The sequence below is a fragment of the Halobellus limi genome (genome assembly GCF_004799685.1).
In the GTDB taxonomy this organism is placed as follows: Archaea; Halobacteriota; Halobacteria; order Halobacteriales; family Haloferacaceae; genus Haloquadratum; species Haloquadratum limi.
Genome location: NZ_CP031311.1, coordinates 1627462 through 1683154 on the forward strand (window position 1 = coordinate 1627462; position 55693 = coordinate 1683154).

56 protein-coding genes and 2 pseudogenes (2 of these 58 running past the window's edge) are annotated in these 55693 nt (G+C 63.8%); 25 read left to right on the forward strand and 33 right to left on the reverse strand.

Annotated features, from left to right (window positions below; all coding sequences use genetic code 11):
- From DV707_RS08080 to DV707_RS08090, 3 genes are all read right to left on the reverse strand, one after another.
- Nucleotides 1-902, reverse strand: partial view of a glycoside hydrolase family 13 protein gene (locus DV707_RS08080; protein ID WP_103992065.1) — the 5' portion only. Its footprint begins 820 nt before the window's first position; the window shows 902 of its 1722 coding nt (coding positions 1-902); its start codon is at nt 900-902; its stop codon lies beyond the left edge, outside the window.
- A 93-nt stretch (nt 903-995) separates the two neighbouring features.
- Nucleotides 996-1994 carry an ornithine cyclodeaminase family protein gene (locus DV707_RS08085; RefSeq protein WP_103992066.1) on the reverse strand — a complete coding sequence of 333 codons (999 nt, stop codon included), beginning with the start codon at nt 1992-1994 and terminating at the stop codon, nt 996-998.
- 206 nt (nt 1995-2200) lie between these two features.
- Complete coding sequence (locus DV707_RS08090) at nt 2201-2431, reverse strand: hypothetical protein (RefSeq protein WP_103992067.1); 231 nt, start codon at nt 2429-2431, stop codon at nt 2201-2203.
- Between the two features lie 228 nt (nt 2432-2659).
- Here DV707_RS08090 and DV707_RS08095 point away from each other — a divergent pair, with 228 nt between their 5' ends.
- Both DV707_RS08095 and DV707_RS08100 read left to right on the forward strand, forming a co-directional pair.
- Nucleotides 2660-3964, forward strand: coding sequence for an MFS transporter (locus DV707_RS08095; RefSeq protein ID WP_200820913.1), 1305 nt, complete (start codon nt 2660-2662; stop codon nt 3962-3964).
- A gap of 358 nt (nt 3965-4322) precedes the next feature.
- The gene (locus DV707_RS08100; RefSeq protein WP_136361828.1) at nt 4323-4655 is read left to right on the forward strand and encodes a hypothetical protein; all 333 of its coding nucleotides are present in this window, start codon (nt 4323-4325) and stop codon (nt 4653-4655) included.
- 43 nt (nt 4656-4698) lie between these two features.
- Here the strand turns inward: DV707_RS08100 and DV707_RS08105 are convergent, their stop codons facing one another.
- Together DV707_RS08105 and DV707_RS08110 are read right to left on the reverse strand one after the other, a co-directional pair.
- Nucleotides 4699-5121 (reverse strand): DUF3054 domain-containing protein, encoded by a 423-nt coding sequence (locus DV707_RS08105; RefSeq protein ID WP_103992070.1) that lies wholly within the window; start codon nt 5119-5121, stop codon nt 4699-4701.
- Nucleotides 5122-5203: 82 nt separating this feature from the next.
- Nucleotides 5204-5800, reverse strand: a complete 597-nt coding sequence (locus DV707_RS08110; RefSeq protein WP_103992071.1) for a class I SAM-dependent methyltransferase — start codon at nt 5798-5800, stop codon at nt 5204-5206.
- A gap of 99 nt (nt 5801-5899) precedes the next feature.
- On the opposite strand from DV707_RS08110, the gene DV707_RS08115 reads away from it, so the two are divergent.
- From DV707_RS08115 to DV707_RS08130, 4 genes are all read left to right on the forward strand, one after another.
- On the forward strand, nt 5900-6580 hold the full coding sequence (locus tag DV707_RS08115) for a GNAT family N-acetyltransferase (protein WP_103992072.1): 681 nt from the start codon (nt 5900-5902) through the stop codon (nt 6578-6580).
- Between the two features lie 131 nt (nt 6581-6711).
- Nucleotides 6712-7692: a flap endonuclease-1 gene (fen, locus tag DV707_RS08120; protein ID WP_103992073.1), complete on the forward strand. Its 981-nt coding sequence runs from the start codon at nt 6712-6714 to the stop codon at nt 7690-7692.
- A 120-nt stretch (nt 7693-7812) separates the two neighbouring features.
- The gene (locus DV707_RS08125; RefSeq protein WP_136361829.1) at nt 7813-8385 is read left to right on the forward strand and encodes a hypothetical protein; all 573 of its coding nucleotides are present in this window, start codon (nt 7813-7815) and stop codon (nt 8383-8385) included.
- A 111-nt stretch (nt 8386-8496) separates the two neighbouring features.
- A complete protein-coding gene (locus DV707_RS08130; RefSeq protein WP_103992075.1) occupies nt 8497-9819 on the forward strand; it encodes an AI-2E family transporter in 1323 nt (440 codons plus the stop codon).
- 12 nt (nt 9820-9831) lie between these two features.
- Here the strand turns inward: DV707_RS08130 and DV707_RS08135 are convergent, their stop codons facing one another.
- On the reverse strand, nt 9832-10128 hold the full coding sequence (locus DV707_RS08135; protein WP_103992076.1) for a PadR family transcriptional regulator: 297 nt from the start codon (nt 10126-10128) through the stop codon (nt 9832-9834).
- A gap of 512 nt (nt 10129-10640) precedes the next feature.
- Here DV707_RS08135 and DV707_RS08140 point away from each other — a divergent pair.
- Nucleotides 10641-11354 (forward strand): DUF7117 family protein, encoded by a 714-nt coding sequence (locus DV707_RS08140; protein ID WP_103992077.1) that lies wholly within the window; start codon nt 10641-10643, stop codon nt 11352-11354.
- Between the two features lie 78 nt (nt 11355-11432).
- Complete coding sequence (locus DV707_RS08145; protein WP_103992078.1) at nt 11433-11669, forward strand: DUF7385 family protein; 237 nt, start codon at nt 11433-11435, stop codon at nt 11667-11669.
- Between the two features lie 258 nt (nt 11670-11927).
- Here the strand turns inward: DV707_RS08145 and DV707_RS08150 are convergent, their stop codons facing one another.
- Both DV707_RS08150 and DV707_RS08155 read right to left on the reverse strand, forming a co-directional pair.
- Nucleotides 11928-13451, reverse strand: coding sequence for an RtcB family protein (locus DV707_RS08150; RefSeq protein WP_103992079.1), 1524 nt, complete (start codon nt 13449-13451; stop codon nt 11928-11930).
- Nucleotides 13452-13524: 73 nt separating this feature from the next.
- On the reverse strand, nt 13525-13980 hold the full coding sequence (locus DV707_RS08155; protein WP_103992080.1) for a DUF5799 family protein: 456 nt from the start codon (nt 13978-13980) through the stop codon (nt 13525-13527).
- 98 nt (nt 13981-14078) lie between these two features.
- Between DV707_RS08155 and DV707_RS08160 the strand changes: the two genes are divergently transcribed.
- Nucleotides 14079-15362, forward strand: a complete 1284-nt coding sequence (locus DV707_RS08160) for an HAD family hydrolase (protein ID WP_103992081.1) — start codon at nt 14079-14081, stop codon at nt 15360-15362.
- A 27-nt stretch (nt 15363-15389) separates the two neighbouring features.
- Here the strand turns inward: DV707_RS08160 and DV707_RS08165 are convergent, their stop codons facing one another.
- Nucleotides 15390-15695 carry a DUF5827 family protein gene (locus DV707_RS08165; protein WP_103992082.1) on the reverse strand — a complete coding sequence of 102 codons (306 nt, stop codon included), beginning with the start codon at nt 15693-15695 and terminating at the stop codon, nt 15390-15392.
- A 378-nt stretch (nt 15696-16073) separates the two neighbouring features.
- On the opposite strand from DV707_RS08165, the gene folP reads away from it, so the two are divergent.
- The 7 genes from folP (at nt 16074) to DV707_RS08200 (ending at nt 22650) form a co-directional block, all read left to right on the forward strand.
- Nucleotides 16074-17342, forward strand: coding sequence for a dihydropteroate synthase (gene folP, locus DV707_RS08170; RefSeq protein ID WP_103992083.1), 1269 nt, complete (start codon nt 16074-16076; stop codon nt 17340-17342).
- Nucleotides 17343-17656: 314 nt separating this feature from the next.
- Nucleotides 17657-18352, forward strand: a complete 696-nt coding sequence (locus tag DV707_RS08175; protein ID WP_103992084.1) for a 6-hydroxymethylpterin diphosphokinase MptE-like protein — start codon at nt 17657-17659, stop codon at nt 18350-18352.
- Nucleotides 18353-18492: 140 nt separating this feature from the next.
- Nucleotides 18493-19962 carry a cryptochrome/photolyase family protein gene (locus DV707_RS08180; RefSeq protein ID WP_103992085.1) on the forward strand — a complete coding sequence of 490 codons (1470 nt, stop codon included), beginning with the start codon at nt 18493-18495 and terminating at the stop codon, nt 19960-19962.
- Nucleotides 19963-20103: 141 nt separating this feature from the next.
- Nucleotides 20104-20703 (forward strand): superoxide dismutase, encoded by a 600-nt coding sequence (gene sod / locus DV707_RS08185; protein ID WP_103992086.1) that lies wholly within the window; start codon nt 20104-20106, stop codon nt 20701-20703.
- 127 nt (nt 20704-20830) lie between these two features.
- Nucleotides 20831-21616 carry a hypothetical protein gene (locus DV707_RS08190; RefSeq protein ID WP_103992087.1) on the forward strand — a complete coding sequence of 262 codons (786 nt, stop codon included), beginning with the start codon at nt 20831-20833 and terminating at the stop codon, nt 21614-21616.
- 113 nt (nt 21617-21729) lie between these two features.
- A complete protein-coding gene (locus tag DV707_RS08195; RefSeq protein WP_049984818.1) occupies nt 21730-21924 on the forward strand; it encodes a cold-shock protein in 195 nt (64 codons plus the stop codon).
- Between the two features lie 255 nt (nt 21925-22179).
- The gene (locus tag DV707_RS08200) at nt 22180-22650 is read left to right on the forward strand and encodes a GNAT family N-acetyltransferase (RefSeq protein WP_200820914.1); all 471 of its coding nucleotides are present in this window, start codon (nt 22180-22182) and stop codon (nt 22648-22650) included.
- 23 nt (nt 22651-22673) lie between these two features.
- Here the strand turns inward: DV707_RS08200 and DV707_RS08205 are convergent, their stop codons facing one another.
- The 10 genes from DV707_RS08205 to DV707_RS08250 all read right to left on the reverse strand — a co-directional run bounded on the left by DV707_RS08205 (nt 22674) and on the right by DV707_RS08250 (nt 35320).
- Nucleotides 22674-24644, reverse strand: coding sequence for an SLC13 family permease (locus DV707_RS08205; protein ID WP_394337410.1), 1971 nt, complete (start codon nt 24642-24644; stop codon nt 22674-22676).
- A 336-nt stretch (nt 24645-24980) separates the two neighbouring features.
- Entirely contained in the window at nt 24981-26678 is a 1698-nt protein-coding gene (locus DV707_RS08210; protein WP_103992089.1) for a tRNA uridine(34) 5-carboxymethylaminomethyl modification radical SAM/GNAT enzyme Elp3, read from the reverse strand.
- Nucleotides 26679-26809: 131 nt separating this feature from the next.
- Nucleotides 26810-29014, reverse strand: coding sequence for a DHH family phosphoesterase (locus DV707_RS08215; protein ID WP_103992090.1), 2205 nt, complete (start codon nt 29012-29014; stop codon nt 26810-26812).
- A gap of 86 nt (nt 29015-29100) precedes the next feature.
- Complete coding sequence (locus DV707_RS08220; protein WP_103992091.1) at nt 29101-29703, reverse strand: YIP1 family protein; 603 nt, start codon at nt 29701-29703, stop codon at nt 29101-29103.
- Between the two features lie 10 nt (nt 29704-29713).
- Nucleotides 29714-30301 carry a thymidine kinase gene (locus tag DV707_RS08225; RefSeq protein WP_103992092.1) on the reverse strand — a complete coding sequence of 196 codons (588 nt, stop codon included), beginning with the start codon at nt 30299-30301 and terminating at the stop codon, nt 29714-29716.
- A 110-nt stretch (nt 30302-30411) separates the two neighbouring features.
- On the reverse strand, nt 30412-30675 hold the full coding sequence (locus DV707_RS08230) for a lipoyl domain-containing protein (protein WP_103992093.1): 264 nt from the start codon (nt 30673-30675) through the stop codon (nt 30412-30414).
- 4 nt (nt 30676-30679) lie between these two features.
- Nucleotides 30680-31696: an alpha-ketoacid dehydrogenase subunit beta gene (locus DV707_RS08235; protein ID WP_103992094.1), complete on the reverse strand. Its 1017-nt coding sequence runs from the start codon at nt 31694-31696 to the stop codon at nt 30680-30682.
- The gene (locus DV707_RS08240) at nt 31696-32709 is read right to left on the reverse strand and encodes a thiamine pyrophosphate-dependent dehydrogenase E1 component subunit alpha (RefSeq protein ID WP_103992095.1); all 1014 of its coding nucleotides are present in this window, start codon (nt 32707-32709) and stop codon (nt 31696-31698) included. Before DV707_RS08240 ends, DV707_RS08235 begins: the two co-directional genes overlap by 1 nt.
- Nucleotides 32710-32905: 196 nt before the next feature.
- Nucleotides 32906-34198: an MFS transporter gene (locus DV707_RS08245; RefSeq protein ID WP_103992096.1), complete on the reverse strand. Its 1293-nt coding sequence runs from the start codon at nt 34196-34198 to the stop codon at nt 32906-32908.
- Nucleotides 34199-34201: 3 nt separating this feature from the next.
- Nucleotides 34202-35320 carry an MBL fold metallo-hydrolase gene (locus tag DV707_RS08250; RefSeq protein ID WP_103992097.1) on the reverse strand — a complete coding sequence of 373 codons (1119 nt, stop codon included), beginning with the start codon at nt 35318-35320 and terminating at the stop codon, nt 34202-34204.
- Nucleotides 35321-35409: 89 nt separating this feature from the next.
- On the opposite strand from DV707_RS08250, the gene DV707_RS08255 reads away from it, so the two are divergent.
- Both DV707_RS08255 and DV707_RS08260 read left to right on the forward strand, forming a co-directional pair.
- Complete coding sequence (locus tag DV707_RS08255) at nt 35410-36144, forward strand: helix-turn-helix domain-containing protein (protein ID WP_103992098.1); 735 nt, start codon at nt 35410-35412, stop codon at nt 36142-36144.
- A gap of 69 nt (nt 36145-36213) precedes the next feature.
- A complete protein-coding gene (locus tag DV707_RS08260; RefSeq protein WP_103992099.1) occupies nt 36214-36819 on the forward strand; it encodes a class I SAM-dependent methyltransferase in 606 nt (201 codons plus the stop codon).
- 298 nt (nt 36820-37117) lie between these two features.
- On the opposite strand, the gene DV707_RS08265 is transcribed toward DV707_RS08260, so the two are convergent.
- Complete coding sequence (locus DV707_RS08265; protein ID WP_103992100.1) at nt 37118-37486, reverse strand: hypothetical protein; 369 nt, start codon at nt 37484-37486, stop codon at nt 37118-37120.
- A gap of 139 nt (nt 37487-37625) precedes the next feature.
- Here DV707_RS08265 and DV707_RS08270 point away from each other — a divergent pair, with 139 nt between their 5' ends.
- The gene (locus DV707_RS08270; protein WP_136361830.1) at nt 37626-38240 is read left to right on the forward strand and encodes a winged helix-turn-helix domain-containing protein; all 615 of its coding nucleotides are present in this window, start codon (nt 37626-37628) and stop codon (nt 38238-38240) included.
- Nucleotides 38241-38696 (forward strand): hypothetical protein, encoded by a 456-nt coding sequence (locus tag DV707_RS08275; protein ID WP_103992101.1) that lies wholly within the window; start codon nt 38241-38243, stop codon nt 38694-38696.
- 55 nt (nt 38697-38751) lie between these two features.
- On the opposite strand, the gene DV707_RS08280 is transcribed toward DV707_RS08275, so the two are convergent.
- From DV707_RS08280 to DV707_RS08295, 4 genes are all read right to left on the reverse strand, one after another.
- Nucleotides 38752-39756: a Cdc6/Cdc18 family protein gene (locus DV707_RS08280; RefSeq protein ID WP_103992102.1), complete on the reverse strand. Its 1005-nt coding sequence runs from the start codon at nt 39754-39756 to the stop codon at nt 38752-38754.
- A 147-nt stretch (nt 39757-39903) separates the two neighbouring features.
- On the reverse strand, nt 39904-40077 hold the full coding sequence (locus DV707_RS08285) for a hypothetical protein (RefSeq protein WP_200820902.1): 174 nt from the start codon (nt 40075-40077) through the stop codon (nt 39904-39906).
- The gene (locus DV707_RS08290; RefSeq protein WP_200820903.1) at nt 40074-40451 is read right to left on the reverse strand and encodes a DUF7718 family protein; all 378 of its coding nucleotides are present in this window, start codon (nt 40449-40451) and stop codon (nt 40074-40076) included. The genes DV707_RS08285 and DV707_RS08290 overlap by 4 nt, the downstream gene beginning before the upstream one ends.
- Nucleotides 40448-40729 (reverse strand): hypothetical protein, encoded by a 282-nt coding sequence (locus tag DV707_RS08295; protein ID WP_103992104.1) that lies wholly within the window; start codon nt 40727-40729, stop codon nt 40448-40450. Before DV707_RS08295 ends, DV707_RS08290 begins: the two co-directional genes overlap by 4 nt.
- 258 nt (nt 40730-40987) lie before the next feature.
- Here DV707_RS08295 and DV707_RS19315 point away from each other — a divergent pair.
- Nucleotides 40988-41249: pseudogene (locus DV707_RS19315) on the forward strand (site-specific integrase); the annotation flags it as partial.
- 148 nt (nt 41250-41397) lie between these two features.
- Here the strand turns inward: DV707_RS19315 and DV707_RS19395 are convergent.
- Nucleotides 41398-41493, reverse strand: a pseudogene (locus DV707_RS19395) (DUF7563 family protein); the annotation flags it as partial.
- A 356-nt stretch (nt 41494-41849) separates the two neighbouring features.
- Here DV707_RS19395 and DV707_RS08310 point away from each other — a divergent pair.
- Complete coding sequence (locus tag DV707_RS08310; RefSeq protein WP_103992105.1) at nt 41850-42920, forward strand: tyrosine-type recombinase/integrase; 1071 nt, start codon at nt 41850-41852, stop codon at nt 42918-42920.
- Between the two features lie 166 nt (nt 42921-43086).
- On the opposite strand, the gene DV707_RS08315 is transcribed toward DV707_RS08310, so the two are convergent.
- The 5 genes from DV707_RS08315 to DV707_RS08335 all read right to left on the reverse strand — a co-directional run bounded on the left by DV707_RS08315 (nt 43087) and on the right by DV707_RS08335 (nt 50968).
- Complete coding sequence (locus DV707_RS08315) at nt 43087-43785, reverse strand: DUF429 domain-containing protein (RefSeq protein ID WP_160113935.1); 699 nt, start codon at nt 43783-43785, stop codon at nt 43087-43089.
- Nucleotides 43786-44631: 846 nt separating this feature from the next.
- On the reverse strand, nt 44632-47361 hold the full coding sequence (locus DV707_RS08320; RefSeq protein WP_103992107.1) for a hypothetical protein: 2730 nt from the start codon (nt 47359-47361) through the stop codon (nt 44632-44634).
- 50 nt (nt 47362-47411) lie between these two features.
- A complete protein-coding gene (locus DV707_RS08325; RefSeq protein ID WP_103992108.1) occupies nt 47412-48179 on the reverse strand; it encodes a hypothetical protein in 768 nt (255 codons plus the stop codon).
- A 91-nt stretch (nt 48180-48270) separates the two neighbouring features.
- A complete protein-coding gene (locus tag DV707_RS08330; RefSeq protein ID WP_103992109.1) occupies nt 48271-49893 on the reverse strand; it encodes a hypothetical protein in 1623 nt (540 codons plus the stop codon).
- Nucleotides 49894-50113: 220 nt separating this feature from the next.
- Entirely contained in the window at nt 50114-50968 is an 855-nt protein-coding gene (locus DV707_RS08335) for a rhomboid family intramembrane serine protease (RefSeq protein ID WP_136361831.1), read from the reverse strand.
- 116 nt (nt 50969-51084) lie between these two features.
- Here DV707_RS08335 and DV707_RS08340 point away from each other — a divergent pair, with 116 nt between their 5' ends.
- From DV707_RS08340 to DV707_RS08350, 3 genes are all read left to right on the forward strand, one after another.
- A complete protein-coding gene (locus DV707_RS08340) occupies nt 51085-51648 on the forward strand; it encodes a hypothetical protein (RefSeq protein ID WP_205742816.1) in 564 nt (187 codons plus the stop codon).
- Nucleotides 51649-51829: 181 nt separating this feature from the next.
- Complete coding sequence (locus DV707_RS08345; RefSeq protein WP_103992111.1) at nt 51830-52393, forward strand: hypothetical protein; 564 nt, start codon at nt 51830-51832, stop codon at nt 52391-52393.
- Nucleotides 52394-53470: 1077 nt separating this feature from the next.
- Entirely contained in the window at nt 53471-53704 is a 234-nt protein-coding gene (locus tag DV707_RS08350; RefSeq protein ID WP_136361833.1) for a hypothetical protein, read from the forward strand.
- Between the two features lie 238 nt (nt 53705-53942).
- On the opposite strand, the gene DV707_RS08355 is transcribed toward DV707_RS08350, so the two are convergent.
- The 3 genes from DV707_RS08355 to DV707_RS08365 all read right to left on the reverse strand — a co-directional run.
- Nucleotides 53943-54212 (reverse strand): hypothetical protein, encoded by a 270-nt coding sequence (locus DV707_RS08355; RefSeq protein WP_103992112.1) that lies wholly within the window; start codon nt 54210-54212, stop codon nt 53943-53945.
- Between the two features lie 281 nt (nt 54213-54493).
- Nucleotides 54494-54802 (reverse strand): hypothetical protein, encoded by a 309-nt coding sequence (locus DV707_RS08360; RefSeq protein ID WP_103992113.1) that lies wholly within the window; start codon nt 54800-54802, stop codon nt 54494-54496.
- A gap of 155 nt (nt 54803-54957) precedes the next feature.
- On the reverse strand, nt 54958-55693 hold the end of the coding sequence (locus tag DV707_RS08365; protein ID WP_103992114.1) for an ATP-binding protein. 992 nt of this gene lie beyond the right edge of the window; only the last 736 of its 1728 coding nucleotides appear in the window; the start codon falls outside the window, past its right edge — the gene reads right to left on this strand; the stop codon is at nt 54958-54960.

The window sequence follows — 55693 nt, forward strand, 5'->3', positions numbered from 1 at the left end:
ACGTCGACGTCCATGTGCTCGAAGTGGAGTAACATATTCAGCCCGTCGCCGTCCTCGCCGAGGTACTCGCCGGCGCGGTCGACGGTCGTGTCGGCCATCTCCGCGACGGTCATCACGTCGTAGTTCGCGAAGGTCCGATCGTACAGTTCCCGGAGGTATTCGTGGATTCTCGGCCCGTGGCTGAACACCTCGATGCCGGTGGGTTCGCGGTCGGCCTCCCCGTCCGGGAGCCCTTCGGGCTTCGAGATGTAGTTGATCGCGTCGACCCGGAACCCGTCGATGCCCTTCTCCAGCCACCACTCCACGAGGGCTGCGACGTCCTCACGCACGTCGGGATTGCGCCAGTTGAGATCCGGCTGCTTCTCGTCGAAGAGGTGGAGGTACCACTGCTCCCGTTCGTCGTCGTAGGTCCAGGCGGATCCGCCCATGAACGACCCCCAGTTGTTCGGCGGGACCGGATCGCCGCGCTCGTCGGTCCCGCCGTCGCGCCAGTAGTAGTAGTCCTCGTAGCCGGGCTCGCGCCGGCGGGACTTCTCGAACCACTCGTGTTCGTCGGAGGTGTGGTTGACCACCAGATCCATCAGCAGCCGGATGTCGCGGTCGTGTAACTCCGTCAAGAGCCGCTCCCAGTCCTCGATCGTGCCGAACTCCTCGGCGATCGATCGGTAGTCGCTGACGTCGTAGCCGTTGTCCGCCTGCGGCGACTCGTAGACGGGAGACAGCCAGACGACGTCGACGCCGAGGGCGTCGAGGTACTCGACCCTCTCTGTGATCCCCGGGATGTCGCCGACGCCGTCGCCGTCGCTGTCGTTGAAACTCCGCGGGTACACCTGGTAGACGACCGCCTCCTTCCACCACTCCCGGTCAGTCGGGTCGGCCTCTCGTGAGCTGTCGGGGGTCATAACGAACACGTCCCGAGACGCCGCGTCGCCTAATCTGTCTTCGGATGGCCCTCGGTGCGTCCCGACCCCGCGACGCCCGCCCGCGGTCCGCGCTCACTCGCCGGTGAGCGCCTCGCTGCCGGGCGCGAAGTCGATCGTCTGCCCGAGTCCGGCCTCCTCGGCCTTCTCGTAGAGCAGGTACGCGCCGGCGACCGTCTCGATGCCGGTCCCGCCGCTGTCGAAGACGGTGATCTCGTCGTCGGACTCCCGGCCGGGGGCGTTGCCCGCGACCACGTCGCCCAGTTCGGCGTGAACGTGGTCCTCGTCGACGACGCCGCCCTCCAGCGCGGCGATGAACGAGCCGGCGTCCCGGGTGACCCGCGCTTCGAGGTCCGGAACGTACGTCGCCTTCTCGATCGTCTTCGCGTCCAGTTCCCGCTTGTCCGGATCGTACTGCCCCATCGCGGTGACGTGCGTCCCCGGTTCGAGGTCGTCGCCGTCGAAGACGGGGTCGCTCGCGTTCGTCGCGGTCACCACCACGTCCGCCCCCTCGACGGCCGCGGCGGCGGAGGCGACGGCGGCGACGCTCGCGTCGAGGCGGCGGTCCATCTCCCCGGCGAACGACTCGCGGTGTTCCTTCGTGGGCGAGAACACCCAGACGGTCTCGAGGTCCCGGACCGTCGCCAACGCGCGCAGTTGCCCGCGGGCCTGCGGACCGCTGCCGATGATCGCCGCCGAGGAGGCGTCCGCGCGAGCGAGTTCGTCGGCCGCGACGGCGCCGGTCGCGCCCGTCTTGAACGGGTTCATACTCGCGCCGTCGACCATCGCGATCGGTTCGCCCGATTCGGCGTCGAAGAGCGGCGTGGCGAACCACGCGTCCTCCGCGCCGAACCCCGCGCTGTACATGTAACCGCCCATCGCGCCGGTGTCCGGGAGTACGGCGGCGTACGTCGTGAGAAAGCCCGGCGGCTCGGCGTTCGTGAGCTTCGTCCGGGGTTCGGCCGGCGCACCCTCACCGCGCTGTCGGTACCCATCGCGAACCGCGTCGACGAACTCGGCGGGCGTCGCGAGCCCGTCGACGTCCGCGCTCGTCAGGAACAGCGTCTCGGTCATACGCGTGCGTTCGACGGCCGCTGGTAAGAACGTGCGGGAAACCGTCGAGTCAGTCGGCGGCGTCGCGTAGCGATCGGGAGTGCACAGGGGTCGAGGCGAGCGTCCACGAAATCACGCGAGAGAGGAGAAGTGAGACTGACGAACGGAGAGAGGAGATACGTGAGAGAGGAGGAGAAAACGTTCGACCGACGACGTGATACCGTCGCTCAATCCGCGTTCTGGAACTGTCCCGTTCTCCCGTTCTCGTTGCTGCGGCGTGTCCCCCGAGTCTCGGTCGGCGGCCGGACGAAGAGCGCGTGGCCGATGATCCCGATGGTGACGGCGGCGGCGACCGGCAGGGCTTGCGTGAGCGCGAGACTCGTCTGCATCAGCCCGCCGGTGAATCCGAAAAGCGTCAGCGGGATGAGACCGAGCACGTAGTCGTAATACCCTGGCATAATACAACGCGTACTACGTGGGTATGTGTTATAATTGTTTCCCGTAGCTGACGCCGATAGTCCGCTACACCACTACGATGGTTCTCTATAAGTTATAGGCGGCGCCCACACGACGAGACTCGGGCGGGAGAAAACCCCCGGGGAGGCGTCGACATCGGTGCGTTGAATTGTTCGCTCCTCCGACGGGGAGACGTGAACTCGAACGATCGGTCGATCGTCGCCCTGGTGATGCTGGCCCACGGGATGGTGCACACCTACGAGCTTTCGATCCCGATCTTCGTCTCGATCTGGCTGACCGAGTTCGACGTCCTCTCGCTCGGGTTCGTCGAGGTCGGAGTGACCGAAGCGACGCTCGGACTGGTCGTGACGGCGGGGTACGGCCTCTTCGGCGTGGGGGCGCTCCCCGGCGGCGTGCTCGTCGATCGGGTCGGCTCCGCGCGGCTCATCACGCTCTGTCTGTTCGGGATGGCCGGCTCGTTCGTCCTGCTGGGCCTCGCGCCGAACCTGCTCGTCGTCGCCCTCGCGCTGCTGCTTTGGGGCGCGGCCGCGAGCGTCTACCACCCGGCGGGGCTCACGCTCCTCTCGAAGGGGGTCACAGAGCGCGGGACGGGCTTCGCCTACCACGGGATCGCCGGCAACGTCGGCACCGGGCTGGGGCCGCTCCTGACCGCGATTCTCCTGCTGTTCGTCGACTGGACGGTCGTCTCCGTCCTCCTCGCGCTCCCCGCGCTCGCCGCCGGCGCGTACGCGATGCGCGCGCGGTTCGACGAGACGGCGGCCGTCGACGCCGTCGACGACTCCGTAGACGATTCCGACGGCGACTCCGTCGGCGACGACAGGGCCGGGACGGGAGTCGCGTCGCTCGCGGAGTTCGGCGTCGAGAGCCGGCGGCTCTTCGCCGGCGCGTTCGCGCTCGTGTTCGTCGTCGTGATGGCCTCGGGACTGTACTACCGCGGCGTCCTCACGTTCCTGCCGAACCTGCTGGAATCGCTGCCGGGGTTCGAGCCGATCCCGCTGACGTCGGCGCTCCCGGCGCCCGTCACCGACGCCCTCGGCGTCCAACCCGACTCCGAGCGCGCGATCAACCCCGAGCGGTACTTTTACTCGGGACTGCTCATCGTCGGCGTCCTCGGCCAGTACCTCGGCGGAAAACTGACGGACAGGATCCCCGTCGAGGCCGGCCTCGCGGGCGGATTCGGCCTGCTGGCGCTCCTGGCGCTGGTGTTCCTCCCGGCGGCGAACGCCGGCCTCGCTCCGCTCCTCGTCGTGGGCGCCGTCCTGGGCTGTGCGCTCTTTCTCGTCCAGCCGTTCTACCAGGCGACCGTCGCGGAGTACTCCCCCGCGGGGACGCGCGGGCTCTCCTACGGCTTCACCTACCTCGGCGTGTTCGGCGTCGGGGCGCTCGGCGGGGCGATCGCCGGGACGATCCTGACCTACGCGACGCCCGCGGCGCTCTTTCTCACGCTCGCCGCGTTCGGTGCCACGGGGTCGGGCGTCGGCGTCTACCTCCTGCGGCGGCGTCGGGCAGTCTGAAACACCGACAGAAGACACTTACCCGAATCCGCCGACGTCCGGTCGTGAGCCCTCCCTCCACCGCGCGGAGACGCGAGCTCCTCACTGCCCTCGGTGTCGCGGCGGCGACGACCGCCGCGGGCTGTCTCGATCCGACGCCAGCGAGCGAGACGCCTGACGGGGCTTCGTCCTCGATCTCTGGGAACTCGGCATCGACCGAAACCGGCAGTCAGACGACTGATACCGACGTTCGGACGACCGATACCGACGTTCCGACGGGCGCCGATGTCAACTCGCCCACCGCCGCGACGCCCACCGAACCGCCCAGGGACGGACCCGACCCATTCTACGTCGAGAACCACGCTCCGGGGATCGCTGTGTGTCGCTGTCAGTGCGAAACGCGGACACCGAGGAGGTGGTCCTCGACGGCACGTACACCGTGCCGGGGGCGAAGGGAATCGCCTTCGAGTCGATCGGCGTCGTCGGCGAATCCTTCGTCGTCGAGGCGATCCTCGACACCGGCGAACGGGTGGACGAGGACTGGGAGGTCCGCGTCTGCCCGCCGGAGTTCCGCGGAACCGGACTGAACAACGCGGGACTGCTTCGGATCGACGACGACGTCAGGGTCGTGAGCAACGAGTGCGATTTCGTCGTCGTCGACAGGCCGGAGACGTACGAGTGGGATCCGGAAGAATCGAACTGTACGGGGTGAGAAGAGGGGCCCGCGCCGACCGGCGCGGACGGCGTGAGCGCGGTCACCCGACGACTTTGAAGAAGACCCACCGCCCCACGACCAGCGCGACCGCGCCGGTGAGGAACATCACGACGCCGAACGAGACCTGGAACCCGCCGGGGAACAGCGACGACGCGCGGAGCGCGAACCCGACGATCGAGGCCGGGATCCACGCGCGGACCGCCAGCGGGATCGCCGCCTTCGCCGACTCGGCCGCGCCGGCGGAGTACGCGCCCACGAGCGGCGCGGCGACCGCCCAGCCGACGAGGAACGGGACGAGGGTGAGCAACCAGCCGACCGGTGCGGTCGTGAGGTAGTCGACGCCGTTGTGGTTGACGACGCCGATCGTGAGCACGGCCGCGAGCGCCAGCACGTCGACGACGGCGAGGGGTGCCGCCCCGGCGTCGATGCGTCGAGCGAGGAACGACTCCTCAGAGGTTGACATACGCGAGGATTCGGACGCTCCCTAATGGCTCTCTCGGAATCGATCCGCGACCCCTTCGGCTCCGGACATCGCCCCGCTTCGATCACTCTCCCGACGGAACGCGTCCCACGACCACGTACTCGAACCCCTCGCGGACGATTCGCGCGTCGAACCCGGCCGCCGCGAGCGACTCACAGAGCCCCTCGGGGTCCCAGAACGTCGAATCGAACCCGACCGCTCGCTCGGCGGCGACCAGCGCCCTGCCGCGGACGCCACGCGGGTGGAACTCCTGGACGACGAGCACGCCGCCCGGGGCGATCACCCGCGCGGCCTCAGAGAGCGCCGCTTTCGGATCCGGAAGGTGGTGCAGCGCGTCGACGACGACCGCGGCGTCGACGGCGTCCTCGACGATCGGCAGCCGGCCGGCGTCGCCGCGGACGGCCTCGTGACCGGCGTCGCGGGCGCGGGCGAGCATCCCGGCGGAGATGTCGACGACGACGGGGTCGATCCCGGCGCGCCGGAGTCCTCGCGAGGCGCGCCCGGTGCCGCCCGCCAGGTCGAGCACCCGTTCGATCGGTCGGTCGGCGAACGCGAACCCGTCGCGAAGCGGGCCGATCCGCGCCGGCGGCATCGCGACGTCGTAGATACGAGCCAGTCGGTCGAAGAAACGGACGTCGCCGGGACCGAAGCGGGAGGACATACCCCGCGGTTCGACCCTGATCGAAAAGGACCTGTCGCCGCGTGAGACCCGGACGTCGCACCGCCGGACTCTTGCGCCCGTCCGTCGTAGGCACCCGCTATGGAGTTCGTCGTGCTCGGGTGGCCGCCGGACGGGCCGACCCTTCGGTTGGACTACCGGAACTTCGCCTACGCGGGAAAGTTCGTGATGTCGAACACGGGGAAGGCGGTGGTCCGCGAGCCGAGCGACCGCGAGGCCGGTTCCGCGGCCTCCGACGCTGCCGACGACAGCGACGCCGTCGATTGCGATCCCGACGACGGCAACCACGCCGCCGACCACGAGCCCGAAGCCGACGACGACTACGCCTCCGGCGTCGTCGCCGCGCTCGCGTTCAACGCGGACCGGACCGACGACGCGACGCTTTGGTACCGCTACGTCACCGTTCACGCGGCGGCGAAGGGCGAGAGGCTCGGTCCGCGCCTCGCGGCGTTCGTCGCCTCGCGGGCCGTCGAGCGGGGGTACGAACGACTCAGAATCGCCGTCAACAACCCCTTCGCGTACGAGGCGATGTACAAGGCCGGCTTCGAGTGGACCGGCGAGGAGACGGGGGTCGCGGAACTCGTGCTGGAACGGCGCGCGGAGGGGACGCCGGCGACGAGGCTTCGCGGGGCCGACGCCGGGACGTACCGATCGGGGCTGGATCGGTTCCGGGAGCGCGACCTCGGCGACCCGGAGGCGTCGTTCCTCCGCGACCGGGTCGGTGCCGGCCTCCCCGATGCGTGCGATCCGCCCGAGGCGTAGCGCCACCTCGGTTCCGACGTAGTGCCGACTCCGTTCCGACACACGCCGCCTCGGCCCCGACGTACCCTAACCCCGCTCCGACGTCGCGCCAACCCCGAGGATTAAATCGACGGCCGACCGAACGCACACCGATGGGAAACGCAGATCTACGGAGTCTGGCGGTGCTCTCGGACGTCTCCTTCGAGGAGGTGGCGGGCAGCGTCGTCGCGGTCGACGCGCACAACTGGCTGTATCGTTACCTGACGACGACGGTCAAGTTCACCCGCGAGGAGGCGTACACGACCGCGGCGGGCGACGAAGTGGCGAACCTGATCGGCCTCGTCCAGGGGCTGCCGAAGTTCTTCGAGCACGACCTCGTTCCGGTGTTCGTCTTCGACGGCGGCGTGACCGAGCTGAAAGACGAGGAGGTGGCCGAGCGACGCGAGGCGCGAGAGAAGGCCGAAGAGCAGCGGAAGGAAGCCGAAGAGCGCGGCGACGCCGTCGCCGCCGCGCGCCTGGAGGCCCGGACCCAGCGGCTGACGGACGTGATCCACGAGACGACGCGCGAACTGCTCGAACTGCTCGACGTGCCGATCGTCGAGGCCCCCGCGGAGGGCGAAGCGCAGGCGTCGCACATGGCGCTCCGCGGCGACGTCGACTACGTCGGCAGCGAGGACTACGACACGCTGCTTTTCGGCGCGCCCTACACGCTCAGACAGCTGACCTCGAAGGGCGACCCCGAACTGATGGACCTCGACGCGACGCTCGCCGAGCACGACATCACCCGCGAGCAACTCGTCGACGTGGCGATCCTCTGTGGGACTGACTTCAACGAGGGGCTCTCCGGCGTCGGTCCGAAGACGGCGCTGTCGGCGGTCCGCGAGCACGGGGACCTCTGGGCCGTCCTCGACGCGCGCGAGGCGTACATCGAGCACGCCGACCGGGTCAGAGAGCTCTTCCTCGATCCGCCCGTGACCGACGACTACGCGTTCGAAACCGACATTTCGCCGGACGTCGACGCCGCGCGGGCGTACGTCACCGAGGAGTGGGAGGTCGACGCCGACGAGGTCGCCCGGGGGTTCGAGCGCATCGAGTCCTCGCTGGTGCAGACCGGCCTCGACGAGTGGACCTGAGCACCTCGACGATCGCTCGTCTCTCGGCGGAGCGCCCGTCGTGGCGACGGAACGACCCCGGTAACTCAAACGCGCATTCGACCTTTCCCAACCGGTTTAGTGTCCGCTTTCGAACCTAGCGTGAATGCGTCGCCGCCGTTTCCTCTCGGCTGCCGCCCTCACGCTCGCCCCCTGAGCGGTTGCGCGACCCTCCCGTCGAGCGGCGGATCGGAAACGCGAACGCCCGAGCCGCTTCCCACCACCGGCGACGGCGGGCTCATCGAGTTCGACGCCGGCGACCCCTTCGACAGTCGGCGCGTCGGTGAGCCCGCCGACGCGGCCCACCACCGAGTGGTCATCTGGAACGACGACGCCGACAGTCGCGACATCGGCGTCCGGCTCCGCCGACCGGAGACCGACGAGGCGCCGCTCGACGTGGCACCGACGTTCCCCGCGTACGGATCCCTCCGGATCGACGTGTTCCGCCGTGCCGACTACGTGCTCCGCGTGGACCCGCCCGACGGGACTGACCGGAGGCTGGGCGTCCGACGGGACTTCGTCGACTGCAACGACTCGGCGACCCACGTCGCCGTTCGACCGGACGGCAGCGTCAGAGCCCGCGTCGTCTCGACGGCTCTCGCCTGCGACGTCGCCTCAGAATCGGGCGAGGATGCCCCGACGACACCGGAGGGAACTCCCGCCTCGTCGGTGTAGCGGGTATCCGCCTCGCCAACGCAGCCAGCGTCGAACGCGCAGCGCGCCGGTCGAGGCGCCGATTCGGGTCTGCGCGGTAGCTTTTTGTCCCGTCGCGGTCCCTCGTTCGGTATGTCCGTTCTCGGGATGGGTCGCTCTCGGCTCTCGTGGTGGGCGGTCGGCCTCGCGCTCGGAGCGGCGCTCTCGTACGTGGTCTACTCCTTCGTCGGCACCTTCGTCTTCGGGCTCTTTCTCTACTACTCGACGCGGCCGATCTACCGCCGGATCAAGACGCGGATCCGACCGCCCAGTCTGGCCGCGGCGGTCTCGCTTTTCCTCCTGGCGTTGCCCGCGCTCGCGCTCGTCTCCTACACCGGTGCGATCGCGGTCAGCGAACTCATCCGGCTGACCAACGAGGGGCTGTTCGACCTCTCGCAGTACCCGATCTCCGCGGAGCAACTCGCGAGGCTGACCGACGTCGAACAGGCGCTCGAGTTCGAGCTCGACGCGATCACCGTGCCGCGGATCCAGCAGCTGTTCTCGTCGATCGGTTCCGCGGGCAACGTCGTCGCCTTCCTCGGAATCGGGCTCGTTCACCTGTTCGCGATGATCGCCTTGGCGTTCTACCTGCTCCGAGACGACCGAAAGCTCTCGCGGTGGGCGCGCGCCCGCGTCGCCGACGACAAGGGCGTCCTGGAGGCGTTCCTCGGGGCCGTCGACCGCGATCTGACGAAGATCTTCTTCGGGAACATCCTCAACGCGGTCCTCACCGGGACGATCGGCGTCATCGCCTACACGCTCTTGAACATAATCGCACCGCCAGGCGTGGCGATCCCCGCCGCGGCGCTCGTCGGGCTTCTCGCCGGCGTCGCGAGCCTCGTTCCGGTCGTCGGAATGAAGCTGGTCTACGTCCCCGTGACCCTCTATCTCGCCGCCACCTCCTACCTCGCGGACCCGACGACGCTGTGGTTCACGGCGGTCTTCGCCGCCGTGTCGTTCGTCGTCGTCGACACCATCCCGGACCTCGTGCTCAGGCCGTACATCTCCGGACGCAACCTCCACGTCGGAGCGGTGATGATCGCGTACACGCTCGGGCCGCTGCTGTTCGGCTGGTACGGGATCTTCCTGGGGCCGATCATCCTCGTGCTCGTGGTGAACTTCGCGCGGCACGTGCTCCCGGTGTTGATCGCCCGCGAGTCGCTCGTCCCCTACGCGGTCGATCCGGGCGTGGACTCCGCCGTAGATCCTATCGGAGTGAGTCCAGCGGACTCAGAGGTCGCCGTCGACGAGCCCGTTCCGGGGCCGGAAGACGGCGAAACGGCGTCGAATCGAGACGAACGTTCGGCGACGGAGGGCAGATCGCCGAGTGGCGGCACCGAGACGGACGGCGGAACGCAACGCGAGGCGGCCGCTAGCGGGTTCGAGTTCGGTGTCGACCTCTCCGAACGCTCCTAGAAACCGGTTCGATCAGTCGTCGATGCCGTCGAAGGAGACGTTGATGTACGTGCTCTCCCAGTCCTTCCGCGCGGCGATCTCGCGGCGGCCGCGACGGGTGAGCGTGTAGTAGTTCGTGCGACGGTCGCGCTGTCCCTTGTCGACGAGGCCCTTCTCGACCAGCGTGTCCAGATTCGGGTAGAGCCGGCCGTGGTGAATCTCCTTCTCGTAGTACTCCTCGAGTTCCTCTTTGATCGCGAGACCGTGCGGTTCGTCGAGGCCGGCGATCACGTACAGCAAGTCGCGCTGAAATCCTGTCAGGTCGTACATCTGCTTATTCTACTCGTATATTAGTGTTCTCCAAAATAAACATGTCGACCTCTGTTGTGGGCTGAATACCCGGTAACGTGGTGAGCAGCGACGGAGTACCAATGAAGGCTCGACATACATATCTATCATTTTACGTCTTCGCAGTCAGTATACGAATATGTCTATACGAATACAAAATTCGGGGGACAGGACCGCCGGACGCGCTCGGAAAAACACGGTCAGCCCCGCCCCGGCGACGCCCCGAGTCCGCGGAAGGACGGGCGAATACGCCCTCTCGATGGTCGTGTCACTCCCGGGTTCGTTAGTACGCGAAAAGGAAGCAAGCCGCGTGAAAAACGCGGATGCTTGCCGCCCTGAATTGGTCCCCGCTGACGCTTCGGCCCTCCAAAGCGAAGCGTCACTTGATCCTTACCGACTGCTGTACATAAATATATCGGCTGCGACGAGCCCCCGTCTCCGAGCGCTCCCTCCCGTCGCGACGCGCTTTTCTCTCTGGGTGGATAGATGAGCGTATGCGCATCCGTGGTCGCCGCCGCTGCAAGGACTGCGGCCGGGAGTGGTCGTACTACGAGACGGGGAGCGTCACCTGTCCGGACTGCGGGAGCCTGCGGAGCGTCGGCGTGGGTGAACGGGAGCGACACACCGACAGCGCCGTCGAACTCGATCTCTCCGAGCACCGCGCCGCGCTCGGCGAGCACACCGACATCGACGACGTCGCCGACGAGTTGAAGACGACGCTGCGGGACTACGTCCGACAGCGGGGGTTCGTCCGCGGTGGGGAGCTGCTGACGGTCGACGACACGGTCCTGGCGGCCGCGGAACTGCTTCACGCCGTGGACGTTTTCGAGCGAACGCGCGATCCCGACGAGGCGACGCGCCTGTACGTCCTGGGGTTGCTCCGCGGCGCCGACGACGGCGAGCGTCCGGCCCCGTCGGCGGTCCCCGATCCGATGACCGACGCGCGCGGGCTGGCGTACGCGTCGGTGCTCTCGGAGTTCTGCTCGGACCTCGGCACGTGGCTTGACGACAACCCGGATCCGGCCGCCAGCCGGGTCCGCGAGACGATAGACACCCACGTCACGCGCGTCGAGGCGGTACACGGTGACGTCCCGGTCGAATCCTCCGAGGCGCTCGTCACCGCGTCGCGGGAACTCGTCGCGTACTTGACCGAGGACGACGAAGCCGCGCTCTCGACTGCGCGCGACCGACTCTCCCGGCTCGGGTGACGAGGGTCGGAACGGCCTCCGACCGGGCCGCAGGCCGACGGCAATCTCTTTGTCCGGTGCCGATCCACGTGTTCGTCGATGGGCGATCAGTTCGATCAACACGCCGTCAGACACCGGATGAAGCTCCTCCGATCCGACGGCGACGTGACGCTGTATGAGAACCGAGACGGGGTCGAGTGTCCCGCCTGTGGAGATCCGTTCTCACGAGTCCTGCTCACCGAGCGCCGATCACACTCGTTCGACCTTTCGGAAACGGCGCGACTCTGCGTCTCTCGCGAGGAGGACCGGCTCGTGGTGTGTACACACGACCGCTGAGGCCCCGCCAGGTTTCCAGCGAATCGATGGACAGCCGCGACTTCCGGAGGGACCGTACCAACCCGGAGAACCCGAAACGAACCGCGAGTGCGCCGAGCCTTCTTATGCGATGACGGGACCACACCGCGCGTGACCTGAACTCGGGCCGCGACGGTCACGGCGGTGCGCGGCGCGCCGTCGCGGCGACTGGAAGATGCGCCGCCTGTTCGCCCCCGTCGTCAGCGACGTCGCCGTCTCGCCGGGACCGACACCCCGAACTCAGCCCTTGATGTTGCAGACGGGGAACGTCCGGGCGACCTTGTCGCCGATCCCTAATTCGTCGGAGACGCGGACGACCTCGTCGACGCTCTTGTAGACGCCCGGGGCCTCCTCGGCGACCGTCGCGCCCGATTGGGCCTTCACGTAGATCTGCTCCTGGTCGCGGAGTTCCTCCTGGACCGTCTCGCCCCAGTACTCGTTCTTCGCCTGCGTCCGACTCATCGTCCGTCCCGCGCCGTGCGCCGTCGAGCCGAAGGACACCGCCATCGACTCCTCGCCGCCGCGGAGGACGTACGAGCCCGCCCCCATGCTGCCGGGGATGATGATCGGCTGTCCCACGTCGCGGTAGGCGGCCGGTAGCTCCGGTCGGCCGGCCGGGAAGGCGCGCGTCGCTCCCTTCCGGTGGACGTAGAGCTCTCGCTCCGCTCGATCCACTGCTTCGTCGGGAGCCGCGGGACGCCCGTCGGCGTCGACGCCGACCTCGTGGACTTCCTTCTTCCCGATGTTGTGCGCGACGTCGTAGAGCAGTTCCATCTCCATCGACTCCCAGTCCCGCTCGAAGACGCGCTCGAAGACGCGCCGGGTCCGGTGCATGATGAGCTGTCGGTTCACCCACGCGAAGTTGATCGCCGCGCACATCGCGCCGTAGTACTCCTCGGCCAACTGCGAGCCCGCCGGCGCGGCCGCCAGTTCCTTGTCGGGCAGCTCCGCGAGGAGGTCGCCGTGTTCCCGTTCGATCTCTCGGAGGTAGTCCGTGCAGATCTGGTGACCGAGGCCGCGGGACCCGCAGTGGATCAGCACGACGATCTGATCGGCTTCGAGTCCGAACTCCGTCGCGACCTCCGGTCGGAAGATGTCGGTGACGCGCTGCACCTCCAGGAAGTGGTTCCCGGAGCCGAGGCTCCCGACCTGGTTCTTCCCGCGGTCCTTGGCCTTCTGAGAGACCGCGTCGGGGTCGGCGTCGGGACGCATCCCCTCGTCCTCGCAGTGGGCGAGGTCGTCCTCGACGGCGTAGCCGTGTTCGAGCGCCCAGTCGACGCCCCGGTTCAGGATCGATTCGAGCGTGTCGCGGTCGGACTCGACGATGCCGCCGCCGCCGAGTCCCGACGGCACGTTCGCGAAGAGCGCGTCGACGAGTTCCTCCTCGTGACCGACGACGTCGTCGTAGGTCAGGTTCGTCCGCATCATCCTGACGCCGCAGTTGATGTCGTAGCCGATCGCGCCCGGCGAGATGCAGCCGGTCTCGACGTCCGTCGCGCCGACGCCGCCGACGGGGAACCCGTAGCCCTGGTGGCCGTCGGGCATACAGATCGCGCGGTCTGCGATCCCCGGGAGGTGCGTCGCGTTCCGGAGCTGCTGGAGGGTCTTGTCGTCGCCGATCTGTTCGAGCAGCGCCTCGCTCGCGAGCACTCGTGCGGGGACGTTCATTCCGCCTTCGCGGGGGATCTCCCAGACGTGCTCGCGGACCCGTTCGAGGCGGACGCCGTTGTACTCGAGGACCTCGGGGTCGTCGTGATCGCTCATATCTCCATAGACGACGCCCCGCGAGGAAAGCGTTCCCTTCGTGACCGCCTCCGAAGGGCGGCGGAGCGGCCCGCTACTCCTGGTAGGCGATCCGGACCTGCTCCCACTTGTTCTTCGACTCCAGATGCGTCTGCAGCGCGTCGGCGTACTCCTGGGTCAACCGTTCGGCCGCGGCGATGCGCTCTCGGTCCGATCCCCCGCTCGTCCCGTTTCCGAGCCCGAGCGCACCCTTGATTTGATCGACGACGCCGCCCGACGATCCGCCGGAACTGTCGTCTCCGGGCGCACCGCCCATCTGCGCCATCTGCGATTGGATGTTGTCCAGCTCCGGCATAATCTGCGGGAGCTTCTCGGTGTCGGCGACGATCCGCGCCTGCTCGGGATCGTCGGCGTACTCGATGTCCAACTCGGTCGCGGTCATAATGAGTCCCCACTCCTGACTCGAGAACTCCGAGTTCTCGACGCGGTCGGTGAACTCCCGATCGACAGCCATCCGATCCCCGACGATGCTGTCGGTCCAGTCTGACATACGCTCCCGTAGGTCAGTCGTCGGTTTGAGCGTTTCCCTCACGGTCCGTCTGGACCGTCGAGGAACGCGTTTTTATCGACGGAGATCAGGGAGTACGTATGGATCGGTACGACCTCCTCTATACGCTCTACGAGGAGTACGAGACGGACACGCTGCGGGATCTCCAGAACTTCGTCGATCTCTTTCCTCCCGTCGACTCCCGGGTCGCACTCGAGTACTGGGAGGACGCGAGCGACGAACTGGCCGACCGGAAGGGCGACATCGCCCAGTCGTTCGCCGCGGGTGAAACCCTCGCGAACATCGCCGCCCGCGCGACCCGCGAGCAGACGTTCACCGCCCTCGACCTCCACTCGAAGTACGGTCGCTCGGTGAACGCGCTCGTGCTCGACGTCGACGAGACGCTGCGGTCGGCCGGGCAGACGGACAACGAGATCCCGCGAGAGACGCTGCACCTCCTGACGCAACTGCACGAGACCGGGGTCCCGATCGTGATCTGCACCGGACAGACCCTCGAGAACGTGAAGGGATTCATGATCCAGGGCCTCGGAACCGAGCTGGTTCACTCCGGATCGTTCAGCATCGTCTACGAGGCGGGGACGGGCGTGTTCACGCCCGGACACGGGTCGGACACGAAGCGGCTGCTGTACGAGACGCTCGACGAGGAGATCCAGGAGGTCTTCTCGCTGGTCCGCTCGCGCGTGCTCACCGCCGCGCCGGGGGAGCTGCGCCGCTCGCTGCACCTCCAGGGCAACGAGTTCAACGTCACGCTCAAGCCGAACTTCGACGTCGGCAGCGACGCCGCCGCGGAGGTCATCGACCGGGGGCTCGTGTACCTCATCGACCTGCTCGGCCGCGCCGTCGCCGAGACCGTCGAGGGCGTCGACGACGTGGGGATCGAAGTCCGCGACGTCGACGGCGACGGGCGCGATCGCCCGACGGGTTGGGCGCGGGCGTACTACGCCGACGCCGACCCGGAGATCGCCGACGTGCTCGCCGCCGAGGACGCGACCCCTGACTGCGACGTCGAAGTCGTCCCGGAGCCGATCCGCGAGCGGTTCGACCGGATCGACGTCGGATACTACCACGCCGACGCCGCCGAGATCGGCTCGCTGGACCTGGACAAGCCGACGGGCGTCGACGAGGCGCTGGACGTCCTAGAAATCGAGGACCCGTTCGTGCTGGTGATGGGCGACAGCAAGTCCGACCTCCGGGTGATGGAGTGGGCCGAGGAGGCCGACGCCGGCCTCGCGGCGGCGCCGCGGCACGCCTCGGAGTCGGTCCTCGAACACGTGCGGTCGACCGACGAACTGGTGTACGAACCCGGCGACGCCGGCTCGATCCTGCGGACCGTGTCCGTGTTGAACCAGCTCTCGGAGTGGTGAGGTCGACGCCGCCCGCTCGGGGACCGTCTACGTATCTGCGTCGTCAGGGATCGTTTCGGCCTCGTCGTCCGCGGCCTCGACCCCGAAGTAGCCGGGTTCGTCCCCGACCGGATCGTTGATCACCAGCTCGTCGGCGTGCACCATCAACCAGGGGATCGTCCAGGCAACGACCCGCTCTTCGGTGTCGGCGTCGAGTTCAACGTCGGGGTCGAGGCCCTGGAGGAGCCGCGCGATCTCCGGAACGGTGTACATCAGCTCTGGGTCGAGAACCTCGTCGGGGTCGTACAACCGGTAGGGGTACAGCGTCTCGAACGCGTCCTTCGGTCGGGGCATACTCCCCTCTCGTCGGCGGGACGGAAAAGTTCCGTCGGGTCCGTTCGGCCTTCGGCCTCACTTCCCCGACGACTTCCCACTCGTTTCACTCGCGGGAATTCCGTCGGGTCCGCCCTGCCTTCGACCTCACTTACCCGACGACTTCCCACTCGCTTGATCGCCGGCGCGCAGCGCCGGCTTCCAGCGGGACCGAATGTCCCGCCCGGATCGCGGGAATCTCGTCGGATCCGGCCGTCGACGACCGCGTCGTCGCGACGGTCGAGGTCGCCCTGAGGACTCGCCAGCGGACGCCCTCGATCCCACGACCGCCCCCGACGACTGTCCCCGCCGTCCGTCCGCTGCCAGTCAGTATATGTGTCCGCCCTCCCTGGATCGGGTATGCGAACTGTGGACGCCGCCGGACTGGAGATCGGCGACGAGCATCCGCCGCGGATCATGGGAGTCCTGAACGTCTCGAAGGAGTCGCCCTACGACCCGAGCGTCTTCGACGACCCGGGGGAGGCCGCCGCCTACGTCGATCGGGAACTCATCGACCAGGGCGCGGACATCGTCGACGTCGGCCTGGAATCGGCGAACAAGCGCTTCGAGGTCCTCTCCGCCGAGGAGGAACTCGACCGGCTCGACACGGCGGTCGAGACGCTCGAAAGCGTCTCCGGCGACGCCGTCTTCTCGATCGAGACGCGGTACCACGAGGTCGCAGAGGAGGCGCTCTCGCGGGGGTTCGACATGGTCAACGACATCTGCGGGTTCGCCGACCCGGAGATGCCGCGCGTCTGCGAGGACCACGACGTCGCGGTCGCGAAGATGGCCTCGCCGCCGGATCTCACCCGCCCCGGCGCGGTCGAGTCCGTGGACTGGGCGGCGCGGAGCGCCGCCGAACGGGAGCGTGGCCGCGGCTACGCGGACGACGTCTACGACGCGCTCTCGCTGAACGGCTTCACCGACAAGACGCTCCTCGACCCGGCCTTCGGCGGGTGGTCCGAGGAGAAGACGACCGAAGACGACCGGGAGACGTTCCGGCGGCTCCGAGAGTTTCGGGGGTTGGGGTACCCGATCCTCGTCTCGATCAACCGGAAGAACTTCCTCCGGGAGGTGACCGGCCGCTCGACCGAGGAGGCGCTGCCGGTCTCGCTGGCGGCGACGTCGATGGCGGTCGAGCGCGGCGCACACGTGATTCGGACCCACGACGTCGAAGAGACCAGGGACGCCGCGTACGTCGGCCACGAGTTCGCCCGCTCTCGACTCCGGGGGACGACCGACGGCCGCGACGCCGGCGACGTGTCCGTCGAGGAACTCGACGTGACGACGACGCGGGAGGCCGAACGACACCTCGACCGCCTCGGCGCCGAGGAGTCGGTCGCCGGCGACGCCGTCGTTCGCGTCGTCGAACTCTCCGAGCTCTCGGATCCGGCCGTCGGCGCCCTCTCGGCCGCGGCGGCGGAGACCGGCGTGACCGTCGTCGCGGACGGGTCGGCCACCGAACGGGTCGCTTCCGCCGACGGCGGCGAACCCCACGCGGGGCGCCGCGTCCTCCTCTTCGGGACCCCGAGAGGACTCGCGGGACTCGAAACGGCGGTCGGTGACGGGGCCGGTTCCGAGGCTCTCTCCGACGCGCTCGGGATGATCGCGGCGTCCGTCGACTGCTGAGCGGCTCGGACCCCTTCCGATTCCGACGTGTAGCGACGTCTCCCACCCCGACTCTCGGACGGATGTATCGATTTCCCGCGTCAGACACCGCCTATCCACTGTCGGATTCGATTCAACACGGGAAAGCTTATGACAGATCGATTGAAACCGGACAACTGGAAGCCGGAAGGGCACGCGGGTAGGGGTACTTGGTGCCATTCCGGCTCACGCCGTCACGACCGTGAGCGACAGCTATCGGAACGGTTGCGATCGAGTACTCGCCCGATCGAACGGCCGCGTGCGACCGAACGAGCGGACTCCCCATACGCCATCCCATGAACTTCGAACGCTGGAACCCGATCTACGAATCGATCCTCCGTGACTTCGGCTACCCCAGAGACGGCGACGAGCGCGCCCGCGACGTCGTCGCCGCCTACGCGGAGCCGTTCGACTTCGACCGTCTCGACTGTACGGGCGACGCAGTCGCCGTCGTCGGGGCCGCGCCGTCCGTCTCCGAGGAGGTCAACCGCGTCGCCGACGCCGACCGGACGTTCGCCGCCTCGACGGCCGCGGACGTCGTTCGCGACGCCGGCCACGACGTGGACCTGATGGTGACCGACCTCGACAAGAACCCCGAGACGGCCCGGGAGTTGACCCGCGAGGGGACGCCGGTGGCGGCGCACGCCCACGGCGACAACGTCCCGCTGGTCGAAGAGTGGCTCCCGCGGCTGGAGACGGCGCACGTGCTCGCGACGACGCAGGCCGCCCCCGTCGACGCCGTCTACAACTTCGGCGGCTTCACCGACGGCGACAGGGCGGCGTTCATCGCCGACGCGCTCGGCGCCGCGGAACTCCGATTCGTCGGCTGGGACTTCGACGATCCGACCGTCGACCCGGCGAAGGCGAAGAAACTCCGGTGGGCCGAGCGACTGCTCCACTACCTCGAACGGCGTCGCGGCGAGCGGTTTTCGGTTCTGGACGGCCGGCGCGGTGGGATCGATCCGATCCCGCTCGACCCGTCCGAGGACTGACACTGATCACGCTCACTCTTCACTGCCGAGCGTCACCCCCGTTGTCGGCGCTCGGCGGGAAGAGACGAGGGTACTCAGTACGACGTCGTCCCGACCCGATCTGCCGACACGTTGACGGCGGGGGCGTCCCTCCCCCCGGTATGCAGATCCACTGGCACCGGCGGGACCTCCGGCCGGCGGACAACCGGGCGCTGGCGGTCGCGGCCGGCGGGGCGCCTCCGGACGATCCCGGCGCCCCCGAAGGGGAAGAGCAGAGCGGCGAGCCGACCCCCGTCGAGGACCTGGGGCCCGTCGTTCCCCTGTTCGTCTTCGACGACGCCGTCCTCGAACACGCCGGCGACGCCCGCGTGCGGTATCTGCTCGACGCGCTCGCGGAACTGCGCGCGTGGTACCGCGAGCGCGGCTCGGACCTCGTCGTCGCCCGCGGCGATCCCGTCGAGGTCCTCCCGGAACTGGCCGCCGAGTACGACGCCGAGCGGGTCGTCTGGAACCGGGATTACTCGGGACTCGCCCGCGAGCGCGACGCCGGGGTGCGCCGGGCACTCGACGAGGTCGACGTCGACCGGGCGTCGTTCCACGACGCGATCTTCCACGAACCCGGGTCGATCACGACCAACGACGGCGAGCACTACTCGGTGTACACGTACTTCTGGAAGAAGTGGCGGGACAGAGAGAAGCCCGACCCGCTTCCGGCGCCCGACGCCGACGCGCTCGCTGCCGTCGACGGCGGCGATCTGCCGAGCATCACGGGACTGGGGTTCGAGGAACCCGAAGCCGATGTGCAGAGGGCTGGAACCGACGCGGCCCGCGACCGGCTCGAAACGTTCTGCGCGGACGGGATCTACCGTTACGACGAGGACCGGGACTATCCGACCCGCGACGGCGTCTCCCGCCTCTCGACGGACCTGAAGTTCGGCACGATCGGGATTCGTGAGGTGTACGCGGCGACCGCCGACGCGAGAGAGCGCGCCGCGGCCGAGGAGGCCGAGTCGGTCGAGGAGTTCCAGTCGCAACTCGCCTGGCGGGAGTTCTACACGCACGTGCTCTTTTTCAATCCGGGGGTCGTCTCAGAGAACTTCCGGGAGTACGAGAACGACATCGAGTGGCGGAACGACCCCGACGAGTTGGACGCGTGGAAACGCGGCGAAACCGGCTATCCGATCGTCGACGCGGGGATGCGGCAGCTGAAAGCGGAGGCGTACATACACAACCGCGTCCGGATGATCGTCGCCTCGTTTCTCACGAAGGACCTCCGGGTCGACTGGCGGGAGGGCTACGACCACTTCAGGGAGTTCCTGGCCGATCACGACACCGCCAACGACAACGGCGGCTGGCAGTGGGCGGCCTCGACGGGGACGGACGCCCAACCGTACTTCCGCATCTTCAACCCGATGACCCAGGGCGAGCGCTACGACCCCGACGCCGAGTACATCAAAAAGTACGTGCCGGAACTCCGCGACGTCGACCCCGAACTCATCCACGGGTGGCACGAACTGTCGCCGACGCAGCGCGCGCGAACGGCCGGGGACTACCCCGAACCGATCGTCGATCACGGCGAGCGGCGGGAGGCTGCGCTCGCGATGTTCGAGGCCGCCCGAGGGGAGGAGTGACGGCGATCGGGACAGTCGCGGTCCTCACAAAAGGTGCGGTAACCACCCACGGTTTCGCGCCCGGTCGAACGTACCGTGTTACCACACCTCTCTTAACGTTTAACAGGAATCCGACCGTGTAGTGGAATGGAGGTTCAACATATGAGCTACGAACTCGATCCCCTTCCGTACGACTACGACGCCCTCGAACCGCACATCTCCGAACAGGTCCTCACGTGGCATCACGACACGCACCACCAGGGCTACGTGAACGGCTGGAACGCGGCCGAGGAGACGCTCGAAGAGAACCGCGAGGCGGGCGACTTCTCCTCTTCGGCCGGCGCGATCCGGAACGTGACCCACAACGGTAGCGGTCACATCCTCCACGACCTCTTCTGGAACTCGATGTCGCCGGAGGGCGGCGACGAGCCGACCGGCGCGCTCGCGGACCGAATCGAGGAGGACTTCGGCTCCTACGAGGCCTGGAAGGGCGAGTTCGAGGCCGCGGCGTCCGCCGCAGGCGGCTGGGCGCTCCTCGTCTACGACTCGTTCTCGAACCAGCTGCGCAACGTGGTCGTCGACAAGCACGACCAGGGCGCGCTCTGGGGCAGCCACCCGGTGCTCGCGCTGGACGTCTGGGAGCACTCCTACTACCACGACTACGGTCCGGCCCGCGGCGACTTCGTCGAGAACTTCTTCGAGGTCGTCGACTGGGAGGAGCCCAGCGCCCGCTACGAGCAGGCTGTCGAACTCTTCGAGTAAGCGACGGTACGCGGCGACGCGCGTCGTACACCCCGGATTTTTTTGACGGTCGCACCCCGGAGCCGTGGCTGAAATCTGGATGTGAGTCTTGGGTATGCTTATGCCCCCCGGCGGACAGGAGAGGGGTATGGCCCTCCAACTCGGCCGGACGTTCAGCGACGGCATCAGACGGGTTCTCACCCGAACCGGCGGCGCGCTGTTCGCGGCGCTGCTCGCCATCCAGTTCCTCGTTCAGACCTCGATCAACACGGCGGTGCTCGGGTTCGTCCCGCCCGAAGCCTCGGAGCAACTGCAGGGGATGCTCGGGCTGACGCTCCCCGTCTCGGGGACGGTCGGCGCGCTCCTCTTTCTGCTCGCGTTCGTCCTTTCCTCTATGTACTTCGTCGGGCTGTCGCGGGCGCTCACCCGACCGATGGACGAACTCTCGACCGTCCCCGCGACACTGTTCACCCGACGTCTCGGACGCGCCACGCTCTCGATGCTCGTCGGCGGCATCGTCGTCGGGATCTCCGTCTCGATCGGGATGGCTATGCTCTTTCTCCCGGGGATCTTCCTCGCCGTCTGCTTCCTGTTTTTCATCTTCGAGGTCGGCGTCGAGGACCGCGGCGTCGTCGACGCGCTCAAGCACAGTTGGGGACTCTCCCGCGGGAACCGACTGAAGCTCGCCGTCGTCGTGATCCTCGCCGGCGTCATCGGCGGGGTCGTCGGCGCCGTCGGCGCTCTGTTCGACCTGGTGAGTTCCCCGCTCGTCGCGGAAGTGGTCACCAACACGCTCAGTAGCCTGCTCTTCGTCGTCCTCTACGGCATTATGGCCGCGGCGTATCTCCAGGTCCGCGACGCCGGCGACGGCGGGTTCTCCGGCTCCGAAACCGCCGGCACCACGGAACGCGGCGTCGGAACCGAAGGGCTGTAGCGGTCTTCACCCCGCGCGTCTCCCGGCTACAGCGCCCCGTCCGACGATCCGACGGTCGTGGTACCGCGACCCTCACAAGCCTTATCCCTCGACGGGGTTTACGTTTGTTTGCAATGGCAAACGGTAAGGTTGACTTCTTCAACGACACTGGCGGCTACGGTTTCATTTCGACTGACGACTCTGACGACGACGTGTTCTTCCACATGGAGGACGTCGGCGGTCCGGACCTCGAAGAGGGGCAGGACGTCGACTTCGAGATCGAATCGTCCCCCAAGGGACCGCGCGCGACGAACCTCGTCCGTAACTAACACCGGCTTCAGCCGTCTCACGACGGCGGTAGACGGAACACAATTTTCCCGAGTTCACTCGGGTGATTTCGACGCCGACGAGCCCTTGGTCCGCAACTCGGAGTGAGTTCTCGACCGGTCGTATCGGGGAGAGAGTCCGAAACGCTCAGTTGTACGGCCGACGTTCGACCGCCCGTGACTGCCGAGCGCGACACGGACGAGCGCGGCGACGACCCCCGCGACCGAGACGCACGGGAGCGGGAGGCCCGAACCGGCGTGTTCGTCGTCTCGACGGACGCCGAACGCCGGGACGCGTTCTCGATCCGCCGGGAGGTCTTCGTCGACGAACAGGGCGTCGACGAGGACGTCGAGTGGGACGAGCACGACGAACCCGGGGCGGACGCGACCCACTTCGTCGCCTACGACGACGGCGACGTCGTCGGCGCGGCGCGGTTCCGGGCCGTAGACAGGGACCCGGGGCGCGGTCCGAACGCGGGCGACGCCGACGAATCAGCGACGGGCAAGGTCGAACGCGTCGTCGTCGCCGCCGACAGACGCGGCGAAGACTGGGGTCGGCGCGTGATGAACGCCGTGGAGTCTCACGCTCGCGAGGAGGGGTTCGATCGGCTCGAACTCCACGCGCAGACTCCCGTCCGCGGGTTCTACGAGACGCTCGGCTACGAGGCGTACGGCGACAAGTTCGAGGAAGCCGGGATACCGCACGTCAAGATGGCGAAGCGCCTGTGAGGGAGTTCTCGACCGCGTTCCGATCACAGTCCCCAGAAGAACACGATCCCGCCCGTCGTGACGACCGTCAGGATCAGTTGGAGCGGCGCACCGACGCGCGCGAAGTCGGTGAACTTGTACCCGCCCGGACCGTAGACCATCAGGTTCGTCTGGTAACCGACGGGACTGAGAAGCGGCGTGCTGGCGGCGAACGTCACCGCGAGCGCGAACGAAAAGGCCTCGACCCCGAGCCGGTTTGCGACTTCGACGGCGATCGGGAGCATCAACACGACGCTGGCGTTGTTGCTCACCATCTCGGTGACGAGCGCGGTCCCGAGATAGAACGTCGCGAGCATCGCAACCGGCGGGAGGACGGCGCTCACGGCGACGATGGCCGTCGCGATCAGATCAGCGGTCCCGGAGGCCTCGAAGGCGATTCCGAGGGGGATGACCCCTGCGATCAGGAAGATGACGTCCCAGTCGACCGCCTCGTAGGCTTCTTCCGGTCTGAGGACGCCCGAGAAGAGCATCGCGACGACGCCGGTGAGCGCGCTCACCATAATCGGGAGGTACTCGAGGGCGGCCAGCCCCACGACGCCCGCGACGATGCCGAGTGCGACCGGGATCTGTCGACGGTCGAACTGCTCCCAGCGGCCGTCGCTGGAGACGATGACGTGCGTGTCGGTCCGGAGCCGATCGAGAACGTCCTCGTTCGTCTGAACCAACAGCACGTCGCCCGCCTGCAGATCGACGTCCCGGAGTCGCTGTCGGATGACCTCGTTCCCCCGACGGACGGCGAGTACGGTCGCGTCGTACTCCCGTTCGAATCCGGCGACGCCGCTGCGACCCATCGACCACCGCCGCGGGAGCAACACGACCTCCGTGAGCGAGGTTTCTCGTTCTCTCTCCGTCGACGCCCCCTCCTCCTTGGCCCCGTCGGTCGACGCCTCTCTCCTCTCGGTCTCGTCTCCCGGCTCCCCTTCGCCCGTGGCTTCCATCGCCGCCGCGTCCGCGTCGCTCGCGGTCGGGTGCCACGCGTGACGGGTCGGTGAGAACCCCTCGGGAAGTTGCTCGCTGTATTCGCCCGCGGCGTCGACGAGTTCCGGAAGCAGTTGGAGGGAGTCGTCCTCGATGATCTGTTCGAGGGTTTCCTGGCTCGCTCTCACCGAGAGGATGTCGCCGGCTCTGATCCGCTCGCTCGGGAGGCCGCGGACCACGGTGCGACCCTCGCGGACGATCTGGAACACGTCGAGATCGAGGTCCCCGCCTCTGACCTCTCGGACCTGTGACCCGACGAGTTCGGAATTCTCGCGGACGACGACGTCGGTCAGGTAGTCCGCCATCCCGAACCGGTCCGTCGAGGTCCCCTTCGGGGAGATTCGCGCGGGGACCAAGTACCGACCGAGAGTCAGGAGGTAGACGATACCGACCGCGAGAACGACGACGCCCAGTTGCGTGAACTCGAACAGCGAGAACGGCTCCGCGCCCGGGCCGCCGATCTGCGCCCAGATGTCGCTGGCGAGCAGGTTCGTCGACGTCCCGATGACGGTGAGCATGCCGCCCAGCATCGAGGCGAACGAGAGCGGGATGAGTAACTTCGAGGGCGACGTCCCGGTCTTCTGCGCGAGGTTCGTGACCGCGGGGATCAACACCGCCACGATCGGGGTGTTGTTGACGAAGCCCGCCGTTGGCCCGGACAGTCCGACCGTGGCGAGCAGCTGTCGCGATTCGCTGTCGCCCGCGAACGACTCCATCTTGCGGGTGAGTATCTGGATGACTCCGGTCTGTCGAACTCCCTCGCTGAGGACGAACATCGCGAGTACGGTGAGCGTCGCAGGATTCGAGAACCCGGATACGCCCTCCTCCGGGGAGACGCCGGTCCACGGCCCGAGGAGGATGAGCGCGACCATCAGCGCGATCGCCGTGGTGTCGATCGAGACTGGTTGCCACACGAACAGGACGAGGGCGGCGGCGACCACCGCAAGCACGACGAGCACGTCGACGGAGACGGGCAGTTCTGCGAAACGCTGTTGGAGAAGCGCGGAGTGCGACAGCGATAGTCCGCCTCCGATGTTCGGAACCACGGGAGTTACGTACCGTTCCGACGACATCGACATAGTAGTACGGTTCCGCCCCCTCTCCGTATAGTGCTAGCGGCGGTGGGAAGACGGGGACTGACCCCCTCGGGTTTATTACCGATGACGCGGCCACCGTCGCCGTGACGTGAGACTCACCCCGCGTCGGGCCGCGGTTGCTCGGCACGTCGGCGCGGGACGAGGTCGGGGACGTCGTGGTCGGGATCGACACCGACGTCGACGCCCCCGCCTGCGGGTGCCGACTGTTCGCCAGAATCAGGTCAGTCGCTTCGAGACGTACGGCCCGTCCTGGTGGTAGCCGAGCTTCTGCCGGTAGTACTCGCGCGCGCCGATGCCGGAGATGATCGCGAGCTTCCCGTAGCCCGCGTCGGCGGCGAGTTCCTCGGCCCGGCGGATCAGCCGTCGACCGTAGCCCCTGTGCTGCCACTCGCCCTCGCCGCTGCCGATGCCGGCCTCGCTCCCGTAGACGTGGAGCTCGCGGACGATCGCGGCGTCCGCCAGTTCCCGACGGACTGGATCGTTCGGGAACCGGAGTCGACAGAACCCAACCAGCAGGTCCTCGACGGGGTCCTCGAACGCCAGGAAGTGCTCGGTGCCGCCGGCGACGTCGTAGGTCGTCGCGTTCAACTCGACGCGCTCGGGGTCCGGGTCGGCCTCGTTCATCCCGGCCTCGCGGGCGCGGATGTCCCGGATCTCGATTCCCTTCTCCTCGGCGCGCTGTGCGGCGAGCTGTCGGAGGTTCGACTTCCAGACGCCCGCGTCGATGAAGTCCGCGGGGATGTCCCGCTGGACGCGCTGCAGCCGCGTGTACTCGGGGATCATCCCCATCACCTCGCTCACGATCTCTGCGGCCTCCTCGTTCCCGAGGGGCTCGAATTCGTCGCGGCGCCACTGGTCGTAGACGCGCGTCCCGCGGACGACGAGCGTGGGGTAGATCTTGAGGTAGTCGGGGCGGTACTCCTCGCGCTCGAACAGCTGCCGGAAGTCCTCGAGGATCATTTCCTTGGTCATCCCCGGCTGCCCCGGCATCATATGGAAGCCGACCTTGAACCCCGAATCGCGGAGCCGGCGGTTCGCGTCGATCGAGGCCTGCACCCCGTGACCGCGGTGCATCTCTCGGTTTATCCGCTCGTAGGTCGTCTGGACGCCCACCTCGACCTTCGTCGCCCCCAGATCGAGCATCCGATCGATCTGTTCGGGGTCGCACCAGTCGGGCTTCGTCTCGAACGTCGTCCCGATGTTTCGAATCTCCGCCGTCTCGTTCTCGGCGATCACGTCCTCGACGTAGCGGAACTCGGTCTCCTCGGGATCGGGTTTGAACGACTGATCCTCCGCCGGTTCGGGTTCGCTATCGAGGTCGTAGTCGTTCAGCGCCTCCAGCGCGCGCTTGACGAACCACTCCTGGTAGTCGTGACTGCGCGCGGTCATCGTCCCGCCCATCAGGATGAGTTCGACCTTGTCGACGGGGTGGCCGATGTGCCGCAGCTGTTCGAGGCGGAGCGTCACCTGGCCGTAGGGGTCGTAGTCGTTCTGTTCGCCGCGAGCCGCGGCCGGTTCGTGGCCCGTGTACGACTGCGCGGAGTCGAACTCCGAGGCGGGCCCGCCGGGACAGTAGAGGCACTTCCCGTGCGGACACATGTGCGGCGACGTCATTATCGCGACCGGTGAGACGCCCGAGGCGGTCCGAACGGGCTTTCGCTGGACGACCTCTTTGACCTCCTCGCGGCGGCCCTGCGGGGCGTGCCGGAGGATCTCCGCGTTCTTCGGGACCTTCGGCGAGGAGTGCGTCGAACAGGCGTCGAGCTTCGCCGACTCTAGGTCGTCGCGGCCGACGTCGCCGTCGAGGATCCGCCCGACGAGGTCCTCGCAGGTGCGTCGGAACGCCTCCGTCTCGGCGGGGTCCGGATCCGACTCGGCGTCCGCTCCCGAATCCGGCTCGGCGTCGGTGCTCACCGGTGGATCACCTCCTCCGGTCGCGGCGAGGGGCGGTTCATTACCAGCTTCTCGTCCCGTTTCGGGGTTAAGCGTGTCGCTCCGGGCGGTCGGACGCAACAAAAAGAACCGCGGTCGACGACTGCCCGACCTCAGAGCTGGTCGACGACGGCCGCCGCGACGGCGTCGACGACGTCCTCCCGCGCGCCGGAGAGGAACTCCACGCGGTTCTGTCGGATGCCGACGGCCGTGATCCCTCCTTCAGGGACGGCCTCGCGAGCGTCCGCGGCGGCGGTGCGGACGTCGACGCCCTCGGCGCGGACGAACAGTTCGTCCGTGGAGTAGACGACCGTCGCGGCTCGGTCGTCGTCGGCTCGGCGGTGCAGCGCGTCAGCCAGCAGCGACGTCGGCGGGAAGTCGAAGCGGTGACTGTAGGAGTCGGCGTCGAGGACGGCGACGGAGGCGCCGTCTACCTCGCGCGTCTCGAGGTTCGCTTCGGCGGTCTCGACCTCGTCGTCGAGCTTGATCCGGAACTGCTCGGAGACGTGGCCGGCGAGGCCGCCGTCGTCCTCGAACAAGAGGTCGGTGATGAGTTCGCGCTTGTCCTGATACGACTGGTAGTACGCCTCCAGTGCGACGGCCTGCCGGAGTTCCCGCGTCCGGTCGGCGTCGTAGCCGGCCTCGCTCGCGAGGTCGGCGTACGCCTGCGGCGTGTCCTGCCAGTAGCTCACGGCGGGCAGGTGGGCGAGGTCGTCGCTCGCGTCGGCGTTGACCGCGGCCGCCAGGTTGGCACCGAGTGCGCCCGTCGAGAGGGAAGCAGCGTCGACGTCGGTGAGGCTCGGCGAGACGAGGACGCTCGCCTCGTCGACGACTTCGGTGTCGACCGCCTCGGCGTCGACGACGACCCGAGAGGCCCCGTAGACGCCCAGGAGGCCGAGGCCGTCGAGGGAGTCGGTGGTGCCGCCGACGCCGACGAGGACCACGAGCGGCAGTTTCTCGTCGTGGCGCTCGCTGTCCTGCAGCATCCGCGTCACGTCGTTGGTCGCGGCGTCCATCCCGTAGACGGGGTCGTCGAGCGGTCGCCGGGTGAAGAAGTGGTACTCGGCGTCGGCGCGGGCGTGCTCCTCGCGGATGAGCGGCAGCACCGCGCGCTCGATGGCCGCACCGGCGACGTAGCCGTCGGCGGTGGCGGCGTGGCGGACGACGATCGGACGCGACTGGAGGACGGCGGTCCGGATCGCCTCCGCGGCGTCGGCGAGCTGGTCGGTGACGGCCGCGACCGCCCCGTCGTCGGCGAGCGGCTCGACGGTCTCGGGGCGGGCCTTCTCCGAGAGCGCGTCTTCGAGACGCTCCTCGACCGTGTCAGCTTCCTCGTCGGCGAGCACGGTCAGCTCCTCGGTCTCGACCTGCAGTTCGCCGCGTCGGAGTTCGACCTCGCCGTCGAGTCGGACGAGGTCGCCCTCGTCGACCTCGGGGTACGCGCGGACGCCGGCCTCGACGAACGCCGCGCAGTCGACGACGGCGGTCTCGTCGCGGACCTCGAAGATGGTCGGGCCGCCGGTCTGACGCGCGCCGACGATTTCGCCCTCGATCCGGACGAGTTCGCCGACGCGGTCACCGAGGGAGTCGACCGTGACGCGCTCGGGCGCTTCGGTGTCCGCCGTCGCGTCGGCGTCGTCTTCGGCTTCGTCGCCGGCCTCGGTCTCGTCGCCAGCTCCGGCCTCGTCGAACTCGAAGTCGCTCTCGTTCGCCTCCTCGCTCACAGCGGCGTCCCCGTCGTCGGACGCCGCGTCGGCGGCAGCGGACGCTTCGTCGGCGCCGACATCGGACGTCTCGTCGGTAGCAGCGGACGCTCCGTCGTCCGACTGCTCGGCTTCGGCTCCGTCGGTCGCGGAAGCCGACTGTCCGGAGTCACCGGTGGAGTCGGTGCCGTTGCCGACGCGCGACTTCGTCGAGACGCCCTTCGGCGTCTTCTTGACGGGCGTGGGTCCGTCGTCCGCCGAGCCGTTGTCGATCTCTTCGCCGTCGTCGTCGCCGTCGGGGTCGTGAACGCGCGCCCCGCGGAACTCCGACTCCGACTGTCGGATCGACCAGCCGAGGTCGATGTTGCCGTTGCTTCGGACGTTCTTCACCTGGACGAAGACGGTGTCGCCGGACTCCCAATCGAGGCTCTCGAGGCGACGGTCGAGTTCGCTACGGTGCAGAAGCCCGGTGACCCCGGGCGCGAGATCGACGAAGACGCCGAAATCCGCGAATCCATCGACGGTGCCCTTGTAGTACCGTCCCGGCGTGAGCTGCTTTGGGGAATCTCCCCGGAAATCGAACCAGACGTCCTCGTCGTGCGTAATCCAATCCATTGACAGAGTACAATGTGTCGCGCCTAAAACGATTGTCGAATTCCCGCGCACCGGGTGCGCATCCGTCGCACGGCGTCTTCGGACCCTCAGATCAGTCCGGCCGCCTGGAGAACGGCCTCCCCCGCGTCGAGGCCGCCGAACGCCGACCCGAAGAGCAGCGTCGCGGGGATCGCACCCGCGGCGATGGCGCGGGCGGTGGTGGTGTCGTGTACCTCCCGCAGGCCGACGACGAGCAGCGCGGCCCCGTACAGCGTACAGACGAGACGCAACGACGGAACCGGGAGTCCGGCGGCGACGCACGGAGCCGTGGCGTAGGCGACGACCTGGACCGTCTCGCTCACGCCCGCTCGGTCACGGACGGTGAGTATCAGGATGATCGCCTGGAGCGCGGCCGTCAGGTGCAGCGCCGCGGGCGCGACGACGAGCGCCACGGCCGCGAGCGCGATCGCGGCCGAGACGGTTTCGCCGCCGGCCAGCGCGGGGATCCGCTCCGGGACGAACGCGAACAGCCCGACGGCGTACGCGACGGCGACGGCGACGGCGAAGACCAGCCCCGGAGCCTGATCGCCCGGCGCGACGCCGTTCCGAAAGAACTGCCGCGGGCGGACGAGGACCTCGATCCACGCCCGCAGGAGTCCGCGCGGTCCGCGCTCGCGGCCGCCTTCGGGGTTCTCGACCCAGGTGGTCACGGTGTCTGAATTACTCGCGGCGAAGCGTATGACAGTTCCGGCACCGCGCCTCGTAGGACTCCTCGGCGCCGACGACGATGGTCGGCTCGTCCACGTGGGCGGGTTCGCCCTCGACGAGCCGCTGGTTCCGCGTCGCCGGCTCGCCGCACTGCGAGCAGATCGCCTGCAGTTTGTCGACGTACTCCGCGACGGCCATCAGTTGCGGGAGCGGCTCGAACGGCTCGCCCCTGTAGGTCTGATCGATCCCCGAGACGATGACGCGGCGGCCGTCGTCGGCGAGGCGCTGACAGACGTCGACCAGCCCCGGACCGAAGAAGTTCGCCTCGTCGACGGCGACGACGTCCTCGCCGTTGAGACGCTCGCGGATCTCCCAGATCCCCTCGCCCTCGCTGGGCACGACGGCGGCGTTCCACTGTCGACCGACGTGCGACCCGACGGTCGTCTCCCCGTAGCGGTCGTCGACCGCCGGTTTGAACGCGGCGACCTCCTGCCCGGCGATCTCCGCGCGCCGGAGGCGGCGGAGGACCTCCTCGGTCTTCCCCGAGAACATCGACCCGGTGACGACCTCGATCCAGCCGCTGTTCGTGATGGCGTGCATACGACGTTCGAGCGCGGTCGACGCACAAACCGTTGTCCATTCCGCGGTGGCGAGACCCCGCCGTCCAAGAGCGGAACCGTCGTCGAAAAGCCGATCAGCCGGTCCCGGTCTTACCCGCTCGGGGTGATCCACGCGAGCGTGTCGCCGCGCTCGAACTCGTCGTCCTCCCCTTTGACGATCTCCGCGAGCGTCCCGGCGACCGGCGCGAGCACGTCGACGCTGACCTTCTCGATCTGGATCTCGCAGACGCTCTCTCCCTCTTCGACCGTCGCGCCCTCGCGGACGAACCAGTTGACGACGACCCCCTCGTCGCTGTCGGCCTCGTCGGCCCACTCGTCGGCCGTCACCGGAACGCGGTCGTCGCTTCCGCTCATCGGCTCACTGGGTCCTCCGCACGGCCGCGGCGATGTCGTCGACGTCGGGCACGACCTCGTTCTCCATCGGGCGCGAGTACGGGATCGGCACGTCCGGGAGCGCGACCCGCTCGACCGAATCGAGCGCGGCGAGCGCCTCGTCGGCGACGCTGGCGACGATCTCGCCGGTCACGCCGTAGGAGCGGTAGTCCTCGTCGACGACGACGAGGTTGCCCGTCTTCTCGACCGACTCGACGACGGTGTCGGTGTCGAGCGGGACGAGCGACCGCAGGTCGACGACCTCGGCGTCGATCCCGTCGGCGGCCAGCCCCTCGGCGGCTTCCAGCGCCCGGTGGACGTGCAGGCCGAGCGTGACGATCGTGACGTCGTCGCCGGTGCGCTTGACGTCGGCGCTGCCGAACGGGATCGTGTAGTCCGTCTCGGGGACGGGCGTCTTCGGGCCGTCCGGGGCGGGGAGCCAGCCGATTCCCATCAGGCGCTTGTGGAACATGTAGAGGACCGGGTCGTCGTCGCGGATGGCGTTGTGCATCAGCCCCTTCGCCTCGTAGGCCGTCGAGGGGACGACGATCTTCAGCCCCGGAATATGAGCGAACGTCCCGTAAAGCGTCTGGGAGTGCTGGGCGGCGTCGTTGTAGGTGCCGCCGACGGCGGCGGTCAGCACCATCGGCACGGAGACGTTGCCGCCGCTCATGTAGGTGTTCTTGGCCATCTGGTTGTAGATCTGGTCCATCGCGACGCCGAAGAAGTCGACGAACATCAGTTCCGCGATGGGGCGCATCCCCTCCTGGGCGGCACCCACGGCGGCACCGAGATAGGCCGTCTCGCTGATCGGGACGTCCATCACCCGGTCGTAGCCGAACTCCTCGCGGAGGCCCTCCGTGGAGTCGAAGATGCCGCCGTAGTCGGCGACGTCTTCGCCCATGTAGAACACCTCGTCGTTCTCCCGCATCTCGTGGGCGATGGCCGACACCATCGCTCTGCTCATCGTCAGTTCCCGGGTCTCCGCGCTGTTCTCGGACATCAGTCGTCACCCCCTGCGAACTCGAAGTCGGGTTCGCTGTCCGTCACGCCGCTCGGTGGGTTCACGAATATATCCTCGTGGGCGTCGGACGGGTCCGGTTTCGGCTGCTCTTTGGCCCACTCGATCGCCGCCTCGACGCGCTCGTGCGCCGCCTCGCGGATCTCCTCGATCCTCTCGTCGTCGACGCCGTGGTTCCGGAGGTCACGCTCCAGTCGCTCGATGGAGTCGCGCTCGGCGGCCGCCTCCTGGTCCTCTTCCGGGCGGTACGTCTGGGGATCGCCCATAAAGTGGCCCATCCGGCGGTGCACCTGCACTTCGAGGACCGTCGGGCCGTTGCGGTCGCGGGCGCGGCCGATCGCCTCGCCGGCGACCTCGTAGATCTCGACGGCGTCGTCGGCGTCGACGCGAGCGCCCGGCATCTCGAACCCGTCGGCGCGTTTCGCGCCGTTCTCGACGTCGGTCACGCGCTCTTTGGGCATACTGATCGCCCAGTCGTTGTCCTCGATGACGAACACGACCGGCAGGTCGAAGACCGCCGCGAAGTTCAGCGACTCCAGGAACGCGCCCTGATCGATCGCGCCCTCGCCGAGGTACGCCACGGCGACGCTGTCCTCGTTGCGCTTCTTCGCCGCGAGGCCCGCGCCGGCGGCCGGCGGACAGCCCTCCGCGATGATCCCGCTGCACGCGAAGTGGACCTCGGGATCGAAGAGGTGCATGTGTCCGCCCTTCCCCTTTCCCAGCCCGGTCTGCCGGCCGAAGATTTCGGCCGTCATCCGTTCGAGGTCGACGCCCTTCGCGATCGCGACGTGGTGGGGCCGGTGCGTCGCAGTCACCGTGTCGTCGTCGCGGAGGTGCTGACAGACCCCCGCGGCCGCCGCCTCCTGCCCGGCGGCGAGGTGCAGTTCGCCGGGGATCGGTCCGGCGGAGATGTCGAAGGCGGGCTGTTTGCCCTCGAGGTACTCCTCCTGCAACCGCTCCTCGTAGTGGCGAGCGGTCACTATGTTCTCGTACATCTCGGTTAGGACGGTCCTGCTGACTCCTGGCATAACCGAAACAACAGTTCAGCAGGTATTATAATTAAGGATAGGGGAGGGCGGACCTCTCCGAGGGCCGTCGAACGTCGAGCCCAACCCTCCGGACCGGACGGCGAGCGAGCCCCGGTGGCGTCCTCGCACGACTGCAGTCGTGGGCGTTCTCCCCGACTTCGGGTCAGTCCTCGGTGACCGACCGTGCCGATGGTCGGTCGGCCGGTGCGGGCGGTTCGTGTGTCCCGAACTCCGGGTGCGTCTCCTCCATCCAGACGTACACGACCGCGCCGGAGAGGAACATCAGGAGGGCGGTGAGGTAGAACGCGGCTTCGACGCTCGCGAACTCCATCGAGAGGCCGATCAGGATCGCGCCGACCCCGTAGCCGGAGTCGCGCCACATCCGGTAGACGCCCATCCCGGTCGCGCGCCACGTCGGATGGGCCGCGTCGCCCGGGACCGTCATCAGGTTCGGATAGAGCAGCGCCATTCCGAGGCCGGACACACCGGAGAGCACGGCCCACGGGAGGTACCCGTCGACGAGGACCATCCCGAGGACGCTCCCGGCGGTGAGGAACATTCCCGCGACGACGGGCGGCCGGCGCCCGATGCGGTCCGCGAGGCCGCCGGTCGCGACCTGGAGGAAGTACATCGCGCTGTGAACGCCGACAATGAACCCGACCGCGGCGATCCCGAGCCCCCGACTCGTGAGATACAGCGGGACGGCCAGCCAGTACAGCGTGTCGACGAACTTCTCGATGTGACCGGCCTGCGCCGCGGCGAACAGGGTCCGGTCCCCGTACGTCGCGCGCTTCAGCACCTCGACGAACGGCAGGTTCGCGTCGTGGTGGTCCTCGTCGTCGACCTCCACTCTGGCGTACTGGACCGTCTCCTCGATCAGGAAGATCGAGACGAGGAACGCCAGCACGACGACGACGGCGAGGAAGTAGAACGGCTCGGGTCGGAGGCTCCACCGGCCGGCGATGACGCCTGTGACCCAGGCGCCGACCGCGACCCCCGAGTAGCCGAACGCCTCGTCGATCCCGACCGCGAGGCCGCGTTGGTCGGGACCCGCGAGGTCGATCTTGGCGTTGATCGCCATACTCCAGGTCAGTGCCTGGTTGATTCCCAACAGCACGTTGCCGACGGTGATCCAGCCCCAACTCGGCGCGAAGATGAGGATGACCGGGAGCGGGAGCGCCGTCGCCCAGCCGAGGACGAGCACCGGCTTGCGGCCGTACTCGCCGCCCCACTTGCCGGCGTAGAGGTTGAGAAGCGCCTTGACGAACCCGAACGAGACGACGAACGAGCCGATGACGAACAGCGATTCGACGCCGAGGACGTCGCGCCCGAGGACGGGGACGACGGCGCGTTCGGAGCCGATGGTCAGTCCGGTCGCGAACACTAAGAGGACGTGCAGCGCGAACTGGCCCTTGTGTTCGCGGATTCCCTGTTTGAGTTCCGTTGTCGTGCTCATCGATCACTCGGCCGCGCAGTTGTTCGGGCCCAGTTCCAACTCGGCCAGTTCGTCGTCGGGGACGTCTTCCCGCCCGACGTTCGTGCGCTTGACGCGCTCGAAGTTCGGCGGATGGTCCGGAACGTCCGAGGCGAGCGTCTCGATGAACTCCTCGCGGTCCCGACTGAGGTCCTCGTTCCGCTCTCTGACTTCGCCGAGGGTCGCGCTCACCGGCGGTTCGGGCGAGCCGGGGTCGTGGGACGGTAACACGAGGGCGTCGTCCGGCCGGTCCAGCAACCGCCGGAGGCTCTCATAGAGCGTCGCCGCGTTCCCCTCGACGTCGGCGTCTTCGATCCCCGCTTCGACGCCGAGCTCGACGCGTCCCACGCTCTCGTGAAAGAGCGTATCGCCCGTGAGCAGCGCCGCGCCGTCGACGTCGAACGAGACGCTGCCCTCGCTGTGCCCGGGCGTGTGGACGACGTCGACGTCGAGGCCGCCGACAGTCACCGTCTGTCCGTCTTCGACGGGTGTCGCGTCCATCGCGAGCGCGTCCCTCGGGTGAAGGTAGTACGGGACGCCGTGTCCGGCAGCCAGTTCCGCACCGCCCGAGACGTGGTCGGCGTGGGCGTGCGTGTCGAAGACGCCGACGAGTTCGGCGTCGCGCTCCTCGAGGATCGCCTCGTACTCGTCGAGATAGTGCGACGGATCGAAGACGGCGGCCTCGCCCTCGGAGACGAGGACGTGTGAGAGACAGCCCTTTCCGGGTCGCGCGACCTGGACGATGGCGCTGTCGCCATCGAGTTCGGCCGGCACCTCCGCGTGCCGGTGGACGCGGCTCCAGCCGTTCATTCCGTCGGTGAGCGTCACCGCGTCGTACCCCAACTCTCCGAGAACTTCTGTCGCGGTTTGAGCGACGACGCCTGCGGCACAGACCGTGACGATCCGCTCCTCACGGGGGAGGTCCGACAGGGCTTCCTTGGCCCGTTCGGGGTCGTCGGTTAGTTCGTCGTAGACGTCGACGTTGATGCTGTCCGGGATGTGCCAGTCCTCGAACTCCGCTTCGTGGCGAACGTCGAGAACGAGCGGCCCGTCGTCACCGTCGCGCAATTGTTCTCCGAGTTCGTCCGGCGTTATCTCCTGCATCGGTGTTCCCGGATAGCGGACGTACCCGCTTATAGGCCCTGCCGGACATGACCGGTACCGTTAATTCTGAACAGACCGAAGTCGCTCGTATGAGTCTCTACGAGGCCTCGATCCGGGTCAAACACGAGTGTCCCTACCGGGAGATCTCGGAACGACACCCGGACTTGACGATCCGCGAGTGGCCGCTGAGCGACTGCCAGGTGCTCGAGATCACCTCCGAGACGACGCCGACCGAGGAGCTGCTCGAAGAGATCAATCACCTGGGGACCGTTCTGCACGAATCGGAGGACGACGACGGGTATCACGTCGTCACGCAGTCGTGTCTCTGTTCGCTCGAAGAGTCCGTTATCGACCGCTTCGAGGAGCACAACTGTCTGTACCAGTCGCCGACCATCTACCGCCAGGGTTGGGAGCACTACACGGTCGTCGCGTTCGACGGTGAGGACATCCGGGAGCTGCTGGGCGACCTGCGGGCTGACAGGGAGATCGAGCTGCTGTCGAAAACCTCGATCTCGGAGACGCAGGTCCCCCACAGTATGCTGGCACCGGCCAATCAGCTGTTCGAGAACCTCACCGACCGGCAGCTCGCAGCGCTCCAGTTGGCGCTGGAGAGCGGCTACTACGAGCGGCCCCGGAAGACGTCGCTGCGGGAACTGGCCGGGAAGACGGCCGTCGCTCGCTCGACGTACGAAGAGCACCTCCGGAAGGCGGAGAACAAACTCCTCACGAACGCGGGACAGTTCCTGCGGCTGGTCACTGCGACCTCGACGTCTGACCCGTTGCGAGTAGAAGAGACGCGACAGGCCGAACGGGCGGCCGACTAGACAGCCGCCGATGTCGATAGCGACGGCGGACGAGCGAGTCACGACCCGAGACGGAGGTACGAACACTGTATGAGCGACGTCGACAGTTTCGTTCGGTTCTGTGAGAGCGAGTTCGGGACGGCGGTCCTGGACCGTGAGGCCGCGTACGTGAAACGGCACCTCTCTACCGACGACCGAACTCTCGACGTTGGATGCGGCATCGGCTCGCTGGAGGAGCGCTTTCCCGATCGCGAAATGATCGGGGTCGACCGCTCGGAGACGATGATCCGAACGGCGCGGAACCGAGTTTCTGCACCGTTCGTTCTCGGCGATGCGACCGCGCTCCCCATCGCGACGGCGTCGGTCGATGCCATCGTCTTCGTCTCGACGCTCGAGTTCATCCCCGACATCGGCGCCGTACTCGCGGAAGCGACTCGCGTCCTCGACTCCGACGGAACCCTCGTCGCGCTCGTGTTGAACACGCGCTCGGAGTACGTTCGATCGAATCTTCAGCGGGAGGGATCGTACTTCCAGCGGATGGTCCACCGGGATTCCGCGGCGGTGGCGGACACGATTCTGGAATACGTCGAGGGAAAACAGGAGTTCTTCTTGGGTATCTCCGACGAGCGGGTCTTCGAGAGCACAGACCCGTCGAAAGCCGCGATCTCGGCGGTGGTCGGGACTCCGATTGCGTGACCACGATGTCCTTGCCCGGGTTCTGTGAGCACGAACTGTCCGACTGCCCCGTCCGGTCCGGACCCGCCTCCGCTTTTCGAGGCGGAGGAGTTCGACGAACCCTCCGTATTCAGCCCGGAAACGCCGCCTGAGAACACCCGGCGGCAAAAGAACCCCTCGGCGACGCCCGCGATCTCTCGATGGTCGACGACTGAACCTGATCGAATCCGCCTTTGACCCGACAGAAAGCCTGTGAAACAACGACGGTCACGACGACCGCCGACAGCGAAACCAGATCCGTTCGAGGGGATGGACCGAGCTACCGAACCCGAGACCGCGCCGCTGTCCGAACGTCCGCGTCCTCCGTCGCGTGCTCGATCACGAACCGCAGCCACTCGTCCAGCTGATCGATCCCGGGCAGTGTCTCCGCCTCGCTGCTCGCGATCAATGCGGTGCCCCGATAGACGCGCGCCGGTTCCAGTCGGCCGCTCTCCGGATCGAGACGCAGCGCGACGCGGAACCCGTCGGATTCGGTCCCGACGTCCAGAGCGAAGGAGCGGCTGTCCCGGACGAGATCGACGGCGACCCGCCGGGGCGTCGTCTCATCGAGATCGAAGCCGTGCGCCGTGAGGTCGAGGACGAACTGCGCTCTCGGTTCGAGCGAACCGTCGTGGGTGCTACGAGACATAGAGCCGACTACGAGGCATCCGGATAAACCGCTGTGGGGGTCGTGAACGAAAGCGGATCGGAGTTCGAAGTTTCCCGATGAGAGAAAAATTGGTTTTTTGGAGGAAAGCATTTTGTCCCTGGGAAGTCTCTCAGCCCGTATGACCGATACCGGAGCCCCCAAGACTCGCTGGCAGGGAGACGTCAACGAGGCCGCCGTCGAGGACTGGAAAGCCGATACGACGACGTTCGAGCGCGTTCGCCAGATCATCGACGTGACCACGGAGCCCCAGACCGCGAGCCAGATCGCCGAGCGGGCCCGGGTGAGCGAGCCGACCGCGCGCAAACACCTCTCCGCCCTCGCCGAGACCGGCCGGGTGAAAACCTTCACCTCCGACGCCGGAACGCGGTATATGCGAGCCCCGCAGATGCTGGCGATGCGCCGTATCGCCGACATCCACCGGGAACACACGAAGGCCGAGATCCGAGAGGCGATTCGCGACCTGAAAGCGGAGCTCCAGGAGTTCCGCGAGCGGTACGACGTCGCCGACGTCGACGAGCTCACGCTCGATCTCGAACCGGGCGAGGACGGCTGGGAGGACGTCGCCCGCTGGCAACAGGTCGAGCAGAGCCTCGATATCGCGCAGGCGGCGCTGTCTCTCTACGACTTCGACCCGGACGATAGCCGCTCGGCGGCCGCCCGGACGTCAGAGACGGGATCCACCGTCGAAGAGCGGGGCGCACTGGGCGGCGATTCGACCCAGTCGACCGCGTAGATGGCTCCTGAAACGGACATCGAGGGGAACGTCGGACCGTTAGACGACGTCGCACTGGAACAGATTCGAGAGGTGTTCCGCAGCGTCGACGGCCTCGTCGACGACGCCGGCTTCGACAGCCGACTGGATCCCACGACTCTGGAGATACGGTTTGCCGACGGGATCGGAGACGCCGACTGGTGTCGATTCGACGTCCGGTGGTTCCAGCGGGGCTACTACAGCTTCCACTACACGGACGAACGGGGAGTGAACTTCCGGTTCGACTACCACCCGAAACCGAACGCTCCGGACAAGCACTTCCACGCACCGCCTGAGGCTCGTTCGAGCGATCCCGAGCCGTCCTGCATCGTCGCCACTGAACCGACGGTCGTTGCGCGAGCGGTGCATAGCCTCTGGCGTCGCGCGTACGAGACGGGCTCGCTCACGCTTTTGAACGAGGCCGAAAACCCACCGTAGCGGATCGGAAGGAACTGAAGGGATATAGAACAAAACAGCAACAGTACCCGACGACCTACGGCTTCGCCGCCTGGTACCTCGAACCCCGCGTCGAGCCCTGCTGCTCGATCAATCCGTAACGTTCCAGCGAGTCCAGATACCGCCGCCGCGTCGGTCGGGACTTCGGCGACGACGCTTGTTCCTCGTACTTGCGATGCAGTTCACTCGCTCCGATCTCGCCGGCCTCCGAGACGATCTCGTAGAGGAGTCGCTGGTGCGTCGAGAGCAACTCGACGTTCCGGTCGTGGACCTCCGTGGTCGCGGAGTCGCTGACGGCCTCGACGAGGCCCGGGCTGAGGTGATCGAGTCCTTCTTGCTCCGCTCGCTCCGCAGCCCAGCGGAGCAGCGCGATCGCCACTCGGGCGTCGCCGGCGGCGAGATCGGCGATCGTCCCGCACGTGCCTTCGTCCAGCACTCCCGGGGCGAGTCCGGCCTCCGCTCGTCCCGTGACGATGTCGACGATCTGCTCGTCGTGGTATTTCTTCAGCCGGACCGACGTCGCGGCACGAACGCGCGATTGAACGCGCATATCGACGTTCGAGAGGAATGCGTCCTCGTCGATGCAGATCATCGCGAGCGTCACGTTCGGCTGATCGTACAGCGACAGCAGTGGTCCGTAGTCGTCGAGGACGTCGATCTCGTCGAGGATGAAGACGAGCTGGTAGTCGGAGTCGCGAATCCGGTCGAAATACCGGCTCCGCGGCGTCGATTCACGGCTGAGATCCCGACCGATTCGAGCGTCCCGGAGTAGCGTGTGCAAGACGCCCGTGGAGGTGTTCGCCGAGAGGCAGTTCACGTAGCCGATCCGGATGTCGAGCGTCTGGCGTTCGAGCTGCTGGCAGACGTACTTCGCGAGCGTCGTCTTCCCAGCTCCCGATGGCCCGGTGATCAGCGTGTGTTCGCCGCTAAGATTATCCTCGATCGGCCGGAGACAGGACGAAATGAGGTCGATCTCGTTGTTCCGATGCTGGAGTTCTTGGGGAACGAACTCGTCGCGGAGCGCACGGGCGTCACGGATCATCACTTCCCGCTACTGGATTCGTCGACTTGTAGGCGAGCCGTCCGGAGTGAAAGTAATCGAACCACCGTGAACGAGTTCGGTTCGTGTTGAATCGGTCGGTTCAGCGTTCGAAAGCAGAAACTGGAGAATAGCGTCGCGGGGACGAAATCACTCGCCGCCGTCGGGGACGGCTTCGCCGGCGTCGCCGCCGAGATCGCGGAAGTACCGTTCGGAGTGATAGTCGTCCGGCTCGCCGCCGAGGTCCTCGGCGAGATCCTCACGGACTTCCTCGCGGAGTTCCTGGATCTGCTCTTTCGCCTCGGCGATCTCGGCGTCGGTCATCGGTTGCTGATCCCGTGCCATTGTTCAAATCTCTCGGTAAATCGTTGGAGGTTCTTGGCTAAATGGTCTTCGGCGTGATCGAGAGCGACGGCGGGCGGGAGCGGCGGCGTGACGAACTCGCTCCGGAACTTCCTGCCGTCGCGGTAGATATCGATGTGGAGGCCTTCCTCGGCGACGTCGTGGCCGAAGTCGCTCTCGGGGTCGTGATCGTAGCGAACGACCGTCTGCCACTCGCCGTCGTGGAAATACTCCAGTTGCACGACGAAGCGTGTGACGTCGCCGCTGTCGGTGTCCCTGCAGATCCGCTCCCGAAGCGGACCTGGGAGGTCGCGCTCGTACACCCGGTCGTAGTCTCTGGGTTCGTCGTCTGTCACGTATCCGAACCACCGATTTCGAGAACTGTATGATGTTCGATCGGGAGTTCCCTGGCGTCGAGGATCTCGGCGATCTCCGATGCCGTGAGCGACCCACGGTTGTCGGCAGCGCGGAGCAGCTCCTCGATCTTCCCGTTCCCGTAGCCGGCGACGTCGCCGCGCATTCGGCAGTAGTACCGCGCGGCGTCGTCGAGGGCCTTCGACTTGGCGTTCTCGCCGGTCGCTTCGAGGAGGTTCTCCCAGAGACGCTGTCGTTCGTCGGCGGATTCGATTCTCATTTCTTGCACAACCCCCTCGAATCGGCGTCGATCTCGACCGACTGAGCACCGCGCTCGATGGGCTTTTTTATAAACTCACGTGAGAAACGCGTGACGCCGAATGCCAGAGGCACTCCTTCCCCGCTGACTTTCGCCCAAGCCGAGTCGATCCGCTTGTGCAATTCGTGGGATCGGTTTTCGTCGACGTGTGACCGGCAGCGATTTTCACCGATTCGATTGCCGGCCGAGGAGCTGTTTCTGTTCATATGGGATGGGTCGCTCATCGGCCTCTCCGAGCGGGACGTTCGCGATGTGGTCAAATGCACGGCCGAGCGCGGCCGAACAGACGGGTGACGAGGATTTCCGCCACGTCAGTCCGCACGATCTCCGGCGACGATTCGCCCAGCGGCTCCTCGTCGACGAGCAGGTGAACCCGCGAGTGGTGATGCAGGCCGACGGGTGGGGGTGGGACTCGTTCCAGGCGATCGAGCCGTATCTGAGCGCGCCGACGCCCGACGTCGTCGAAGAAGTCTCGGGTGAACGTCAGTGGTCGTCAGTGAGCCGGAACGCGCCCTTGATCTCGACGAGCGGCAGGGGTCGGGATAACGGACGGACTGGCCAGCACCGGAGCCCTTCTGGAACCGGGCGCGGCTGTCGCAGACGAGACAGCGGTGGATCTGACTGTCCCCGTCGCCGAAGGTCCCGGCGAAGTCCCGGCTAACGTGGGCTCCACAATGGCGACACGGAGATGGATCCTCTGCAGAACTCCTCGTGAGATCCATCATCGACTACCACCCCGAGTTTTCGAAACCGATCGCCCGACGGCGCGGGCCCGCGTATCGTGACGGGATTGGCTCCGCTGAGAGCGCCACTCTCGAATCTCTGGAACGATCGAAACCGTGGAGAAGAGCCCCTACGAACGGATTCGGGTTAGTGTCGATTCGCGTTGTTAGACTATGGGCGCTGCAGGTTGGACCGTGCTACTCGTTCGCACGCTCACTCGTAGCCCGACCCGCAGCTCCGAACCCTCGCAGGCTCGGGATTCGTCGCGATTTGAACCCGCATAGCGAAGCCGGTGGGCATCTGCGAGCGATCAAACGCGCGCCCTGTTCTCTGCTCGTTGCCATTCGATGACCAGACCATGGTAACACAGAACACACTCGAACCCCTCGAACCATCAGACGCAGTCGAATTGTATCTGAACAACCGGGAAACCGATGGAGCGGCCGCCGGCACAGTCCGTGCTCACCGCCACCGCCTAAACCACTTCCTCGACTGGTGCGACGAACAGGAACTCGACAACCTCAACGACATCACTGGTCGAGATCTTCGCTCGTTCAAAGTTTGGCGAACCAAGAGGAGCAAGGCAGGCTCTCTCGCAAGGTCGACTCTGAAGAACAATATGGACACGCTACGCAAATTCATGCGATTCTGCGAGAGTATCGAAGGTGTCCCCAGAGACACTCATATGGCGGTCACGAGTCCAACCCTCTCCGAAGACGACGCCAACCACGACGTAGTGCCCTACGAGACCCAAGAGAAGATTCTGGAGCGACTCAACCGCTTTCAGTTTGCGAGCTTCGAGCACGTGTTCGCACACCTGCTTCACGAATGCGGATTCCGCGTCGGTGCCGTTCGTAGCCTCGACCTGAAGGACTTCCAGCCAGAACCAATGGACCTACCTGACGGAACACGTGTTGGCCCACACATCGAGACCCACCACCGGCCGAAGACTGACACCCCACTGAAGAACGGAAAAGACTCCGAGCGACTGGTCGCTCTCAAAGACCACAGCGTCGAGATTCTCAACGACTACATCGAGTACCAGCGCCCCGATGTCGAAGATGAGTATGGCCGCAAACCCCTCGTGGTAAAGCCACGAGCAAGCAAGCGTTCATCGACACAGACGCTACGAGACATCAGCTACGCGCTCACACGACCGTGTGAATATGGGGAAGAGTGTCCGCACGACTTGGAACCGGATAACTGCGAATCCGCTCGGATGGTCAACTTCGCTTATGGATGTCCGTCGAGTATGTCCCCCCATCCGTGGCGGCGAGCGGTGATGACGCACTGGCGAGCGAACGACGTACCAATTGACGTTGTCGCGGATCGGTTCGACGTGAGTCCGAGTGTGATCGAGAAGCACTACGACGAACGGACGAAGCAAGGAAAAATGGAGCAACGCCGGAGGTACTACGACGACCTATAGGGGTTGGCACGAAGGTTCCGAACAGGCGAACAGCATCCATCCCTCATTATTTTCGCCCTCTTGATGTCCTCAGTAACCAACAGTTCTTGCGGAGATTGAAAGAGGCAGGGACATATTCAGAGGTAGAGTACCTCAATCAGAGAGTTAAGAGCCAATAGGCACCGGACTACCAATTTGGATAGTAGATTCGCATCCACGGGTCACCCCTGTTCGACGCCTCAGGGATGTGGGTTAGTGATCCATTTCGAGCGGCGACTGCAAGCGCACAAGCGTCAAGAATATCGTCACGACCGACGTGTTTCCTGAGGAACCGATCCATTGAATCATCATACACACCCTCTGCGTCAGCAAGCTCCGATTCGAGAATGGCCAGTCGTTTCTCTCGCCCCCGCTCGCTCTTCTTGCTATACGCGACCGGATTCCCATCGTTCAGAGCATAAAAACAGAGTTCCGGGTGACTCTCTCGGAGTGTGGTTTCCGCTCTCTCATCTTGCCGTACTACCGTGTCTACTTGCTCAATCTTCTCGCGGAGGTGCCACGCCTGCTGAGAGAGCCCTTTCCCAGCTAGTTCTCGGTACGTCGCGTTCGCTTCGTCGTAATCCGCCACGTTGAGGAGTGGCCGACAGAGCGTATCGAAAACCGAACTGCCACGACACCCGAGAAGCGTCCGCGCTTCCTCATCACATACCCGGGTCCCCTCATCAGGCAGGCCGATCGGGATGTCGATGAGGATTCGATCCGCGTTCGCATGCGTGGCCCAGAGCGCGTCGAAGGTGGGATAACATTCTGTATCGATATCGTCATCCACCACGATTGTCGCAAACCAACCGCCCGAACAGGCGTCGACGCCAAGATGAGTTACCATAGGCCACAACATCTTCCTGTCGTAATAAGATTATTTAGGCGGCTACATTTTCAAAACGAAGGCATCTTTTCCCATACCTGAGGGCACGCCATATCCGGGCGTTCCGCCAAGGTAGTCAACCAAATGGTTGAGCACCTCCTCCGGGACTCAAACTCGTACAAGTTCGAATCCACGTAGTTATCCCCAGATATCCGGCCCCCGTCCTCCGCTTCGAGCCACCAACAGCAATATCGTCACGACAACTACGGTGGCATACGTGATTGCGAACCACGTATTGGTCGGTGGTTGCTCGTTAAAGTACGCGAGGATAGCTTGACCAACAGCGGTTGCAGCTAAGAATCCCGTCGCAACTGTGAGTACGATATTTATTTGCCGACTCTCTGCACGCCACTGGTCTTCCTTCTCTGTCCGTCGTAATTCGTGTGCTACTCTGAAGCCCTCCTCTGTCAGCCTGTAGACGGCGATGCTGTCGTCGTCGAACGGCCGGAGGAAATGAACCAACTCCTCACCGAGAAGATGCTTGGTCTTCGGTCAGATCGGTCTCTGTGAGTAGTACAGAGTCACTGGGCAGAGATTGAACTGTCTCGTATCCACTCTCCGAGACTTCTTCGGATACGCGTATATGAGATATTTCGAGAGTCACATCCGTTTCGTACAGCATATTCAGTACGCGTGTCCATCCCCGCGTCACCCACGCTTCTCCATCAACAGTCCGCTCCATACGGGAGGGAGACTGATGAAAATACTAAGCCTTCCTCGTTTGCGACGGAAATACAGTCTGACAGCCCCATATGAAAGGTCAGCGAGTATCTTGAACGTGTCATCGGTGGATGGAGCCTCCCTGAATCAAGGGGTATAGTCCTCGGTCCCCAATCTGTCTTCTCTGATCTGTAGGGCCAAGGTATGGAGAGCTAAGAAACAAATCGCTGCTCGCTCGTGCGACATCTCGATAATTTCACCGTGCGTGATTGTGTTTCTGAGAGTCGTGATATCGTCTTGGAGAAAGTCCCCGAATCCGCGTGGAATGAACGCCTCGATTAGCGCTCCGAGGCTTTTCGGTATCTCCTGATCCTCTTCTTCAGTAGTATCCCCGGGAATCTGTACGTATGGTCTCCCATCTCGCTTGAATATCGGGTACTCCTTATTCTCGGCCCAGTCCATGATGAATCCCTCAAACTGTGGTGTCGCTCCGTACATGAACAGCCGATAGTGACCCTCTCGATATTCCTCAGCCAGCTCGGCCATCGTCTCCCAGCGCTCCATCCGCAGTGGGCTTTCCTCGATCTCGGTGAGCATTTTCCGTATCTCTCTCTCACTGAGCCGCTCCGCTACATACTCTCTAGCCGCTTCCTCCCCTATTTCATACTGCCTCTGGAACTCCTCATACTCTTCCGGGGAGAGAAACCACGCCCATGCGAATTGGTCGTCCGGCTCGATTAATGTTGCAAGTGCCTCTCTCACGGTTTGCTCACTACATCCATTGACCACTGCTTGATCCAGCTGTCGCTGGTCGCGACGGCGCTCGGGTGGAAACGTAATTTCGTCCAGACCAGCATCAAGCGAGTCGGTATTAATCGGAAGTTGGGAGATGTCTCGGATGGTATACTGGGAATGGACCTGTGACATCGGCTGTCCGAGGTGCTGAATCAGTAGCTCGTAGGGCTCGGAGCTCAACAGCCTGATGAGGGAATCGGGGTCGGTATCTCCGCACCACACGCCATACCAACTCTGATCGATGATCGCACCATCACCCCGATAACGATACCACGTCCCGTCTGAAAACCTCCCTATCAGCAAGTCTGGGGGATTGTCTATCGAGGAATCGAACGGGCAGAACCAGTAATCGCGCATCTGAAGCGATGCTCTCTCACTGAGTTCCTTATGGGATTCAATATAGTCTGCTACGCTTCTGAAACCTTGCCGACGAAGTTCGCGAAGTACCGTTTCCTCTGGTGGATTTTCGTCAAACTGCTGTAGGAATTCACGCAGATCGAGAGCATAGAAATCGGTACTCCCTGCGGTCACTATCTGGCCTTCCTCATCAACAGGGTCACGGGGCCCTCTCAGCACGGGAGTCAAGAATTTGGACGGGAGGTCTAATTGGTCGACCTCCTCTGAATTCAGATAGAAGAAGTCGTTCGCGCCAGATTTGACGCCATACTGTATCTTGTCGACTATGTCTCCGAGTTCGCGAGTCTCTTCTGCTCGAAGGAACGGGACGATTTGGGGTTCGCGCAGTACCAGCCGAGGGTTCAGCTCCCGGAGGTCTGCAGAGTTCACGAGATGAAATGAGACGCCTGTAATGTCGGCAGCATCGCTCGAATCAAGCTGCTGTATAGGTGCTTGTACCAGACGGTTCAGCCGTGGGTCGAATTCCGGTGCCTCCATCTCGACGAGCCTGACCGCCTTGGAATCGTTGTCACTTCTATCCTTCTCGAACAAGACTATCGCAATCTCAACACTTCGGCGCGCTCCCTCTCCCGGTTCCTCTGGATCGTCTAGTAACAGTACCGAGTGGAGTTGGCCCTGATCAAAGATATACTGGAGGAAAGACTGTCGTGCGAGCTGCCTGAATGGAAGAACGAAGACTCCCCGCCCTCCCTCATCAAGCGACTGAATTCCTTCGGCTGTGAGATACGTCGGTAGGCTGAGTCTCGGTGAGAGACCCAGATTCAACGCCGAAGCACGCTCTTTGAGTGATTCGTTCACGTCGAGAGGCCGTCCCGAGCAGAAGCCCGCGACTACGGCTGACGCTGCCGTATCTTCCGTGTCAGGGTTGCCTTCAAATTGATCTAAATCGGTTTGTTCAGCTGGCTCTTTGAGAATGTCGTTCAGGTTACACTCTACTGCCTCGGTCCGTCGCTGTCCCGGAAAGCGGTATGCTGAGACGAGTCTTCCCACACGCGTCCCTTCGCTCGGCAGATCCACAAGCCGCAAAGCTACATCACCTTCCCGATGACAGTAGTCAAGGAGTCGGTGGGTGAGGGACCATCCATCTGAGCAGAGGTCGACGATATCCTTTGGATTATCGAAGAGTAGCCAGTTCGCCAGCAGGTCAACCATGCCCTCCTCGACATCCGGCGGCCATGCAACCGGTAGTCCTCTTAGAGTTCTGCCCGATCCCTTGATTGGCGTCCCTTCGTGATAGCCCTCATCAGAGATTATATTCGAGAAAAAGAGCGGTAGCTCGTCCGTTGTCAACTCGGGATAATCATCGAACCCGTCAACCAACAACTTGGAGACCATCTCCCCGAGATCCTCGATAAAGGCCTCGGTCGAGTCAGACGACAGGCGTTCGGCCCCACCGCAGTGGTAATCCGAAATCCCCAATACGTGTACCATAGGAGCGGTGGCGAACACTACTCCGGAGTCATCTGGATCCAGAAGCTCTGAACCTTCTGTCAACCCCCCAGAGTGAGCGAGAGCCTCAGCTCCTAAGCACAAGAGCAGGGATCGGGAGTCCCCAGTCACATATATCCAGTTGTCTCCGTATGAGATGATCTCCTCCACAGCCGAAGAATTCTGTAGAACGCCCTCCACATCGGCCCTGTTCGGAGGAGACAGGGTATCGGTCATCAATCAGGCATCGAACGACGAGGATATAGTTTTGATTGTGAGTTTCCGGTCTATGAATCGTCTGTCTCGTCGAACAGGAACACCAACTCAGCCCCCAGTTTCTTGAAGAAATCCTGCTCTGCTCGAATCCAATCGGAGGGAGACTGATCTATGGCGGGACGTTCGATTTCCGCATCAACTTCAGCCAGCAGGGCCTCTGTCAATTCAGCAAACGACTCCCGTATCTCACCGAACCCTGTGAAGCTCTCGTCAGCTTCGAGTATCTCCGAGAGCAGATATTCCAGTCCGACTACTGAATCGAGCTCCATCGGCTCTGAGAAGAACTTGGTCTGGTTCTCCGTGAAACCGATTGTATGTCGATCAGTGCTGTCTCCCTCGTCCATTTCCGGGAGACCATAGCAGGTTGCGAAAACCGTATTCTCTAGAATCGTCTCGTTCCTATGGTGGGAGGCGTATTCTGACATCTCGGAGAAGATGGGGGCCACGTAGTAGGTATGGGGATAGTAGTCTGCGGTCTCGATGAGCGTGTTATGCTGCTTCGCGTTCTTGATTTTGAATCTGTAGTAGTCGCTTGGGAACTCCTTCCAGTGCCGAGCTTGTGCCCCGACCATGTGTTCCGACCGCTTGTATTGGAGGAATAGTGGTTCCATGCCGGCCCCGTTCGATATCAGCGCATCCACGTCGTATCCGATGTCTCCCTCGATATTCTGTGTCGGAAATCGCGGTGGCTGCACCAGCGGGTAGCGCCAATTGCCCTCTTCCAATTCGCTCGTCGCACCGTACACGAACTGCGTCTCACTGATTTCTGGCTTGACCATCTTCCTCTTAATCGAACCAGCCGCGGAATGTGACCCAATCCACGATTATGACAAATGTTCGATGGTATAAGTATTCCTCGGGGTATATCTCCTATTCAGGAGTCTCGATTTGACTGATGTACGCGGTACTTCTGAATATCTCCACCAGAATCGAGGCAGAGATATCGAAGTGGGCTTCCTTGTATCGGAGATCGCCGTGGGCAGTCCGGTTGCGTAGAGCTTCTCCCACGAGGTCGTGGTACCGGAACCGGAGGTACGTCACATACTCGTCGTCTACCAACCCATCCAGTCGATTCACGATTCCCCCGAGGGATTTGGGCAAGTCCTCACCGCGCTTGCTCCCGGTGACTGCAGTCTCTGCCGCCTCCAATTGGTGCTTCATCAGCCCCTCTAGGCGAGCCATCCCGAGATGGATGGCCTCCGGGTGGCGGTCCTCGAAGAATGCGATGATAAAGTGGGTGAGGAATGCTTTATCATCGACCGTTGCGCCCTCGATAGATTCGAGCAAGGTGTAGAAATGATGTTCACGAATCAGTTCTTGATTGATGAGCTTGTAGACGACCCGAGCAGTCAACGCGGTCGATAAGCGAGCATCGATATTGTAACTGTGTGGGATATCTATGTCCGAGACCTCATCGGAGACTGAGTCACCCTCGTGAGTCATCAGTCTGCGGGGGAATATCTCGTGGATCGAGGCAGTCGCGAATTCGTCTGAATCTTCCTCTGGACGTTGACTCGGTTCCTCCCTTTCGAGCTGCGGTAGCAGCACTGGGGCCTTGACTAAGCCGATAAATGCGGCTTCTGGTGAGTGCTGAGTAGCTATATCCTCGAAGGCCCCAATCAGGGTAGAGACAATCGTCTCGAAGTTCTCTGCCTCTTCGTCAGATACCTCCCAACCGACCGACTTCATTTCCTCCTCGATTCCTTCTTTGTTTGCCTCCCGCTTTTCCAATCGCCACCGGTTGAGGGTTTCCTCGTCCGCGAAGGGCTCACATTCCGTAATTGCTCCTTCAATCGTCGCCGCAGTTACGAGGTATCCCCGTGTCCTCTGAAACTCGATTTCGTCTTCGTAGGACTCGATGAGAGCTTCTTCAACGTCCTCGATTGATTTCTCGCGCTGATTCTGGATTCGTCGGAGCCTCCGGAGGTACTTTCGTTGAGAGTGATGGTTTTGTTTCTTGTTCGTATACTCTGCCCGGGTCCAACAGATTTCGACGAGACGGTCGAGCGTTTGATTATCGATCGACTGTAGGTTAGCCTCAGAGATTGCATCTAAAATACGCCCTGCGGCACCTTCGTTTGTATCGAGGCCTGAGTAGTTTTCTTCGAGTAGCTCCACTGCTTGCTCGGCCCCTCTTTGCATTCGATTCTCGTGATTCAGGGAGTCTGCAAGCTCGATAAGCGAGGTGAGTGCCCAACTCGCCACATTCAGCCATCCCTCGCCGAGAGCCTCCTCAAAACCTTCCTCGTACTTCTCTAGGGCACGCTCCGCTCCGTTCTCGTAATCTTGGTCACTTACCCACAGCTGGTACCCGTGAAGCGCGTCGAGGAGAGGGTGTTCAGCGCTAGTTGAATCAAGCAGGGCGATATTGTAGTGGAGCTCATTCTGGATTTCTCCGTCAATTTGTCTCTTGAGCGTGTGTAGTGCTAATTTGAACGCATAATCGTCGGAGGACGTTCTAGCGTCCTCAAGTGCCTTCTCCACGGCGTCCATACTCTATTCCGGGTGTTTGTCGGATTAGTATTAATTGGGGAGCTCTCTGCGGCTTCGCAACGTGTGACTGAACTAATGGAATCTCCATAAGATGTCGCCAGATACGGTGAACTACTCACGAACTAAGTTGGAGCTCTCCTATCTCGGCCCCATCAATTATTCTGAAGTATATGTCCACGTTATCACTTATCGAGGCCGCGCCGACCCTATCCGATGGAATCTAAGTGATAATTTGAATTGCTACTCTCCGAGTTAGTAACACACCTAACATAAGAAGGAAACCTCCGATAAGTCCGATAAGATGGCCATAGACGTTCGTACCCGCGTCCACACCTACGAACAGAGTAACCGGTACCGCTGCGAATAGAATGAGTGCATACACTACCAAATGAACTTCATATTCCCGGCCGATCTTCGCGACAACCTGCCGGTCGTACCCGGCAAATCCGAGTCCAACTACACTAAGCACGGCTAGAAGGACTACCGACCATCTACGGAGTCCAGCAAGCCACAGTACCGCCCCTAACTCCAGTCCCATGAGGCTAGTGCCAGCAATCTCAACACCGATGTCAGCTACTTTCTCGTTCACGTGATAAGCGATAAAGAACGGGAGGGCCCCAGCGTAACCAGCAATCACCCCAGAGAATCCGACGACTGTCTCCGCACCCATGTCGCCAAGTGTTGCTATTGAGTACACCGACACGAGGAGAGGGAGTATGGTCAGAAACAGAATCGATACGATACGGAGGATCCGTTGCTTACCCGCACTCACTGCTAATGGGAAAATGAACAGCATAAGCAGAAGGTAGCTGAGAATGTTGTTTGCGAGGTGGGGGATATCTCCGTGAACGAAGTTGGAGAGGTACAGCTGTACCACCGTTGGGTCATTTAGATTCAGAACCCACTGTTGCTGCTGATGAAGCGGAAGTGCCCCGACAAACAGGAGAATAGTCGGGATGAAGCCGAATGCGAGTGCACGCTGCGCGGGTGTACTACCCGTGATGGTTGCTGTAACGATACTCCGAAACACGCGACCCGGATTTGAGTCCGGTGTCGGAGGTGTTTGGTGTGCCATCCGCTTCTACGTAAGGGGAGCAGGTATCTTGATGGGGAATCAGAATTTGGGTGTTGGTAACACCCAATTGGCGGTCACCAACTGCCGCTGAGGAGGGCTGGGGATTAACAACTTCAATGATGACAGCAGAAATTCCACCGTCGATCAAGGAGGATTTGGAATTTGATGCCAGCAAAGAGGTGCAGGACAGCCATCTCGTCGCAGTCTTCGTTGAGAGTGACCGACCGTTTCTGTCGCGCCGGCGAGTTCAGAACGAGATCGGGCTCTCTAGTCAGGGAACGCGGGACAGGCTGAGTGATCTCGAAGAACGTGAGATTCTGGATTCTGCGGCTGCTGGAGGTGGTCGTATCTACTGGATACGCAACAGCAAGTCTCAGTGGCCAATACCCACGGATGTTGAAGTAGAACCCGTTTCCAATGACCTCACTGTCTCGGAATTGCTCCAAAGACAGCCAGTACAATTCATTGGTGTGGGGCTGATTCTGATGATCGCAGGTGCGCTCTTTACGACTCTATTCACGATGGCACTGGCTTACGACGTTTCCCTTCCTGTCGTTGGAACGCAACAGTTGCTGCTGTGGGCTATTGGGTCGGTCTTCGTCGGTATTGCCTTCTGTGTAGGCGCAGCTGTAGTTTGGGTAATAGACCGCGCTCGAATAGGTGGAGAGCGCCCTTGGTGACCTTCCAGAGTACGACGCAGACGATTCGCCACCCGGCGGCTACTACATCCGAGATGTTGAGACTGGCCGAGTCGTCGTGGTCATCTTTGGTATCCCTGAAGACGACTTCCCTACGAGTTAATATCTGGAGACTCGAATTTCCCAGACTAACGTAGTATACCTACGATTGAATCTTCGAGATATGGTATCTGAAACGCAACTCGGCGAGCATATCGTTGGAGCGTATCACAAGCTCGTAACCGACTGCGAGGTCGTCAGCTACAACCAACGATCGAAAACAGAAGGCGAGCAGATGGAGATTGATGTCATCGGTATCGACTCCACCGACGGGGAACAAGTCATCTACACCTGTGAGGTCATCACTCACCTCCACGGAACAATCTACCCGGGGGAGCCATCCACCAGTCGCTGGGACGAATTTGGAAACACCGACTACCAATACACGCTCGAAAAACTGTGGAAGAAGTTCACCGCGGACCACGAATACGTCACGGAGGTCTTTGACGACGCTGACCAATATGTATTCCAGCTCTGGTCGCCGGTCCTCCCGCGTGGGTACCTGACAGATGGCCTTGATCAACTCGCGGCAGAATTTGAGGCAGAATACAACCACGATATTGAGATGATAATCAACGGTGAGTACACCGACCGTGTTGAGGACCTACGAGAACTCGCCGCCGATGACAAGAAGGATTACGGCGAACCGGCGTTCCGCTTCCTCCAGATTTTAGAGCATCTTCGTTGATCCGCAGCAACATACAGTCAACAGTCTATTATACTGCTGCTTGGCTCTCATCGCTGTGGTCTTGCTACGGACAATATCCTCGCTCTCGAAGGAATTCCCAGTCGTTTCGCCGATCTCTGACCACTCCCCGGATCCCATTTTCTATACCCTGATTGTAGTAGCGACCGAGTAGCACTTCATCAGTAAGGAAAACACTCCCAGATACGAGCCGAACCCCATTGTTGTGATGCCGACGATCTGTCCGTCTATGGTGTCTATTTTAGTCGAGGGCTCCCACTCTACTTCTTCGGCAATTATCCGTCATAGATATGTATGAATTGAACTCTCTCTATTAAGCCGACCTAGCTGTTTTGAGAGGGTGATGGACGCACAGTGCTTGTTACAAAACGGCGAAATCACGGTTCTTGTAATCGGGAGTTTCGACGATGAGCTATCAACTGTAGTTAGTGCAGCCCATGCAGAACACAAGTGGCTACAAGAGAGGTCCCACGCGAAAGTTTTCGCGGATTATCGATGAACGAGGACAGGGAGGAGGATGACCTTACGACATTAGATTGGGAGGAGTGGTTGGAGCGTACTGACGTAGACATCGACGAAGATCGTCCTGCGAGTGAGATCTTGAGACAGTGGCGACGACAACGTAGACTGGCCCCTACAAACTGTTCGGATTGTGGGATGACGATTGATTCTGATGACCAGTGTATACAAGCTAGCTGGGAAGTCTTCGACGGCGAGGAACGACTTGGCACAGGTACCGTGTTATACTGTACTGACTGCGTCCCTCCCGGGATGCGAATCGAGTAACGGCTATCTGGAGACGAGTTATCTCTCCAAGGCACTGCATCGGTGGTAGTGGAGTAGTTCTGATATTTCACGGGCCGAGACTACGGTTTTGCAGAGAGTACATCGATACCACTGCCCAGATATCCTCGTGTATTCGAGATGGCCGTCTGTTAGACGTGGGTCTCTGTCGGTCATATTTGAGCCCACGACGACCGACTGCAATGGTTTAATCCAGATGCGAATGTCCTGTATAAACTGGCTCAGCTATAATCAATCCGGTCCTATTCGCTAGCAATGTTGACTGACAAAGCGTGGGAAACGGTACTAGAGACTCTGAAGCACGAGGGTTCGTTTCGGCTTGAAGAACTACCGTTCGAAGGTGGTGAGCTTGTCTCAGTTGCGATAATGCTACGCCGATTTGAGCAGAAAAACTGGGTTCGGAAAGAAGGCGAATTGTGGCTCCCCGATGAGAAAGCTCGGCGACTTCTGGACCTCGATGACTCGATACCAGCAAGGAAGGGCGACTGAGTCCATTTCCGTGACTGAACTACCTCCTCGGGTTCGGGCGATAATTGGGGCTACTAACGTACGCTGTATCGAGGACACGGAGATCCCACAGGTCCTCAGTCTTCGCCAATTCGATTCAGAGGTGGGGTGGAGCTATCTCCGAAACACGAATGAAGAGTGGAAGTCGGTCCATGCTTCGACTAAAGGAAAGCTGACCCCCTCTCTTGGCGACGCGCTGGTCGAGACGACTACCCATAGTTCAGTACGTCCCAAGGAGGCAACTCCAGACTGGCACGCAGCGTTTCGCACCGCTCTCGATGATTTCGGTCGAGTCCGCTGTCAGGCAGAGGTTGAACCGTACGCTCAGCGATACCTCCAGCATCACGCGTTTGTAGCCGAGCGACGTGCCGACTCTAGTAACAAAGGCCATAGAGAGGCAACCCTGCAGGAACTCTCCCTGACTCCTGATCCGACACGAATCGGGGTCGTAATAGTCGGAGACGACGAACCACGCGAGTTCAGGGGGCACCCTCTGCGTTTACTGAAGGCTATTACCCAGATAAGTGAGGATCAGGGCCTCCACCGTCAGTATCTGGCTGCGGTGGACGGGGAGGAAATCTGTTCTGCCTCATTCGTTCGTGCTCTCGGCGTTCCGTGTATCGTACTGGCCGACCGATTGGGTAAGGAGTACGAACTATTTATTGAGCGAGTCGTCGATTACCACGAGCGGATGACGTAGAAGGAGTTTGAGGCGTCAAATCAGATTTTCATCTGGAGTTGTCCCGCAGGTGTACGGGGCTCTGGAGGCGCTTAGGCTTCGGGCAGGTTCAGTTCCCGGAAGGTCGGGTCTTCGTGAATCTCCCAGAGTAGTTTGGTGGCGTACTCGACCCGGGGACTGTCATCTTGACCGGCAAACCGGTTCTCAAACGACTCTACAGTTGACTCTGTTAGTAACCGAAGAATCGAAACCAAGCCTTGTTGGTCGGGGTACAGCTCTCCTCCACCAGAGAACATCAGATTCGGAATCTCGGATAGTTGGACCTGTACCTGTTCGAGGTTCTCGATTGCCTTCTGTATCCGTTCCTCGTCCGTCATTTCGTCTATGTCTTTCTTAGACATATCTCAGAGTAGTGTGCATTCGGTGATATAGTTTCTCTAAATTTTCTAATATTCTATGGAATGTTGGGACTATTGGTCGGTTATAGTGGTTCCACAATACAGTATTTTGTAAATTTGAGTATTGGATATCGTACTGGGAAGTGTTCGGGAGCAGGCTACAACAGATCTTCTTCCCCTGTTGATTCACCACCACCCATATCAGCCGCTTCTGCTCGGCTCGGCTGCTGTCGTCGCTCTTTATGTGCTTGCTGCCACTGTGAAGTCGCTGGGATGCTGTCAGCCCCGTGGCGGGTATGGCGCTCTCTCACCTGAATCAGCACTGGCGTGTTCATCGAATCACCCGAGACAACTGCTTGTCCCGGTGTGAGTCCGGGAAGTTCTCGGAGTACCTCTTCACCAGCAGCCTCAACGCTGTTCTTGATTGCATCTTGGTCAGTGGGGTTCTGGATCTGCATCGTCACTTGCGTCCCACACTGTGACAGTACGTCTTGGTCGATTTTTGACGGACGCTGACTGATGATTCCCAGTCCGAATCCGAACTTCCGACCTTCGGATGTAATAGTTCGCATAATCCCAAGTGACGGGGCCTCACCAGTCGCGGGGGCGAACCTGTGGCCTTCCTCGAAGAGGGCGAACAGCGGATGTCTGATAATCTCGCCATCAAACTCGTTGTCCTCTCCACGGTTCCGAACCGCTGCTAGCCGTGCCTGATACAGGCGACGCAGGAGAACGGTCGCAATCATCTGCTGGTCGCGGCGGCTCAGAGTGTCCATCTGGAGGACCGTACATCGCCCGGGAGCCACTAAGTCGTCAAGGGGGACGTTCGCGTCTGTGGTGAAGAGGTCGTTTCGCTGGATCGACCGTCGGAGTCGCCACTCTAGCGCACCTACA

What these genes read in the sequence shown, in the direction of transcription:
- DV707_RS08085 (WP_103992066.1), bottom strand. Translation starts at nt 1,994, where the DNA reads ATGACCGAGACGCTGTTCCTGACGAGCGCGGACGTCGACGGGCTCGCG.
- DV707_RS08090 (WP_103992067.1), bottom strand. Translation starts at nt 2,431, where the DNA reads ATGCCAGGGTATTACGACTACGTGCTCGGTCTCATCCCGCTGACGCTT.
- DV707_RS08095 (WP_200820913.1), top strand. Translation starts at nt 2,660, where the DNA reads ATGCTGGCCCACGGGATGGTGCACACCTACGAGCTTTCGATCCCGATC.
- DV707_RS08105 (WP_103992070.1), bottom strand. Translation starts at nt 5,121, where the DNA reads ATGTCAACCTCTGAGGAGTCGTTCCTCGCTCGACGCATCGACGCCGGG.
- DV707_RS08110 (WP_103992071.1), bottom strand. Translation starts at nt 5,800, where the DNA reads ATGTCCTCCCGCTTCGGTCCCGGCGACGTCCGTTTCTTCGACCGACTG.
- DV707_RS08115 (WP_103992072.1), top strand. Translation starts at nt 5,900, where the DNA reads ATGGAGTTCGTCGTGCTCGGGTGGCCGCCGGACGGGCCGACCCTTCGG.
- fen (WP_103992073.1), top strand. Translation starts at nt 6,712, where the DNA reads ATGGGAAACGCAGATCTACGGAGTCTGGCGGTGCTCTCGGACGTCTCC.
- DV707_RS08130 (WP_103992075.1), top strand. Translation starts at nt 8,497, where the DNA reads ATGTCCGTTCTCGGGATGGGTCGCTCTCGGCTCTCGTGGTGGGCGGTC.
- DV707_RS08135 (WP_103992076.1), bottom strand. Translation starts at nt 10,128, where the DNA reads ATGTACGACCTGACAGGATTTCAGCGCGACTTGCTGTACGTGATCGCC.
- DV707_RS08140 (WP_103992077.1), top strand. Translation starts at nt 10,641, where the DNA reads ATGCGCATCCGTGGTCGCCGCCGCTGCAAGGACTGCGGCCGGGAGTGG.
- DV707_RS08145 (WP_103992078.1), top strand. Translation starts at nt 11,433, where the DNA reads ATGGGCGATCAGTTCGATCAACACGCCGTCAGACACCGGATGAAGCTC.
- DV707_RS08150 (WP_103992079.1), bottom strand. Translation starts at nt 13,451, where the DNA reads ATGAGCGATCACGACGACCCCGAGGTCCTCGAGTACAACGGCGTCCGC.
- DV707_RS08155 (WP_103992080.1), bottom strand. Translation starts at nt 13,980, where the DNA reads ATGTCAGACTGGACCGACAGCATCGTCGGGGATCGGATGGCTGTCGAT.
- DV707_RS08160 (WP_103992081.1), top strand. Translation starts at nt 14,079, where the DNA reads ATGGATCGGTACGACCTCCTCTATACGCTCTACGAGGAGTACGAGACG.
- DV707_RS08165 (WP_103992082.1), bottom strand. Translation starts at nt 15,695, where the DNA reads ATGCCCCGACCGAAGGACGCGTTCGAGACGCTGTACCCCTACCGGTTG.
- folP (WP_103992083.1), top strand. Translation starts at nt 16,074, where the DNA reads ATGCGAACTGTGGACGCCGCCGGACTGGAGATCGGCGACGAGCATCCG.
- DV707_RS08175 (WP_103992084.1), top strand. Translation starts at nt 17,657, where the DNA reads ATGAACTTCGAACGCTGGAACCCGATCTACGAATCGATCCTCCGTGAC.
- DV707_RS08180 (WP_103992085.1), top strand. Translation starts at nt 18,493, where the DNA reads ATGCAGATCCACTGGCACCGGCGGGACCTCCGGCCGGCGGACAACCGG.
- sod (WP_103992086.1), top strand. Translation starts at nt 20,104, where the DNA reads ATGAGCTACGAACTCGATCCCCTTCCGTACGACTACGACGCCCTCGAA.
- DV707_RS08190 (WP_103992087.1), top strand. Translation starts at nt 20,831, where the DNA reads ATGGCCCTCCAACTCGGCCGGACGTTCAGCGACGGCATCAGACGGGTT.
- DV707_RS08195 (WP_049984818.1), top strand. Translation starts at nt 21,730, where the DNA reads ATGGCAAACGGTAAGGTTGACTTCTTCAACGACACTGGCGGCTACGGT.
- DV707_RS08215 (WP_103992090.1), bottom strand. Translation starts at nt 29,014, where the DNA reads ATGGATTGGATTACGCACGACGAGGACGTCTGGTTCGATTTCCGGGGA.
- DV707_RS08225 (WP_103992092.1), bottom strand. Translation starts at nt 30,301, where the DNA reads ATGCACGCCATCACGAACAGCGGCTGGATCGAGGTCGTCACCGGGTCG.
- DV707_RS08230 (WP_103992093.1), bottom strand. Translation starts at nt 30,675, where the DNA reads ATGAGCGGAAGCGACGACCGCGTTCCGGTGACGGCCGACGAGTGGGCC.
- DV707_RS08235 (WP_103992094.1), bottom strand. Translation starts at nt 31,696, where the DNA reads ATGTCCGAGAACAGCGCGGAGACCCGGGAACTGACGATGAGCAGAGCG.
- DV707_RS08240 (WP_103992095.1), bottom strand. Translation starts at nt 32,709, where the DNA reads ATGTACGAGAACATAGTGACCGCTCGCCACTACGAGGAGCGGTTGCAG.
- DV707_RS08245 (WP_103992096.1), bottom strand. Translation starts at nt 34,198, where the DNA reads ATGAGCACGACAACGGAACTCAAACAGGGAATCCGCGAACACAAGGGC.
- DV707_RS08250 (WP_103992097.1), bottom strand. Translation starts at nt 35,320, where the DNA reads ATGCAGGAGATAACGCCGGACGAACTCGGAGAACAATTGCGCGACGGT.
- DV707_RS08255 (WP_103992098.1), top strand. Translation starts at nt 35,410, where the DNA reads ATGAGTCTCTACGAGGCCTCGATCCGGGTCAAACACGAGTGTCCCTAC.
- DV707_RS08260 (WP_103992099.1), top strand. Translation starts at nt 36,214, where the DNA reads ATGAGCGACGTCGACAGTTTCGTTCGGTTCTGTGAGAGCGAGTTCGGG.
- DV707_RS08265 (WP_103992100.1), bottom strand. Translation starts at nt 37,486, where the DNA reads ATGTCTCGTAGCACCCACGACGGTTCGCTCGAACCGAGAGCGCAGTTC.
- DV707_RS08270 (WP_136361830.1), top strand. Translation starts at nt 37,626, where the DNA reads ATGACCGATACCGGAGCCCCCAAGACTCGCTGGCAGGGAGACGTCAAC.
- DV707_RS08275 (WP_103992101.1), top strand. Translation starts at nt 38,241, where the DNA reads ATGGCTCCTGAAACGGACATCGAGGGGAACGTCGGACCGTTAGACGAC.
- DV707_RS08280 (WP_103992102.1), bottom strand. Translation starts at nt 39,756, where the DNA reads ATGATCCGTGACGCCCGTGCGCTCCGCGACGAGTTCGTTCCCCAAGAA.
- DV707_RS08285 (WP_200820902.1), bottom strand. Translation starts at nt 40,077, where the DNA reads ATGACCGACGCCGAGATCGCCGAGGCGAAAGAGCAGATCCAGGAACTC.
- DV707_RS08295 (WP_103992104.1), bottom strand. Translation starts at nt 40,729, where the DNA reads ATGAGAATCGAATCCGCCGACGAACGACAGCGTCTCTGGGAGAACCTC.
- DV707_RS08310 (WP_103992105.1), top strand. Translation starts at nt 41,850, where the DNA reads ATGGTAACACAGAACACACTCGAACCCCTCGAACCATCAGACGCAGTC.
- DV707_RS08315 (WP_160113935.1), bottom strand. Translation starts at nt 43,785, where the DNA reads ATGGTAACTCATCTTGGCGTCGACGCCTGTTCGGGCGGTTGGTTTGCG.
- DV707_RS08320 (WP_103992107.1), bottom strand. Translation starts at nt 47,361, where the DNA reads ATGACCGATACCCTGTCTCCTCCGAACAGGGCCGATGTGGAGGGCGTT.
- DV707_RS08325 (WP_103992108.1), bottom strand. Translation starts at nt 48,179, where the DNA reads ATGGTCAAGCCAGAAATCAGTGAGACGCAGTTCGTGTACGGTGCGACG.
- DV707_RS08330 (WP_103992109.1), bottom strand. Translation starts at nt 49,893, where the DNA reads ATGGACGCCGTGGAGAAGGCACTTGAGGACGCTAGAACGTCCTCCGAC.
- DV707_RS08335 (WP_136361831.1), bottom strand. Translation starts at nt 50,968, where the DNA reads ATGGCACACCAAACACCTCCGACACCGGACTCAAATCCGGGTCGCGTG.
- DV707_RS08340 (WP_205742816.1), top strand. Translation starts at nt 51,085, where the DNA reads ATGATGACAGCAGAAATTCCACCGTCGATCAAGGAGGATTTGGAATTT.
- DV707_RS08345 (WP_103992111.1), top strand. Translation starts at nt 51,830, where the DNA reads ATGGTATCTGAAACGCAACTCGGCGAGCATATCGTTGGAGCGTATCAC.
- DV707_RS08350 (WP_136361833.1), top strand. Translation starts at nt 53,471, where the DNA reads ATGTTGACTGACAAAGCGTGGGAAACGGTACTAGAGACTCTGAAGCAC.
- DV707_RS08360 (WP_103992113.1), bottom strand. Translation starts at nt 54,802, where the DNA reads ATGTCTAAGAAAGACATAGACGAAATGACGGACGAGGAACGGATACAG.